At 49.3% G+C, this 43498-nt stretch carries 33 protein-coding genes, 1 tRNA gene and 2 pseudogenes; 20 read left to right on the top strand and 16 right to left on the bottom strand.

The window, feature by feature from the left end:
• Window positions 1-828 (bottom strand): DUF4331 domain-containing protein (locus P0Y67_RS15530; protein WP_342392599.1); only part of this gene is annotated, 828 nt, incomplete at its 3' end.
• 195 nt (window positions 829-1023) lie between these two features.
• On the opposite strand from P0Y67_RS15530, the gene P0Y67_RS15525 reads away from it, so the two are divergent.
• A complete protein-coding gene (locus P0Y67_RS15525) occupies window positions 1024-1635 on the top strand; it encodes a TetR/AcrR family transcriptional regulator (RefSeq protein WP_342392598.1) in 612 nt (203 codons plus the stop codon).
• A 144-nt stretch (window positions 1636-1779) separates the two neighbouring features.
• On the opposite strand, the gene P0Y67_RS15520 is transcribed toward P0Y67_RS15525, so the two are convergent.
• The 4 genes from P0Y67_RS15520 to uraH all read right to left on the bottom strand — a co-directional run bounded on the left by P0Y67_RS15520 (window position 1780) and on the right by uraH (window position 6857).
• Entirely contained in the window at window positions 1780-3150 is a 1371-nt protein-coding gene (locus P0Y67_RS15520; RefSeq protein ID WP_342392597.1) for an 8-oxoguanine deaminase, read from the bottom strand.
• A gap of 104 nt (window positions 3151-3254) precedes the next feature.
• Window positions 3255-4649, bottom strand: a complete 1395-nt coding sequence (locus P0Y67_RS15515; RefSeq protein WP_342392596.1) for a nucleobase:cation symporter-2 family protein — start codon at window positions 4647-4649, stop codon at window positions 3255-3257.
• A 225-nt stretch (window positions 4650-4874) separates the two neighbouring features.
• Window positions 4875-6221 carry an NCS2 family permease gene (locus P0Y67_RS15510; protein WP_342392595.1) on the bottom strand — a complete coding sequence of 449 codons (1347 nt, stop codon included), beginning with the start codon at window positions 6219-6221 and terminating at the stop codon, window positions 4875-4877.
• Between the two features lie 282 nt (window positions 6222-6503).
• A complete protein-coding gene (uraH, locus tag P0Y67_RS15505) occupies window positions 6504-6857 on the bottom strand; it encodes a hydroxyisourate hydrolase (RefSeq protein WP_342392594.1) in 354 nt (117 codons plus the stop codon).
• Between the two features lie 395 nt (window positions 6858-7252).
• Between uraH and puuE the strand changes: the two genes are divergently transcribed.
• The 6 genes and pseudogenes from puuE to P0Y67_RS15480 all read left to right on the top strand — a co-directional run bounded on the left by puuE (window position 7253) and on the right by P0Y67_RS15480 (window position 12074).
• Complete coding sequence (gene puuE / locus P0Y67_RS15500; RefSeq protein ID WP_027252452.1) at window positions 7253-8176, top strand: allantoinase PuuE; 924 nt, start codon at window positions 7253-7255, stop codon at window positions 8174-8176.
• A 2-nt stretch (window positions 8177-8178) separates the two neighbouring features.
• On the top strand, window positions 8179-8694 hold the full coding sequence (uraD, locus tag P0Y67_RS15495) for a 2-oxo-4-hydroxy-4-carboxy-5-ureidoimidazoline decarboxylase (RefSeq protein ID WP_120511855.1): 516 nt from the start codon (window positions 8179-8181) through the stop codon (window positions 8692-8694).
• 20 nt (window positions 8695-8714) lie between these two features.
• Window positions 8715-9260, top strand: a complete 546-nt coding sequence (locus P0Y67_RS15490; protein WP_342392593.1) for an ureidoglycolate lyase — start codon at window positions 8715-8717, stop codon at window positions 9258-9260.
• A 46-nt stretch (window positions 9261-9306) separates the two neighbouring features.
• Window positions 9307-10204, top strand: a pseudogene (locus P0Y67_RS15485) (urate hydroxylase PuuD); the annotation flags it as partial.
• Between the two features lie 47 nt (window positions 10205-10251).
• Window positions 10252-10575 (top strand): annotated as a pseudogene (locus P0Y67_RS23035) (urate hydroxylase PuuD); the annotation flags it as partial.
• 401 nt (window positions 10576-10976) lie between these two features.
• Window positions 10977-12074: a type I restriction endonuclease gene (locus P0Y67_RS15480; RefSeq protein ID WP_342392591.1), complete on the top strand. Its 1098-nt coding sequence runs from the start codon at window positions 10977-10979 to the stop codon at window positions 12072-12074.
• An 80-nt stretch (window positions 12075-12154) separates the two neighbouring features.
• On the opposite strand, the gene nsrR is transcribed toward P0Y67_RS15480, so the two are convergent.
• On the bottom strand, window positions 12155-12583 hold the full coding sequence (gene nsrR / locus P0Y67_RS15475) for a nitric oxide-sensing transcriptional repressor NsrR (RefSeq protein ID WP_342392590.1): 429 nt from the start codon (window positions 12581-12583) through the stop codon (window positions 12155-12157).
• Window positions 12584-12697: 114 nt separating this feature from the next.
• On the opposite strand from nsrR, the gene hmpA reads away from it, so the two are divergent.
• The gene (gene hmpA, locus P0Y67_RS15470; protein ID WP_342392589.1) at window positions 12698-13870 is read left to right on the top strand and encodes an NO-inducible flavohemoprotein; all 1173 of its coding nucleotides are present in this window, start codon (window positions 12698-12700) and stop codon (window positions 13868-13870) included.
• Between the two features lie 109 nt (window positions 13871-13979).
• Here the strand turns inward: hmpA and guaD are convergent, their stop codons facing one another.
• From guaD to xdhA, 4 genes are read right to left on the bottom strand one after another with little or no spacing between them, the layout of a single operon-like run.
• Window positions 13980-15329 carry a guanine deaminase gene (gene guaD, locus P0Y67_RS15465; RefSeq protein WP_161445207.1) on the bottom strand — a complete coding sequence of 450 codons (1350 nt, stop codon included), beginning with the start codon at window positions 15327-15329 and terminating at the stop codon, window positions 13980-13982.
• A gap of 24 nt (window positions 15330-15353) precedes the next feature.
• Complete coding sequence (gene xdhC / locus P0Y67_RS15460) at window positions 15354-16196, bottom strand: xanthine dehydrogenase accessory protein XdhC (protein ID WP_192016473.1); 843 nt, start codon at window positions 16194-16196, stop codon at window positions 15354-15356.
• Between the two features lie 56 nt (window positions 16197-16252).
• Window positions 16253-18676, bottom strand: coding sequence for a xanthine dehydrogenase molybdopterin binding subunit (xdhB, locus tag P0Y67_RS15455; RefSeq protein ID WP_342392588.1), 2424 nt, complete (start codon window positions 18674-18676; stop codon window positions 16253-16255).
• Window positions 18669-20117, bottom strand: a complete 1449-nt coding sequence (gene xdhA, locus P0Y67_RS15450) for a xanthine dehydrogenase small subunit (protein ID WP_342392587.1) — start codon at window positions 20115-20117, stop codon at window positions 18669-18671. The genes xdhB and xdhA overlap by 8 nt, the downstream gene beginning before the upstream one ends.
• 922 nt (window positions 20118-21039) lie before the next feature.
• Between xdhA and uvrY the strand changes: the two genes are divergently transcribed.
• The 7 genes from uvrY to P0Y67_RS15415 all read left to right on the top strand — a co-directional run bounded on the left by uvrY (window position 21040) and on the right by P0Y67_RS15415 (window position 30405).
• A complete protein-coding gene (uvrY, locus tag P0Y67_RS15445) occupies window positions 21040-21684 on the top strand; it encodes a UvrY/SirA/GacA family response regulator transcription factor (RefSeq protein WP_027252441.1) in 645 nt (214 codons plus the stop codon).
• Window positions 21684-23519 carry an excinuclease ABC subunit UvrC gene (gene uvrC, locus P0Y67_RS15440; RefSeq protein WP_342392586.1) on the top strand — a complete coding sequence of 612 codons (1836 nt, stop codon included), beginning with the start codon at window positions 21684-21686 and terminating at the stop codon, window positions 23517-23519. Before uvrY ends, uvrC begins: the two co-directional genes overlap by 1 nt.
• An 82-nt stretch (window positions 23520-23601) precedes the next feature.
• Window positions 23602-24159 carry a CDP-diacylglycerol--glycerol-3-phosphate 3-phosphatidyltransferase gene (gene pgsA, locus P0Y67_RS15435; RefSeq protein WP_027252439.1) on the top strand — a complete coding sequence of 186 codons (558 nt, stop codon included), beginning with the start codon at window positions 23602-23604 and terminating at the stop codon, window positions 24157-24159.
• A 560-nt stretch (window positions 24160-24719) separates the two neighbouring features.
• On the top strand, window positions 24720-27605 hold the full coding sequence (locus P0Y67_RS15430; protein WP_342392585.1) for a pyridoxal phosphate-dependent class III aminotransferase: 2886 nt from the start codon (window positions 24720-24722) through the stop codon (window positions 27603-27605).
• Between the two features lie 69 nt (window positions 27606-27674).
• A complete protein-coding gene (locus P0Y67_RS15425; RefSeq protein WP_192016478.1) occupies window positions 27675-28919 on the top strand; it encodes a carboxynorspermidine synthase in 1245 nt (414 codons plus the stop codon).
• 77 nt (window positions 28920-28996) lie between these two features.
• Window positions 28997-30130 carry a carboxynorspermidine decarboxylase gene (nspC, locus tag P0Y67_RS15420; RefSeq protein ID WP_342392584.1) on the top strand — a complete coding sequence of 378 codons (1134 nt, stop codon included), beginning with the start codon at window positions 28997-28999 and terminating at the stop codon, window positions 30128-30130.
• A gap of 201 nt (window positions 30131-30331) precedes the next feature.
• Window positions 30332-30405 (top strand) — tRNA-Cys (locus P0Y67_RS15415).
• Between the two features lie 92 nt (window positions 30406-30497).
• On the opposite strand, the gene P0Y67_RS15410 is transcribed toward P0Y67_RS15415, so the two are convergent.
• Entirely contained in the window at window positions 30498-31133 is a 636-nt protein-coding gene (locus P0Y67_RS15410) for a DsbA family protein (RefSeq protein WP_342392583.1), read from the bottom strand.
• Window positions 31127-31993 carry an MBL fold metallo-hydrolase gene (locus tag P0Y67_RS15405; protein WP_342392582.1) on the bottom strand — a complete coding sequence of 289 codons (867 nt, stop codon included), beginning with the start codon at window positions 31991-31993 and terminating at the stop codon, window positions 31127-31129. Before P0Y67_RS15405 ends, P0Y67_RS15410 begins: the two co-directional genes overlap by 7 nt.
• Window positions 31994-32102: 109 nt before the next feature.
• On the opposite strand from P0Y67_RS15405, the gene P0Y67_RS15400 reads away from it, so the two are divergent.
• The 3 genes from P0Y67_RS15400 to P0Y67_RS15390 all read left to right on the top strand — a co-directional run bounded on the left by P0Y67_RS15400 (window position 32103) and on the right by P0Y67_RS15390 (window position 36950).
• Window positions 32103-33017 (top strand): LysR family transcriptional regulator, encoded by a 915-nt coding sequence (locus P0Y67_RS15400; RefSeq protein WP_342392581.1) that lies wholly within the window; start codon window positions 32103-32105, stop codon window positions 33015-33017.
• 254 nt (window positions 33018-33271) lie between these two features.
• Complete coding sequence (locus P0Y67_RS15395) at window positions 33272-34969, top strand: bifunctional diguanylate cyclase/phosphodiesterase (protein WP_342392580.1); 1698 nt, start codon at window positions 33272-33274, stop codon at window positions 34967-34969.
• 292 nt (window positions 34970-35261) lie between these two features.
• A complete protein-coding gene (locus P0Y67_RS15390; protein WP_342392579.1) occupies window positions 35262-36950 on the top strand; it encodes a putative bifunctional diguanylate cyclase/phosphodiesterase in 1689 nt (562 codons plus the stop codon).
• 108 nt (window positions 36951-37058) lie between these two features.
• Here P0Y67_RS15390 and P0Y67_RS15385 read toward each other — a convergent pair whose 3' ends face one another.
• Genes P0Y67_RS15385 through P0Y67_RS15370 form a run of 4 tightly spaced genes read right to left on the bottom strand, consistent with a single transcriptional unit; the run spans window position 37059 to window position 39807 of the window.
• On the bottom strand, window positions 37059-37655 hold the full coding sequence (locus tag P0Y67_RS15385) for an SCO family protein (protein ID WP_342392578.1): 597 nt from the start codon (window positions 37653-37655) through the stop codon (window positions 37059-37061).
• Window positions 37648-38049 carry a hypothetical protein gene (locus P0Y67_RS15380; protein ID WP_342392577.1) on the bottom strand — a complete coding sequence of 134 codons (402 nt, stop codon included), beginning with the start codon at window positions 38047-38049 and terminating at the stop codon, window positions 37648-37650. Before P0Y67_RS15380 ends, P0Y67_RS15385 begins: the two co-directional genes overlap by 8 nt.
• A complete protein-coding gene (locus P0Y67_RS15375) occupies window positions 38039-38611 on the bottom strand; it encodes a hypothetical protein (protein ID WP_342392576.1) in 573 nt (190 codons plus the stop codon). Before P0Y67_RS15375 ends, P0Y67_RS15380 begins: the two co-directional genes overlap by 11 nt.
• A complete protein-coding gene (locus P0Y67_RS15370; protein ID WP_342392575.1) occupies window positions 38608-39807 on the bottom strand; it encodes an MFS transporter in 1200 nt (399 codons plus the stop codon). Before P0Y67_RS15370 ends, P0Y67_RS15375 begins: the two co-directional genes overlap by 4 nt.
• A gap of 158 nt (window positions 39808-39965) precedes the next feature.
• On the opposite strand from P0Y67_RS15370, the gene P0Y67_RS15365 reads away from it, so the two are divergent.
• Both P0Y67_RS15365 and P0Y67_RS15360 read left to right on the top strand, forming a co-directional pair.
• A complete protein-coding gene (locus tag P0Y67_RS15365; RefSeq protein ID WP_342392574.1) occupies window positions 39966-40922 on the top strand; it encodes a LysR family transcriptional regulator in 957 nt (318 codons plus the stop codon).
• Between the two features lie 560 nt (window positions 40923-41482).
• The gene (locus P0Y67_RS15360) at window positions 41483-43447 is read left to right on the top strand and encodes a starch-binding protein (RefSeq protein ID WP_342392573.1); all 1965 of its coding nucleotides are present in this window, start codon (window positions 41483-41485) and stop codon (window positions 43445-43447) included.
• The last annotated feature ends 51 nt before the right edge of the window (window positions 43448-43498 follow it).

Raw genomic sequence — 43498 nt, 5'->3', positions numbered from 1 at the left:
CAGTTCGGTGACATTTTTGAGCCTCAGATCGTCATTGTCGGCTGACTGGGTGATCCCGCCAGGAAAGCCGCCGCCATCGTCAGCACCGGGCGCACTGTCGCCCTCAACAGGCACATAGTTGACCAAATCGAAGGTTTTACCCAGGTTGACCACAAAGGGATCTTTGCGCTGACCGGCGAAGACTTTACCCGTTGCAGCGCAGCCTGGCATCGTAAACTCATAGATGAACTGGTTGGCGTAATTGATATAGCCACTTTCGCTGCCAAAGGTTTTGGTGCCGATAAAATCCAGCGGCTTGTGAAATTCAGTCTGGCCTGTTGATACATTGGCGAGCTTGGTTGGCTGGCCATTTTGCTGCGGACCGCTGACCAGACTGAGCGTGTAGCTTTCGCTGAAATTTGCCGCACTCTGATCGGCATCACTGATACTGCCGACAACTTTTAACGGCACCGCCACAGATTGGGTTTCTCCGCTGTTGCCAATAGTAAGAGCGACGCCCATGTTGTTGTTCGGCAGTGCATTTTTAAAATTGAACTGAAAAGTCAGATCTTCAACCGCATCGCCGTCGTTATCAATGTGGATGCTGTAAACGGCAGCGGGATCCATGGCGAAGTAATTCGGGCCACCGTAGGCATCTTGCAGCGGTATGTAGTTGGCGATCAGGGTGACGTAATCCTCCCGGCCGCTTTCATAGCTGTTGAAGGCATAAAAGTCGGTGGAGTCCAGAGTAGGAAGCCGGGTGATGTTCGGTGCTTCCCGGTGGCTGGATGCAGAGGCGATGCCGGAGAGGCTCATCGCAATGACACTGACAACGAGTTTGGTATTCATGATTGGTCCTTGTTTGTTGTTGGTGCTCATTGAGTAAACGATTGGGGGCGGCAAATGGATGCAAAAAATTTGCTGTGCTGCAGAAAAAAGAGAAATCACCGGAGATATCAGGCAAATAACTTTGCCAGACTTTGATTCGCGGGTCAGTTCGACTAGTATGAGGCGTTGCATCGGTTGGAGGGATGAAATCAGGTTATGTCACGTATTCGAGAAAAAAATCAGGAAGTTATTATCAAGTTTGCGGGCCGACTGTTTGCGGAGCAGGGTTTTGCGGCAACCAAAGTGGCCGACATCGCCAAGCTGGCCGACGTCCCTAAGCCGAACGTGTATTACTACTTCAAGACCAAAGAAAACCTCTATCGTGCGGTGCTGGAGAGTGTGACTCAGCCATTGCTGGAAGCCTCCTGCCCTATTGAGCAGCTGGATGATCCGGTTCAGGCGCTCACCTCTTATATTCAGACCAAACTGCGGATTTCCCGTGATCACCCCTTCGCCTCCAAAGTGTTCGCCAACGAAGTGATGTCGGGTGCACCTTATCTGCCGTCAGATATCGGCGACGAGCTGCTGGCGCAGTCAAGAATGATCATTGCCAAGCTGGAGCGCTGGATTGAGAAGGGTGTGATGGCGCGCGTGTCGCCGCAGCATCTGATGTTTACGATTTGGGCATCGACCCAGACTTATGCCGATTTCAGCTGGCAGATTTGCAATGTGCTGGAAAAAGAAGCACTGGATGATCAGGATTTTGCCGATGCTGCAGAATTTCTGACGCAACTGGTGATTCGCGGCTGTCAGATAAAATCAGCCTGAAGCTGGTCAACCTCAAGTCACCGATACACTTGAAATCGCCGATACACTTTAAATCAATAAAAAAGCGCTTCCGCCCAACGAGGTAAATAGCGAAAGCGCTTGGGTGTTATCTATCCTGAACAAAGACGTTGTGAGTGATTTCGTTTACCGGCGCTGCTGGAATCGCTCGACCAGACGTTTTGCTGCCGCCTGATGACGGCTCAGCAATGCCGGTAAATCGACACCGATCACCCTGCCATCATGGACGCGCCATTGTCCTGCCACCATGACTCTGTCTGCCTGATGCGCACCACAGAGCACCAGTGCCGCCAGTGGGTCGTGTGCACCTGAGAAGCGGATCTCATCCAGACGGAACATGGCGATGTCTGCCTGTTTACCCACCTCCAGCGTGCCGAAATCTTCACGGCCCATGGCACGAGCTGACCCTGACGTTGCCCAGCGCAGGGCATCAAAATGGGTGACATCCGCCGAACCGTAACGCAGGCGCTGGATGTACAGGCCCATTCGCACTTCGTTGACCAGGTTTGAGCCGTCGTTTGACGCTGAGCCGTCAACGCCCAGTCCGACTTTCACGCCCGCCGCTTCCAGCTCTTTGTTGCGGCAGATACCGGAGGCCAGCATCATGTTTGATGACGGGCAGTGGCATATCCCGACTTCGGCCTGACCTAAACGGCGGATCTCTTCTTCGTTGAAGTGAATGCCGTGTGCCAGCCAGGTGCGGTGATTCAGCCAGCCGGTTTCTTCCAGATAATCAACCGGGCGCAAACCGAAACGCTCCAGACAGAAGTTTTCCTCATCAATGGTTTCACACAAATGGGTGTGTACCATGACATTTTCACGCTCTGCCAGACGGGCGGTTTCTTTCATCAGATCGGTGGTGACGGAAAATGGCGAACAGGGCGCCAGAGCAATCTGGGTCATCGCGCCATCACCGCGCTGGTGGTACTGACGGATCAGACGCATGCTGTCATCGAGTATGGTGTCTTCTTTCTGAATGGTATGACGGGGCGGCAGGCCGCCTTCGTCTTCGCCCAGGCTCATTGAACCACGGGTAAAAATAGAACGGATACCCAGTTTTTGTGCGGTCTCTACCTGGATATCAATGGCATGTTCCAGCCCGCGGGGGATCAGATAATGGTGATCCGAGGCGGTGGTACAGCCGGACATCATCAGCTCGACCAATGCCAGCTCAGTGGCGACCTGCATCATTTCTTCATCAAGGCCGGCCCAGACCGGGTACAAGGTTTTGAGCCAGTGGAACAGCTCTTTGTTCAGGGCATCCGGATAGGCGCGGGTCAGGGTCTGATAGAAATGGTGATGGGCATTGACCAGACCGGGGGTAATGACATGTTCACTGGCATCGATCACCTGATCGGGTCTGTTGGCTGGTTGAGCACCAAGAGGAACCAGCTCAATCACTTTACTGCCTTGAATCACAACGCCGCCGCGGGCATCCGATTCTGTGCTTGAGCCTGTGTAAATGGCTAAAGGGTTTTTCAGCCAGATGGTTTCCATTTTGTTTTCCTTAGCCTTCTCTGCCGTTGCCGAGGAGAAGGTCTTATGGGGTGGGGATCATAACGATCCCCGGGTTAATATGAGTGTGTTATTTATCTCTCTGTTCAGGATTGTTTTGCTGTTTCAATGTGTTGCTTCTTTTCCGCAGTTTCAGAGGTCTGAACCGGGAGCTCACTCTCTGCCTCATCATCTGCGGTTTCCTCGATGCTGTCGCTGACGGCGTTCTCAGGCAGGATCTGGTTCAGCAGTACAGTGACGATGGTGCCGGTAGTAATGCCTGAGTGGAACAGGTTCGCCAGATCGTGCGGCAGGTGCTGAACCAGGCGCGGTTCGATAGTCACTGCCAGACCGGACGCCAGACCGACGCAGATCACCAGGGCGTTACGTTTGGTGTCAGCCGCTTTGATCAGCATGCGGATACCGGCATAGGCAATCATACCGAACATGATGAAGCCGACACCGCCTAATACTGGTTTGGGAATGGTTACTGCCAGTGCAGCCAGTTTAGGGAACAGGCCACCCAGGATCAGCAGAGCACCGGTTGTTGCCACGACGTAGCGGCTGGCGACACCTGTGATACCCACGATCCCCACGTTCTGACTGAAAGAGGCCAGTGGCATTGCGGTCAGGAAGGCTGCCAGTGTGCTGCCCAGACCGTCACCCAGCAGACCGCGTTTCAGATCGTTACCAGACAGTTTGACTTTACAGTTGTTCGCCAGGGCCATGAAATCCCCTGTCGCTTCGGCAATCACCACTATGTATACCAGGCTCATGCTGACGATAGCCGACAGGCTGAAGCTCATGCCGTATTCCATGATAGCCGGGCTGCCCACCCACTCTGCGCGAGCGATCTGCTCCAGGTCAACCATACCCATTGACAGGGCCACCAGATAACCACCGGCCAGGCCGATAACAATGGCAGAGGCAGCGACGGCGCCACGGCAGTAAATAGACACCACGATAACGATTGCCAGCGAGATAAATGCTAAAAACAGCTTTGGCATAGTCGCGAACTGTTCACTGGTATTGGGCGCATCGCCCACCCAGTTCATGGCAACGGGCAGAATGGTCAGGCCGATCAGGGTTACCACTACACCGCTGACCACATTGGGAAACAGTTTGCGGATTTTATCCATGAAGAAGCTGGCTGCCACGACCACGAATGAGCCGACAAGTGCTGCCCCCATGATGCCGCCGACACCGTCAGCGTTACCTATGCTGATGGCCACACCCAGAAAACCGAAACTCGATCCCATCACAACGGGGAGACGGATACCGACAGGGCCAAAACCAAGACACTGAGCAATGGTGACAATACCGGAAGCGAGCAGAGCGGCGTTGATCAGGGTGACGACTTCATCGGTCGGCAGACCAATAGAGGTGCCGACAATTAATGGCACAGCGACGATGCCGCCGATGGAAGCCAGCATATGCTGGATAGCTAAGAGCAGGGTGATGCTGTGTGGTGGTCTCTGGTTTAGCGTATAGAGAAGTTTCATCGTTAGTTCTCCACAATTCATCCGATGAATTGGCTGCGTAGGGTTATAGGTTGTGTTCGCGTCTATGTTTTTATACGTATGTTTTTACTACGTATATTTTTATTAAATTGGATTTCATTAAGTATGCAGTGACCTGCCTCTGCCGTACGACAGAGGTAGGTATGCATTAAAGTATCGCTGTTTTGATAATTCGTTTTTATGGGTGTTGCATGTGTCTGTTTGTGATCAGAGGTACACCAGCTTGGCGACAAAAATCGCGGTCAGTATGTACATGCTGATTGAGACATCTTTGGTTTTGCCTGTGGCGACTTTGAGCACTGTGTAGGTAATGAAACCCAGTGCGATACCGTTGGCGATGGAGAAAGTCAGCGGCATCATCAGCGCTGTGATAGCGGCAGGTGCAGCGTCAGTAAAATCGTTCCATTTCACGTGCTGCATACTGCTCATCATGACGAAGGCAACGTAAATCAACGCGCCGGCAGTGGCGTAAGCCGGGATCATGCCAGCCAGTGGTGAGAAGAAGATTGCCGCGACAAACAGCAGACCGATCACTATGGCTGACAGTCCGGTACGGCCACCGGCCGCGACACCCGCTGCACTTTCTACATAACTGGTGACAGGCGGACAACCCACACAGGCACCTGCCACGCTGGCGATACTGTCAGCTTTCAGGGCTTTGCTCAGACCTTCAATTTTTCCGGTTTCTTTGTTTCTCAGGTTTGCCCGCTCAGCTACGCCCATCAGGGTACCGGCAGTATCAAACATGTTCACAAACAGGAAAGCCAGGATCACGCTGATCATAGAGATGTTCAGGGCGCCGGCAATGTCCATGGCGAACAGGGTCGGAGCCAGGCTCGGTGGAGTAGAAATCACCCCGTTGTAGTGGACCAGACCCAGCAGGATACCGATCAGGGTGACACTGAACATACCGATCAGCACGGCACCGAAGACTTTACGTTCACTCAGTACGGCAATGATCAGGAAGCAGATTGCAGCTAAAAGCGCCTGAGGCTGGGTAAAATCACCCAGACTGACCAGAGTGGCAGGGCTGTCTACCACGATACCGGCGGTTTTCAGGCCGATCAGTCCCAGGAACAGACCCACACCGGCTGTCATGGAAAAACGCAGGCTTTCAGGGATACTTTCGATGATCCATTCGCGGACTTTATAAAAACTCATCGCAACGAAAAGGATACCGGAAATGAAAACCGCCCCTAAGGCAACTTGCCAGCTGTAGCCCATTTCTCCCACCACAGTGAAAGAGAAAAAGGCGTTCAGCCCCATGCCCGGAGCCAGACCGACAGGCCAGTTTGCAAACAGGCCCATCAGCAAAGTGCCTATTGCAGCACCAATACAGGTAGCAACAAAAACCGCTTCGGCATCCATGCCTGAGGCCGACATGATCTGTGGGTTAACGAAAATGATATAAGCCATGGTGGCAAAAGTTGTAATCCCACCTACGATCTCATTTTTCACGCTGGTGCCGTGAGCTCTGAGTTTAAACAGGCGCTCTAACAGTGAAGCTGAACCAGCTTCAGAATGACCGAGCGTTTCTGTTTTAGAGTTGTTCATGACGACGCTTCCTTTTTTTGCCTGAATGACGATGTGTGCTGGTTGTTTTTTAGTGTTTCCAACTTCACCTGTCAGACAGGGCTTCCCTCTATGTTCCAGGCCGTCACTTGCTGAAAACCCTGCCGGCCGGGTAACGGCCGGAGACTGCGTGGTTTTTGAAGTGATAACTGCTTAGCCTGCACTCATTGTATACAATCTTCAAACTCTCTTGCTCGGTTCCCTGATCTGCATCTGACCTCAGGCCAGGGAACCCTCATTGTGCTACTTGTGTTCCGTTTTGGATCAGCTGCCCCGGTATGTGGAGAAGCTGTAAGGCGACACCAGCAGTGGCACATGATAGTGGCTGCCTGTATCTGCGATACCGAAACGGATGACTACATCGTCCAGAAAGGGAACTGAAGACAGTTCAACGCCTCTCTGGCGGAAGTAATGGGCAGTCTCGAATACCAGCTCATATTTACCGCTCTGGAACTCGCTTCCTTCCAGCAAAGGCTGGTCAGTTCTGCCATCAGAATTGGTATGCGTGGTTTTAACCAGAACGAAGTCTGTGCCTTCTTGACGATAAAGCGACACTTTAATTTCCGCTCCAGGTAAGCCTGAGGCTGTGTCAAGCACGTGAGTTGTCAGTTTTCCCATGGATAACCTCGCGCGTTGCGCTCCTTAAGTTGTACAGAAAATGGATTACTTCTTGCATACTTATTGTATGCCTTCTGATGTGTGATCCGTAATCAGTTCGCCACATTGTATTTAACTATGTACACAACTTTACCGATTAGTAAAGGCTTGTGTAACCGAAATGTTAACCCAAAAGTTAGGGTATGTAACCCTTTGTTGTACCTGCTTGTTAGCTAACGTATTGATATTAAAGTAGGCTATATAGAGATAACAAGCGGTTAACTTTTTTTGATGAATATTAAAAAATGTTGCGCACATTTTATTTACAAAAATTCTGGATATTGTATACAATCACTGTTATAAATTGATTATCAGATGGTCAGTGTGTTGACCAATTAGGATTAAAGGAGTCATGTGTGAGTAATGAGTATCCACGCAATCTGATCGGCTATGGTGCAGTACCCCCGCACCCACGTTGGCCAAATGACGCTCGCGTCGCTGTCTCTTTTGTTCTCAACTACGAAGAAGGTGGGGAACGTTGCATTCTTCATGGTGATAGCGAGTCGGAAGCATTTTTGTCTGAGATCCCAGCGGCACAGCCATTTCCGGGTCAGCGTCATATCAGCATGGAATCGATTTATGAGTACGGCAGCCGTGCTGGCGTATGGCGCATCCTGCGCTTGTTTAAAGAATACGATGTGCCGCTGACTGTGTTCGGTGTTGCCATGGCACTGGAGCGCCACCCGGATGTGGCGAAAGCGTTTGTCGAAGCCGGCCACGAGATCTGCAGTCATGGCTATCGCTGGATTGATTATCAGAACATTGATGAGTCTGAAGAACGCGATCACATGATGAAAGCAATTGAGATTATCAAAAATCTGACTGGCGAGCGCCCTTACGGCTGGTACACAGGCCGCACAGGTCCGAATACCCGTCGCATTGTCGCGGAAGAGGGCGGTTTTATGTACGACTCTGATGCCTACGATGACGATCTGCCTTACTGGCACGAAGAGGGCCCGAAACCGCAGCTGGTGATCCCGTACACTCTGGATACCAATGACATGCGTTTTGCCACAGTGCAGGGTTTTAATGCAGGTGATCAATTCTTCAATTATTTAAAAGACACCTTTGACACCCTGTATGAAGAAGGGGCCACAGCACCCAAGATGATGTCAGTGGGTTTGCACTGCCGCCTGATCGGTCGTCCCGGACGTATCGCTGCACTGCGCCGTTTCCTGGATTATGTGAGCCAGCATGAGAAGGTCTGGTTGTGCCGCCGAATTGATATTGCCAAGCACTGGCACGAACATCACCCGCACCCAAGTATGAAGGAGTATTAATGATGGCACGTTTTACGTCTTGCCAACCGAGCCAAATGAGCAGGGAAGAGTTTGTCTCTCAATTTGCAGATGTGTATGAGCACAGCCCCTGGGTGGCGGAAAAAGTTTACGACAATGGTCTGAGTGATGCTGATGATGACATCAGCACCCTGCATGCGCGTATGGCAGATACTTTGCTTTCAGCCAGCAAAGAAGAACAGTTAGCCCTGATTAATGCGCACCCGGATTTAGCCGGAAAAGCTGCTGTGAACGGTGAGCTGACCGAAGCGTCCACCGCCGAGCAGGCTGGTGCAGGGATTAGCCAGTGTTCACCAGAAGAATTCGAGAAGTTCAATCGTTATAACGATAGCTACAAAGCACGTTTTCAGTTTCCCTTTATCATGGCGGTGAAAGGGGCCAATCGTTATCAAATCCTTGAATCGTTCGAGGCGCGATTAGGCAATGAAATTGAGGCTGAGTTCGATAAGGCGTTGGAAGAGATCAATAAGATCGCTTTGTTCCGCCTGCAGACAATGTAATCAGGACAGGAATAGTCACCATGAGTACACCAGTGAGACAACTGACGATTGAGCCACTTACCCGCGAAGCATTTGCCCCTTTTGGTGATGTTATTGATAAAGAAGTAAGTGACTACTTTATGATCAATAACGGGTCAACCCGACGTTACCATGCCATGGCGAATGTGGATGTGCAGGAAGAGGGTGGTTCAGCCATCATCAGTATCTTTGAAGCCCAGCCTTTGAGTTATCCTTTACAGATAGCCATGATGGAGAGGCATCCTCTGGGATCTCAGGCCTTTATTCCTTTACTTGGAAATCCGTACCTGATCCTGGTGGCCCCGACAGGGGATACACCGGACCCCGCTCAGCTTAAGGCGTTTTACAGTAACGGACGTCAGGGCGTGAATTATGGCAAAGGGGTCTGGCACCACCCGGTTCTGGCTCTGCGCAAGGATGATCAATTTCTGGTTGTCGATCGTGCCGGGCCTGGCAACAACTGCGATGAAGTGTACTTTTCTGACGATGTTCGTATCGAATTATCACTGAGCAGTTTGGAGCAGGAAGCATTAACCGTCGCACTTTGATAAGCCCAAGGCAATTAAAGTTCGCATAACATAACAGGAGTTCGTTATGGATCCACATATGACGGAATGGCTGAATCTGGCAATTCGCTGGGTTCACATGATTGTAGGTATCGCCTGGATTGGTGCCTCATTTTACTTTGTCTGGTTGGAAAACAACCTGAACCGTGTCAATCCGAAAACTGGCTTGTCTGGTGATCTCTGGGCCATTCACGGCGGTGGTATTTACCACCTGGAAAAATACAAACTGGCACCGCCAACCATGCCTGAAAACCTGCACTGGTTTAAGTGGGAAGCTTATTTCACTTGGATCACAGGTGTACTGCTGCTGGGTGTGGTGTATTACCTCAATGCGGATATTTATCTGGTCGCGCCGGGTTCCGGTCTGAGTGCCACAGCTTCAGTTGCACTGGGTGTGGGCTCTCTGGCAGCTGGCTGGATTATTTACAGCCTGCTGTGTGATTCAGCACTGGGCAAGAAGCCGATGCTGCTGGGTATTATCCTGTTCTTCGGTTTAGTGGCTGCAGCCTATGGCCTGAGCCAGGTGTTCAGCGGGCGTGGTGCTTACATCCATGTCGGTGCAATCATAGGTACTATCATGGTCGGTAACGTATTCTTCGTTATCATGCCGGCTCAGCGTGGCCTGGTAAAAGCCATTGAAGAGAATCGCGAACCGGATCCAGTACTGCCGGCAAAAGGTCTGCTGCGTTCACGTCATAACAACTACCTGACGTTGCCAGTGCTGTTCATCATGATCAGTAACCACTTCCCGAGCACCTATGGCTCAGAATATAACTGGCTGATCCTGGCAGGCCTGGCGGTCTTCAGTATCCTGGTACGCCACTACTTCAACACCCGTCATGGCAGCCAGAAGTTTGCCTGGACAGTACCGGTAGCCGCACTGGGCATGATCGCGCTGGCATTTGTGACCTCGCCTTACGCAAGCCGGATGGGTGAGACCTCTGTCCCTGCGGCGTCTGCACCTGCTGTAAAAGCAGAGTCAACGACAGCTCAGGCGGAAACCGGCTCAGCAGCAGCGGCTCAGCCTGCCAGCAGCGGAGTGAGTTTTGCTCAGGTGAATGAAGTCATTCAGGAGCGTTGTTCAGTGTGTCATTCAGCGCAACCGACTCATGCTGCGTTTTCCACAGCACCAGCGGGTGTGATACTGGATACACCGGAAGAAATTAAAGTGAATGCACCCCGCATCGTTGCGCAGTCGGTACAAACGAAAGTGATGCCGCTGGGTAACCTGACTCAGATGACTGATGATGAGCGTAAGCTGATCGGTACCTGGGTTAAGCAGGGCGCGCATCTTTAATCCCCTCGGGGGCGAAAGCCCCCACTTTATAGTCCGTTAGCCCAGACATACCCGGTGTTACAGTTTGGCAACAAGCAGGCGAAGTCCAAAAACTAGATGGCAATCTGATAGGGCAAGCGTGTTTTGTGGCTCAGTCTGAAACCTGGGTAAGAAGGGCAGATAATCTCCTTTACATATCAATCCATAATATGTGACCAGCCCCATACGTTTTGTATCGGGGCTTTTTTTTGTATCAGAAGAGACCATGACTTAGCCATTATTCAGACGATCGAGATTGAAAAAAAGTAAATAGCAGCAGGCCATATTCTGATAACAGGATCACTTTTTCAGCTAGTTTTCTATGTGATGTGCGTTTGTGGCATCTATGGTTCGAACGGAAGAGCTATAGAAAGGAGTTGCTCATGGATTTCATTGAACGGTTACAGACACTGGCGAAGAAAGTTGAACAATTTTCAGAAACACTGGCAACTGAAGAGGCGACAAAAAATGCACTTGTGATGCCTTTTTTGCATTCGGTGTTAGGGTACGATGTGTTTAATCCTCAGGAAGTCATTCCCGAATTTACGGCAGATACAGCAACAAAAAAAGGCGAGAAAGTCGATTATGCACTGATGAAAGAAGGTGAAGTTCAAATTCTTATTGAGTGTAAAAAATTCGGCGAAACATTATCGACTAAACATGCTGGCCAACTTTTTCGTTATTTTTCAGTCACCAATGCCAGAATTGCCATTTTGACGAATGGTGCTAAATATCAGTTCTTTACCGATCTTGATGCACCGAACAAAATGGATGAAAAACCTTTCCTCACCTTAGATTTAGAGAACCTGGATGAGCATATTGTCCCTGAAGTCAAGAAGCTGACTAAATCATCTTTTGATGTGGATTCTGTGGTTGATGCGGCGGGAGAATTAAAGTACCTCAGCCAGATTAAAAAAGTGCTCGGTGAGCAGTTTTCCTTACCGGAAGAAGATTTTGTTAAATTTTTCACCTCGAAAGTCTACGATGGGGTACAAACGTCTAAAGTCAAAGCACAGTTTCTGGAATTAACACAAAAAGCATTAAAACAGTTCCTCAACGACAGTATTAACGCCCGTTTACAGTCAGCAATTGGCTCAGACTCAAAAGTATCTCAAGTAGAGACTTCATCTTATGAAGATGAAGACGAATTTGAGAGTGAGGGTACACCAAAGATCATTACAACAGATGAAGAAATTGAAGGGTTTAATGTTGTCAAAGCAATATTGAGACAAAAATTAGATGTCGCCCGTATTCATTCACGTGATACCCAAAGTTATTTCGGTGTGTTATTGGATGACAATAATAGAAAACCACTCTGCCGGCTGCATTTTAATGCCAAACAAAAGTATCTGGGCGTGTTAGACGAGGACAGAAAAGAAACACGTTATCCCATTAACAGGGTTGATGACATTTTTAATCATACTGACGTGTTGCTATCCGTCGCTGACAGATATGTCCAGATCGAGCCTTCAGCGTCTTAACGCTGGAAGTGTTGTTATTTGCCAGCAGTGTTTACCAAAAATGTGGATGCCCCACACTTGTTCGACGTGGGGCAGAATTTTCATTCCGGCCTGGTCAGTAAAATCAGTAATTCATGGTTATCTGCCAGCAGATCAGTGATCGTGCACTGGTCTAACTCTGCCAGAAAGGCGTCTTTGGCTTTCGCCAGATAGGATTTCAGACGGCAGGCTGGTGTGATGTGGCAGAATTCAGGTGCGCAATTCACCACTTGCAGCGGTTCCAGATCCCGAACCACCTGACCCACAATGATGTCACTCGCTGGCATCGCCAGGCATATCCCGCCATTTTTTCCGCGAACGGTTTTTACATAGCCCAGCTGACCCAGTTTATTGATGATTTTCACCATATGGTTTCTGGACACAGCGAACGTGTCACTGACGTGGCTGATACTGGTGAGTTCCCCGTCTGGCAAGGCTCCCAGCAGGATCAAAGCTCTTAATCCGTAGTCAGTAAAGTTGGTCAGTTGCACATTTTTTCCTCTTTCAACACTAGTGGCAAGTGTAATTCCTTTATTGACTGAAAGATATATTTAAGATACAACTTTAAAACATGCATTATAAATACATCTTTAAAGGAAGCTGCTATGCTGAGTCAGAACACCATTGATATCGTTAAATCCACAGCACCGCTTTTAGCCGAAACCGGCCCCAAACTCACCGCACATTTTTATGATCGTATGTTCCGTCATCACCCTGAGCTGAAAGATATTTTTAACCTGACGCATCAGGACAGCGGCCGTCAGCGTGAAGCCTTGTTTAACGCGGTGTACGGTTATGCTGCGAATATCGATAATCTGGAAGTGCTGTTGCCCGTGGTGGAGAAAATTGCTCAGAAACATGCCAGCTTCAACATCACGGCTGAGCAGTACGCGATTGTGGGTGAGCACTTGCTTGGCACCATTGATGAATTGTTCGCACCGGGCCAGGCGGTGCTGGATGCGTGGGCTGAAGCATACGGTTTGTTGTCTACTGTGTTTATTGACCGAGAAGAGGCGATTTACCAGGAAAATGAGGCAAAAACCGGTGGCTGGCGCGGCACCCGGGAATTTGAACTGGTGGCAAAAACACCAGAAAGCGATGTGATTACCAGTTTTGTGTTTATGCCGACAGATGACCAGCCTGTCGCAAGGTATCAACCGGGGCAGTACATTGGTATTTATCTGAAGCCTGATTGTTTTGACAATCAGGAGATACGCCAGTACAGCCTTTCCGGTGCCCCTAATGGCGAGACTTACCGAATTTCGGTCAAACGTGAAGAGCTGGGGACTGTGTCAGCCTATCTGCATCAGCACCTGAAGGTGGGCGATAAAGTCCAGCTGGCAGCACCATCCGGTGACTTTTTCTTCCGTTCTGACGCCACTCAGCCTGTCGCTTTGATTTCGGCAGGTGTTGGTCTGACACCTATGCTGGCGATGCTGGAAAGCATCAAAGACAGCCACCAGGCCCCGGTTCACTGGTTACATGCCGCCGAAAACCACCGTCAGCATGCGTTTGGCAGCCAGGTAACAGAGATTACAAATACAGCACAGGGTGTCAGCAGCCATGTCTGGTATCGCGAGCCTCAGGGAGTCAACGCGGACTTTGAAGGCTTTCTGGATCTGAGCAAGCTGGATACGACGATTGACTGGCAAAACACCACTTTCTATTTCTGCGGCCCGGTGGGTTTCATGCAGCATGTGGCTAAGCAGCTGAAAGAGAAAGGCGTGAGCGAATCGCAGATGCACTATGAGTGCTTCGGACCGCATAAGGTGCTGTGAGTTAGATTCAGACAGAAGCAGGCAAGATAAAAAACGCCCGTCCGCGGCGGTGTTAGAGACGTGAATACCGGGACGGGCAAGGATAGACGCATTGTGGAGACGCGAGTTTTTAGCTCGCTTTTTTCTTAGTTACCATTTCTGGTTCGGTTGTGCCTTCGGCATCGTAGGCTTTTTCGCCATAGACGAAGGTTTTGCTGACGGTGCGGTCATCGCCCAGACTCATCAGCACAAAGAGTTGCTCTTCCAGCGTTTTTGCTTGCTGCATGCGGAAAGACATTAACGGTGTTGCGTGCAGATCCAGTACCACGAAATCCGCTTCTTTACCCGGTTTCAGGTTACCTATCTTGTCGTCCAGATACAGCGCTTTGGCGCCGCCCAGGGTCGACAGATACAGGGATTTCAGCGGATGCAGTTTCTGCTGCTGTAATTGCAGAATCTTATAGGCTTCGCTCATGGTCTGAAGCAGAGAGAAACTGGTGCCGGCACCAACATCGGTTCCCATACCGACACGAATACCGTGCTGCTCCATTTTCGGCAGGTTGAACAAGCCGGAGCCAAGGAACAGGTTAGAGGTCGGACAGAAAGCAATCGCTGAGCCAGTTTCAGACAGGCGTTTGCACTCACAGTCGGTCAGGTGCACACCGTGGGCAAAAACAGCCCGGTTTTTCAGCAGCTTGTAATGATCGTACACATCTAAATAGCTGTCGCGCTCAGGGAAGAGTTCCAACACCCACTCAATTTCTTTCTTGTTTTCAGAAAGATGAGTGTGCATGTACACATCCGGATACTCTTCCAGCAGTTTACCGACTGTGGCCAGTTGCTCGGGTGTGCTGGTTGGCGCGAAACGCGGCGTCACGGCATACAGCAGGCGGTCTTTGTTGTGCCATTTTTCGATCAGCGCTTTTGAGTCCTGATAACCGGATTCCGGGGTGTCTGTCAGGTAATCCGGCGCATTACGATCCATCAGGACTTTACCGGCAATCATGCGCAGTTTGCGTTTCTCGGCTTCTTCGAAAAACACATCGACGGATTCTTTATGCACTGTACCGAAAACCAGGGCGGTGGTTGTCCCGTTGCTGGCCAGCTCATCAAAGAAAATGTTGGCGACCTGGCGTGCATAAACCGGGTTTTTGAACTTCAGCTCTTCCGGGAAAGTGTAGTTTTCCAGCCAGTCCAGCAACTGCTCGCCGTAAGAGGCGATCATGCCGGTTTGCGGATAGTGAATATGGGTATCAATAAAACCGGCGGTGATCAGCTTGTGCTCATACTGTGTGACGGTCATTCCGGACGGGTGGCGAGCCAGTACCTCGTCGGCCGGGCCCACATCCAGAATGTGGCCGTTCTCAACCACCAGAACACCGTCTTCAAAAAATTCAAAGCTGTTATCAAGGCCGACTTCCTGGGGATCGGCAATGCTGTGTAAAATCGCTGAGCGATAAGCCGTGCGTTGTAATGTCATGTATTTATCCTTCGTTAATCGCTGTCAGGCGACTTGATTGTCGGGGCTGTCATTGGGCTCTGTGGCAGCAGAGTCCTCGCGTTTATCGGCCAGGGTTTCGCCCTGATAGTGGGCGATCAGCTCGCCCGCGACGGAAACCGCAATTTCTGCCGGATGCTTACCCTTGACGGCATCAATGCCAATCGGGCAGACCATACGTCGTATGGTTTCATCATCGTAGCCGCGTTGTGACAGTCGATAATCAAACTTCTTCCTCTTGGTCAGCGACCCTATCATGCCAAAATAGGCAGTATCATTTCTGTTGAGGATTTCCCTTGCCAGTTCAAAATCCAGCTGATGATTGTGCGTCATCACCAGATAGTAACTGTTGGCAGGCATATCGCGGATATCGCCAACCGGATCATCAGACACCAGTTTGGTCACACCGAGTGGCAGCTCGGCAGGGAATTCACTTTCCCGCTGATCGATCCAGGTCACGCGAAAAGGCAATGTACTGACAATATGAATTAATGCTTTGGCGACATGGCCTGCACCAAAAAGCACCAGATGGTGTTGTTGCTGGCCAATCGGCTCCAGGCTCAGGGTGGCCATGCCACCGCAGCATTGACCGAGTCTGGCACCTAAATTGAAGTGCTCAACTCGCGGGTGTCTGTCTCCGGTCAGCAGCATTTCCCGTGCCAGTTTGATCGCTTTGTGCTCAAGATGGCCGCCGCCAATGGTGGCGATGATCTCGTTTCGGGTCACCAGCATTTTGGTACCGGCATCGCGGGGCACTGAGCCCCGATCAGCCAGCACAGTGACCATGACACAAGGTTCACCACGTTGATCCAGTTCAGCCAGGGCATGAATCCAGTTGTCTTTAAACATCGCGCTTTCCTCATCAGGCGAGCCCGAAGGCCCGCCACATACTACTTTTGGCTGTTTTACTGGGCTTGTTCACTGGTTGCTGTCTCGGCCTCTTCTTTTTTCCTGCGACTCAGGAAAGGTTGAGACGAAGACGGCTGCACTTCGTTGATCGCCCAGAGTACGCGCTCTGGTGTTGCAGGGGTATCCAGTTTGACCAGCGCACCTGGCTCGGCAACCGAACGGATGGCATCTTTAATGGCACTCCAGACCGACATACCCAGCATGAACGGCGGTTCACCCACGGCTTTTGAGTTGAAGACAGTGTCTTCAGGGTTGCTTCGGTTTTCCCGCAACTGAGTGCAGAAATCAATCGGCATATCGGCAATCGCCGGGATCTTGTAGCTTGCCGGACCGCTGGTCATCAGGCGACCCTGATCGTTCCACACCAGCTCTTCTGTGGTCAGCCAGCCGACACCCTGAATAAAGCCACCTTCAACCTGGCCGATATCAATCGCCGGGTTCAGAGATGCCCCTACATCATGCAGTATGTCAGCACGCAGGATCTTGTATTCGCCGGTCAGGGTATCCAGTACCACTTCGGCACAGGCTGCACCGTAGGCGTAGTAGTAGAACGGGCGACCGCGGGCTTTCTCGTGATCGTAGTAAATCTTAGGTGTGCGGTAGAACCCTGTGCTCGACAGCGAAACCTGATTGAAGTAAGCCATCTGGATGATTTCTTCAAAGGTTTTCAGCTCTTCACGGATTTGCACCAGGCCGTTTTTAAAGATCACTTCTTCCGGGGTGACTTTAAAATGGCTGCAGGCAAAGTCGATCAGGCGCTGTTTGATGGTCAACGCTGCGTTCTGCGCCGCTTTACCGTTCAGGTCCGCACCAGATGATGCTGCCGTTGGCGAGGTATTCGGCACTTTGTCGGTATTGGTTGCCGTGATCTGAATCCGGTCGATATCCACCTGGAACACTTCAGCCACTACCTGAGCCACTTTGATATTCAGGCCCTGACCCATCTCGGTACCACCGTGGTTGAGATGAATACTGCCATCGGTGTAGATATGAATCAGTGCTCCGGCCTGGTTCAGGAAGGTGGCTGTGAACGAGATACCGAACTTCACCGGTGTCAGCGCCAGGCCTTTTTTCAGAATCGGGCTGGTTTTGTTGTACTCGGCAATGGCTTTACGGCGCGCTTTATACTCACTGCTGGCTTCCAGCTGCTCGGTGATGTCATGAATGAAGTTGTCTTCCACTTTTTGGTAGTAGTGGGTGACATTGCGATCTTCATGACCGTAATAGTTCACCTTGCGCACATCCAGCGGATCTTTGCCCAGATGCTGGGCGATTTCATCCATGATGTGTTCTATGGTCATCATGCCCTGCGGGCCACCGAAACCACGGTAGGCGGTATTTGACGCTGTATTGGTTTTACAGCGGTGACCTGTCACTGTGGCATCGCCCAGATAGTAGGCGTTGTCAGAGTGGAACATGGCACGGTCGACGATAGAATTCGACAGATCCGGTGAATAACCACAGTTACCAGATACCGTAATATCAATACCGTGGATCCGGCCGTCATCATCAAAACCGACTTTGTACTGGTTGTAGAACGGGTGACGTTTACCCGTCATGACCATGTCTTCCATACGGGGCAGGCGCATTTTGGTCGGGCGGCCGGTCAGGTGCGCAATCACAGCAGCCAGACACGCCGGGCTTGCCGCCTGCGTTTCTTTACCACCGAAACCGCCACCCATCCGGCGCATGTCGATCACCACTTTGTGCATAGGGACGCCTAGCACTTCAGCGACCAGTTTTTGCACTTCAGTCGGGTTCTGGGTGGAGGTGTACACTATCATGCCGCCGTCTTCGGTTGGCATCACAGAGCTGACCTGGGTTTCCAGATAGAAGTGTTCCTGACCGCCGATATGCAGATCGCCTTCCAGTACGTGCTTCGCGCTCGCCAGTGCGCCTTCGGAGTCACCGCGCTTGTGCTGGTGACTGCCTGAGACGAAGTGTTTCTTGGCCAGAGCCTCTTCAACATCCAATACGGCTTCCAGTGGTTCGTATTCGATGATGGCCGCCTGAGCGGCTTTGCGGGCTGTTTCCATATCATTGGCGGCAACCGCAATAACAGGCTGACCGTAGAATTCAACAATGCCGTCTGCCAGCAGGGGATCGCCCGGTAATACCGCACCTATGTCCAGTTGTCCCGGTACATCTTTGCTGGTGATGGCGATGGCGACGCCTTCAAAGGCGTAACACGGGCTGACATCCAGCTTGGTAATTTTGGCGTGCGCGTAGGTACTGGTACGAGCATACACGTGCAATTGGTTTGGAAATTCCAGCCGGTCATCAATGTAAACGGCTTCGCCAGTCACCTGTTTGGCAGCGCTGTCATGCTTTACGCTTTTACCCACGCCGGAAGTCAGATTCTGCGCGAATTTCGCCACCATTTCATCGTGACTCAATGTGTTATGGTGATGATTAGACATAAGCAGTTACCCTTGTTTCAATTTGGCCGTTGGACTGTTGTTCGAGATAGAAACGGTGCAGCATGTTTGCGGCCGTTAATGCACGATATTCCTTGCTGGCCCGGAAATCAGACAGCGGCTCGAAATCGTCAGACAGCGCAGCCATCGCGGTCTTGACCGTCTCCAGACTCCACTTCTGACCAACCAGTGCGGCTTCGCAGCTGGCGGCTCGTTTTGGCACTGCCGCCATACCACCGAAGGCAATACGGGCATCAGCCACTTTTCCGTCATCGCTCAACGCGATAGTGAATGCACCACAGACGGCGGAAATATCATCGTCCAGACGCTTAGACAGTTTGTACGCACGGAACTGGCTGCCAATCACAGGCTTAGGCACAATGATTTTCTCGATGAACTCGGAAGGCTGCTGAGCCGTGACTTTATAACTGATGAAGTAGTCTTCCAGCGGCATGGTGCGGCGCTCGTTACCACGACGCAGCACGATTTGCGCATTCAAGGCAATCAGCAGTGGCGGACTGTCACCGATTGGCGAGGCGTTCGCGACGTTACCGCCGATAGTGCCCTGATTACGCACCTGCAGAGAAGCAAAGCGGTGCAGCAGTTCTCCGAAATCCGGATAGTACTTTTTCAGTGTGGCATAACAGTCGGAAATCGGCAGGTTTGCGCCAATTTCAATGCTGCTTTCGGTCTCGGTCAGGATCTTCATATCGCTGACCAGGCCCACGTTGATCAGTTTATCGATCGGGCGGTGGAACTGAGTGACTTCCAAAGCCAGATCCGTACCACCGGCAACCATACGGGCATCCGGGTGCGTCAGCAGCAGATTGGCCAGTTCATCGCCAGAAGTCGGTGAGAAGCCGTACTGGCCTTCAAACTTCAGCGTTGCATTATTCAGATTGATTTTCGACAGCTTGGCAACCGTCTGGCGCTCCAGTTCCGCGAACTGGTCCATCAACTGCTCTTCCTGGCTCAGCGACAGGGCAGCATCAACGATAGGGCGGTAACCGGTACAACGGCATAAGTTACCCGCTAACGCTTCCATCACATCTTCTTTATCTGCCGCTGGCTTGTTTTTGCTCAGCGCAAACATCGACATAATAAAGCCAGGTGTACAGTAACCACACTGCGAGCCGTGGTATTCGACCATGGCTTGCTGAACTGGGTGGAGCTGCTTGTTGGCATTTTGCAGATCTTCAACTGTAATCAGCTGCTTGCCATGCAGAGAAGACACAAACGTCAGGCAAGAGTTGACTGAGCGGTATTGCAGCTTTCCGTCGACAAGTTCACCCAGCACTACGGTGCAGGCACCGCAGTCACCAGAGCCACAACCTTCCTTGGTGCCTGTTTTCTTTACATGGGTACGCAGGTAGTTCAGTACCGTCATATTCGGGGAAACATGCTCTTCTTCCCGAATGTCCTGGTTTAACAAAAAAGTAATCAAGTGACCTCCTCACAGGCTCATGATCTGACCTATAAGTCAATTCTGGATATACTTGACCCAGTAGTCAACTTTTGTGTTAACGCTGTGTGACAGACCAGCTTGAGTGAAAAAACACAGTTAACTCTTTCTAATCAATATGTTGCTTTATTTTTGTGCTGTTGGGCCATGTCATCTGTGTCAAATTTGTTTCTAAATGTTGTGATATAGGTAACAAGTCATGGTTTTGATATAACTGTCATCAATAAAACGGAATCTTCATCTGTAAATTTTAGTATTTATTGGTGGAATATGCTGAGTGACAGGCGTGGGTTTGTTTGTGCTTGGCGAGATTAACTTATTGATATTTATCAATATAGAATGATTTTCTGCTTGTTGATCTTTAATGTAGAGACTCTGTGATCTGACAAGCTTTTTTACGGTAGCATGCCGTATCCAACAAGCGGGCTGAACTAAACTGAAGTGAAGGCAGAGCTGCGGTGAGGGACTAGACAGTGCAGAGTACCGGCTTTGCCGGGTGGTGTGTTTGTTAACAGTTGCAGTGGTGCAGATGTTACTAGCCTGTGAAAAGAAAGACTTCGTCATCAAAGAGGCTGAAATAGATAAATCAGAGCATGAGTATAAATATGATGAATGAATATGGGAGTAGCATTTTTTTATTTTGTGGATTATAACAGCCCGGTAATACTGAATATTATTCTGCACTGCTTCTTAGATTACTGTCCCTGTATATTTTTGACTTAACAGGCTGAAACAGGATGTTTTCATCCGTTTATGTGGCTTTATACGATGAGTAATTCGTGTGCTTTTACACATAAACAGTCTGTGAGAACATTCCAAGTTCAGGCAAAATTGGGTACTATCAGCAAAAGTTATCCCGCCAATTCCGGCAGGGTGCAGAGCCAAATCATATTGGAGATACAGCTTGATCAATGTATTCCTTGTAGATGATCACGAACTGGTTCGCACAGGGATCCGACGTCTTCTGGAAGATGTCCGTGGTATTAAAGTGGTAGGGGAAGCCATCAGTGGTGAGGACGCCGTAAAGTGGTGTCGAAACGAGCATGCCGACATAATCCTGATGGATATGAATATGCCTGGCATTGGTGGGCTGGAAGCGACACGAAAGATCCTTCGCTTCAATCCGGATGTGAAGATTATCGTGCTGACTGTCCATACGGAAAACCCATTCCCGACTAAAGTGATGCAAGCCGGCGCTTGTGGCTACCTGACCAAAGGTGCCGGTGCCGATGAAATGGTCAACGCTATTCGCACTGTGAATAGTGGCCAGCGTTATATTTCGCCGGAAATTGCACAACAAATGGCGCTGAGCCAGTTTGCATCCAACTCAGAGAACCCGTTTAAGGATTTATCTGAGCGTGAATTACAAATCATGATGATGATTACCAAAGGTCAGAAAGTGACCGAGATTTCTGAGCAATTGAACTTAAGCCCTAAAACGGTGAACAGCTACCGTTATCGCTTGTTCAATAAACTGGATATCAATGGCGATGTTGAACTGACCCACCTCGCAATTCGTCATGGCATGTTAGACACAGAGACCTTGTAGTGTCAGAAACCTTCGATGCAAAAAGTTTCCTGAAATCAGTCACAAACCAGCCTGGTGTATACCGAATGTATGACCAGGCTGGTGACGTTATTTATGTCGGTAAAGCCAAAGATCTGAAAAAACGGCTGGCGAGTTACTTCCGTGTTCAGGTGTCGAGTGAAAAGACCCGGGCGCTGGTTCGCAACATCTGTAAAATCGATGTCACTGTTACGCACACCGAAACAGAAGCCCTGATCCTCGAGCATAACTACATCAAGCAGTACCTCCCCAAATACAATGTACTGCTGCGCGATGATAAGTCTTACCCCTATATTTTTCTGAGCGGCCAGCATCACCCGAAACTGGCGGTTCACCGGGGGGCGAAGAAACGCAAAGGCGAATACTTCGGCCCGTATCCGGATTCAGGCGCTGTCCGCCAAAGTCTGCACCTTCTTCAGAAAATCTTTCCTATCCGGCAATGTGAAGATTCGGTCTATGCCAATCGCAGTCGTCCCTGTCTGATGTATCAGATTGGTCGCTGCCTCGGCCCTTGTGTCAAGGGACTCGTCAGCGATGAAGAGTATGCAGAGCAGGTCAATTTTGTGCGTCTTTTCTTACAGGGCAAAGACCGCCAGGTGATCACTTCGCTGGTGGACAAAATGGAAGTGGCCAGTCAGCAACTCGCGTTTGAGAAGGCCGCCCGTTACCGGGATCAGATTCAGGCGTTGCGCCGAATCCAGGAGCAGCAATTTGTCAGCCAGGACAGCGACGATGATCTGGATGTCATAGGTGTCGCTCACGATAAAGGCATGGCGTGTATTCATGCTCTCTTTATCCGTCAGGGTAAGGTGCTGGGCAGCCGCAGTTATTTTCCGCGTATGCCAGCCGAGACGGATATGAACGAGGTGATCACCAGCTTCATCAGTCAGTTCTATTTCAATCAGGCGGAAGGGCGGACCATTCCTTCCGTCATTCTTGTCAGTGAGTCATTGGGCGATGAACAGGCGGCCCTGTCTGCCGCGCTGACAGAAGTCGCCGGCCGTAAAGTCGAACTGCGTTCACAGGCCCGGGGTTATCGTGCCCGCTACCTGAAACTGGCGCAAACCAATGCCCTGACAGCATTAACCAGCAAACTCAACCATAAAATGACGGTTCATCAGCGTGTGACAGAACTGCGTGAATTGCTGGGACTAGATTCACTTTCCCGTATGGAATGCTTTGACATCAGCCACACGATGGGCGAGAAAACGGTAGCGTCTTGTGTTGTGTTTAATCAGGAAGGGCCGGTCAAGGCTGAATATCGGCGGTTTAACATTACCGGTATCACGGGCGGCGATGATTATGCTGCGATGGGACAAGTGTTGAATCGCAGGTATAGTAAACAGATTGATCCTGATAAGATCCCCGATATTATCTTTATCGACGGGGGCAAAGGGCAACTTTCCCGCGCCCATGAAGTGGTGAGCCCCTTGTGCAGTGACTGGCCTAAAAGGCCGCTGCTGGTGGGGGTGGCGAAGGGCACGACCCGAAAACCCGGCCTGGAAACCTTGCTGCTGGTCACCGGGGAAGAATTTTCATTGCCTGGCGATTCACCGGCGCTGCACTTAATTCAGCACATTCGTGATGAAAGCCATGATCATGCTATCAGTGGTCACAGGGCACAGCGTGGCAAAGCCCGTAAACGAAGTACTCTGGAAGATGTTGAAGGTATCGGGCCGAAACGCAGACAGGCATTGTTGAAGTACATGGGGGGATTGCAGGAACTGAAACGCGCAAGCAGGGAAGAAATCGAAAAAGTGCCGGGCATAAGCCGATCTCTGGCCGAAAAAATATACGACGCATTGCAACACGGCTAGCTTTGCGGCACCCTTAAGGTCTGTTTACAGCGGAAAGGCTTTCGTTGGCAGGCACAATACGTTAAACATAAGAACGAACAATATGCGCTTAACAATTCCAAATATCCTGAGTTTCATCAGGCTGGTGCTCATTCCATTCTTCGTGATTACCTTCTACTTACCCTACGAATGGTCACCGTTTGCCACCGCTCTTATCTTCACCATAGCAGGTATCACAGATTGGTTTGACGGATACCTGGCCCGTAAGCTCAACCAGACCTCAAGATTCGGTGCTTTTATTGACCCGGTTGCCGATAAAGTCATGGTAGCAACGGCGCTGGTGCTGGTGACAGAACACTATCATTCGGTCTGGGTAACCATACCGGCGATTACCATGATAGGCAGAGAGATCATTATTTCAGCATTGCGCGAGTGGATGGCTGAACTGGGCAAGCGTTCCAGCATTTCTGTTTCCTGGGTAGGCAAGGTGAAAACGGCCGCGCAGATGTTTGCTCTGGTGATGCTGATGTGGCATCCCAATGAGCTGTTGGAGACAGTGGGTTTTGTTGCCCTCTACATTGCAACAATTTTGACTTACTGGTCAATGTACCTGTATCTGAAAGCTGCAAAGGGTGATTTACTCCATCCTGACAATATGTGACAGAACAATCACCTACCTATTTAGAGAAAGCGGCCCTGGCCGCTTTTCTTTTAATCTTGTAACCAGTGTGTTGAAACAAAGTAGATGAATTTTTTTATTCAATCGCAAATTCTGCTTGGCAATGAAAAGCGCAATATGTTATTTTTCGCGCAATCTCAGGGGGCAACATATCTGAGACACATCCGTCATCATGAACTCAGGCTGATTGCATGTTGACGATCCGTAGGTACTGCTAGCGATGGCGCTGTCAGTAGAAGGGCATTAATAGTGCAATCTTGCGTAATGAAGCAAGGGCATCATTGAGGGAACCCAACGTGAATACTTTAACGTCTCTAACCCAAATCAGCTTTGTCTTACCCAATTGCAGTATTATTACTGAGCCTTGATCGTCCGATCACCATGTCTTCAGCTGACTATCTATCAAACTACAGTGATGTTTATCGCTGGGGCTGTTAGTTGTGTGCTGAGTGCGCTTTACCGATAAGTTACTGACTTATCAATGTCTTTTATACTCAAAAGTACCACCTTTGGTGGGCTTCACTATTTTGGATTAAAAACCAATGAGTAATGTGTTTGATTTTGACGATGTCAAGCATGCGTCCAATGTTCCTGTAGTTCATGACCTGTATGACCTGACCCCAGATGAGCTGCTGCTCAGTCAGGAGCATTATGAGTCCGAAGTTCGCTCTTATCCGCGTCGTTTGCCGCTGGCGATTATGAAAGCGACAGGTGTATTGGTTGAAGACAGTCGTGGCCAGGTCTTTCTGGACTGCCTGGCAGGCGCAGGTACTCTGGCCCTGGGTTACAACCATCCTGAGATTAACCAAGCAATCATTGACCAGCTGAATGCGGGTATCCCGTATCAGACGCTGGACATGACGACACCAGTAAAAGATAAATTTATCCGTGAAGTGATGAACTTCCTGCCGGATGAGTTTGCTGCCAATGCCCGCATTCAATTCTGTGGTCCGTCTGGAGCAGACGCTGTAGAAGCGGCTATCAAGCTGGCCAAGCAAACCACTGGCCGTAACGTGATGATGGCTTTCCATGGCGCGTACCACGGTATGACCAACGGTACTATGGCCATGATGGGCAACCTGAACACCAAGGCACGCCGCCAGGGTCTGATGGCTGACGTCCACTTCATGCCGTTTCCTTACAGCCTGCGCTGCCCGTTTGGCATCGGCGGTGATGAAGGGGCGAAACAAACGCTGCGTTACCTCGAGCGTATGCTGAACGATGATGAGAGTGGCGTACAAAAGCCGGCTGCGATCATTGTTGAACCCGTACAGGGTGAGGGCGGTGTGATTCCTGCCCCGGCATTCTGGCTGCGTGAACTGCGCCGTATTACCAAAGAACACGGCATCCTTCTGATTTTTGATGAAATTCAGTGTGGTATCGGTAAAACCGGTTTCAATTTCGCGTTCGAAGAATCAGGCATTACCCCAGACATCCTGTGCTTGTCTAAAGCTGTGGGTGGCGGTTTGCCTATGTCTGTGCTGATTTTCGACAAGTCGGTTGATACCTGGCGTCCGGGTGAACACACAGGCACCTTCCGCGGCAATCAGCTGGCGATGGCAACCGGTGCGAAAGCACTGGAAATTATCCGTCGTGACAACCTGGTTGAGCATGCCCGCGTGGCGGGTCAGTACCTGCGTGAAGGCCTGGAGCGCATTGCGACTTACGTTGACTGCATCGGCGAAGTGCGTGGTAAAGGCCTGATGTTGGGTGTTGAGATCGTCAAAGGCGGCAAGAAAAACAAATTCGGTGAGCCGGAAGCGGATCCTCAACTGACAATGCAAATTCAGCGTGCAGCGCTGGAGCGCGGTTTGATCATCGAAAAAGGCGGTCGTCAGGGCTCTGTACTGCGCTTCCTGCCACCTTTGATCATCAGCCTGGAGCAAATTGATTTTGCGCTGGATGCACTGAGCAAAGCGATTATCGCTACTGCCGGTCCAGCGAAAGTGGTTGAAAAGTCAGCGGCCAGCGATGCCGACAAATGGCGCTCTTTCTTCATCCAAACCGGTGAAGGTGGCGCTGATCAGTTCGAAGCTGCGCTGAACCAGACAACCAAAGTACTGAAACAAGTATTTGAAAGTACCACTGCGCCATACTCAGGTATGGAGCCTCAGGTGCTGAAAAACCTGATCAACAATATTGAATTGAATGATCAGCAACTGCCGTTGGATGCCGTGATTGATCAGGCTGGCGAGCTGATTGCCAAAAACTCAATCATTGTTCAGCACCCTAACTGCATTGCGCACCTGCACACGCCACCTCTGGTGCCGGCTGTAGCGGCTGAAGCATTCATTGCTGCCCTGAATCAATCCATGGATTCATGGGATCAGTCAACGGCTGCCACCTTTGTTGAGCAGAAAGTGGTCGACTGGCTGTGCGGTGTCTATGGTTACGACAAGCAGGCGGATGGTGTATTCACCAGCGGTGGTACGCAGAGTAACCTGATGGGTCTGTTGCTGGCACGTGACCGGTTTGCAGATATCCAGTCGGGTCATAACATTCAGAAGCAAGGTCTGCCTGAGTATGCCGGCAAGATGCGCATTCTGTGCTCGAAGAAATCGCACTTCACTGTACAGAAGTCCGCTTCGCTGATGGGCCTGGGTGAGCACGCGGTTGAGACCGTGGATACGCATCCGGACGGCACCATCAAACTGGCATCGCTGGTTACCCGTATTGATGAACTCAAGCGTGATGGTTTGCTGCCGTTTGCGGTAGTGGGCACGGCGGGTACAACCGACCACGGTGCGATTGATGATCTGGATGGTCTGGCTGATATCGCCGCTCAGAACAAGATGTGGCTGCATGTAGACGGTGCTTACGGTGGTGCGCTGATTCTGAGCCGTCACAAAACGCGTCTGCATGGCATAGAGCGTGCGGATTCGATCAGCGTGGACTTCCACAAGCTGTTTTATCAACCAATCAGCTGTGGTGCGGTGATCATCAAAGACAAGAGTAACTTCAAGTATCTGCTGCACCATGCAGATTACCTGAACCGCGAAGACGATGTCGTGCCTAACCTGGTTGATAAGTCTATCGCGACGACCAAGCGTTTTGATGCACTGAAAGTACTGATGACAATGCAAGCTGTCGGCACACATTCACTGGGTGCCATGTATGACCACCTGCTGGGTCAGACACAACAGGTTGCAGACATGATTAACCAGTCAGAAGAGTTTGAACTGCTGGCTGATCCTGCGCTGTCGACAGTACTGTTCCGCCATGTCGGAAATACCGAGGCTGATCTCGACCAATTGAATAAAAAATTGCGTTTTGAGGCCCTGGTGAAAGGTGTTGCAGTATTGGGTGAAACCGTAGTTGATGGCAAAATTGCCCTCAAGCTTACGATTCTCAACCCATGTCTGACCATGGCAGATTTTGAGAACCTACTAAATGAAGTTAACCAGCTTGCTTGTTCACTGGTTGACTGAATGACGTGGCTTGCTCCAGTGGGGCTGGAGCAAGCCAATGTTTTATCTGAAGAAGACGGAATGAATTAAATGGCAATTTTACAAATCGGTGCTGGGGGTGTTGGCTGGGTTATTGCCCATAAAGCTGCTCAAAACAATGATGTGTTAGGTGATATTACTATCGCTTCGCGTACTGTGAACAAGTGCGAACAGATCATTGAATCCATCAAGGGTCGCAACAATATGAAAGATCCAGGCAAGAAGCTTGAGGCTCGTGCCGTGGATGCTGACGATGTCGATGCCCTGGTGGCACTGATCAAAGAGGTTCAGCCAGATCTTGTTATTAACGCTGGTCCTCCTTGGGTTAACGTTGCAATCATGGAAGCCTGTTATCAGGCGAAAGTGTCCTATCTGGATACATCAGTGGCGGTTGACCTTTGTAGCGAAGGCCAGCAAGTGCCAGAAGCCTATGACCCTCAGTGGGCTTTCCGTGACAAATTTGCACAAGCGGGTATCACAGGTATTTTGGGTGCCGGATTTGATCCGGGCGTAGTCAGCGTTTTTGCTGCCTATGCAGTGAAGCATCTGTTCGATGAGATTGATTCAATCGACGTGATGGACGTCAACGCCGGCGATCACGGCAAGAAATTTGCAACTAACTTCGATCCTGAAACCAATATGCTGGAAATTCAGGGCGACTCTTTCTACTGGGAAGACGGCGAGTGGAAGCAGGTTGGCTGCCACACCCGCATGATGGAATTTGATTTCCCGCTGGTCGGCTCACAAAAAGTGTACTCCATGGCGCACGACGAAGTGCGTTCAATGAAAGAATTCATCCCGGCAAAACGCATCGAATTCTGGATGGGCTTTGGCGACAGTTACCTGAACTATTTCAACTGCATGCGCGACATCGGTTTGCTGAGTCCTGAACCTGTCACTCTGGGTGACGGTACGGTTGTTGAGCCACTGAAAGTGCTGAAAGCTTTACTGCCTGATCCAACGACACTGGCACCGGGTTATACAGGTAAAACCTGTATCGGTACCTGGGTGCAGGGTACCAAAAGTGGCGAGCCTCGCAGCGTGTTCATCTACAACAACGCTGATCATGAAGTGGCTTACAAAGATGTTGAGCATCAGGCGATTGCCTACACGACAGGTGTCCCTGCGATCACTGCGGCATTGCAGTTCTTTGCCGGAAAATGGGCCGATGCCGGTGTGTTCAATATGGAGCAGCTGGATCCGGATCCATTCCTGGCAACTATGCCGAAAATTGGCCTGGACTGGCATGTTCAGGAGCTGGAACCTCGCCAGCCACTGATTAATATTCTCAAGTAAGTCACCGACTGTTGAGTTAACCATATTCAAGCCGGCGTTGGAAACGACACCGGCTTCTTTAGATAGAAGCTTAGAATATGCAGCATCCTGAATTAAAAACCCCGTATTTCATGATTGATGAGAGCAAACTGATCCGCAATCTTGAAATTGCCAAGAAACTGAAAGAACTGTCCGGCGTGAAACTGGTTCTGGCTCTGAAGTGTTTCTCTACCTGGGGTGTGTTTGACATCATCAAACCGTACCTGGACGGCACCACCAGCAGCGGCCCGTTTGAAGTGAAGCTGGGTTATGACACTTTCGGTGGCGAAACGCATGCCTACAGCGTGGGTTACAGCGAAGATGACGTCAAAGAAGTCGCGGATATCTGCGATAAAATGATTTTTAACTCGCAAAATCAGCTGGCAGCGCACCGTCACCTGGTGGAAGGCAAGGCTGAACTGGGCCTGCGCCTTAACCCTGGTGTCAGCTATGCAGGTCAGGATCTGGCCGACCCGGCACGTCAGTTCTCTCGTTTGGGTGTCCAGATCAATCACATCAACCCAGAGGTATTTAGCAGTATCGATGGTGTGATGTTCCACATGAACTGTGAAAACAAAGATGTGGACGCCTTTATTCGTTTGCTGGATGACATTTCTGAGCAGTTCGGGACGTATCTGGACCAGCTGAAATGGGTGAGCCTGGGGGGCGGTGTCTTCTTCACCTGGCCGGGCTATGATGTTGAGAAACTGGCCGCAGCACTGAAAGCGTTTTCTGAAAAACACGGTGTTCAGCTGTATCTGGAGCCGGGCGAAGCTATCATTACTCAAACCACAGATCTGGTGGTGACTGTGGTTGATATCGTAGAAAACGAGCTCAAAACAGCCATCGTCGACAGTGCGACAGAAGCGCACCGTCTGGATACCTTGATCTATAACGAACCTGCTTCGATCCTCGGCGCCAGCGAGAGTGGTGATCACCGTTACGTGATTGGCAGTTGCTCGTGTCTGGCCGGTGATCAGTTCTGTGTCACCCAGTTTGATCAGCCGCTGGAAATTGGTCAACGTCTGCACATCCTGGACAGTGCCGGTTACACTATGGTGAAACTGAACTGGTTCAACGGCCTGAAAATGCCGTCGATTTACTGCCAGCGTGCGAATGGCGACGTGCAAAAGCTGAATGAATTCGGTTATGAAGACTTCAAGCGCTCGTTGTCACAGTGGTCGGTGAATTAAGATCCAGCCAAGCGTAAAATAGAAGGCCGGTCACTGACCGGCCTTTGTTTTATCGGTGACATAAACACTTTGGTGCAGTTTTTAACTGGTTGAGAGAAAATTTGAACAATTAAACCCAAAATATCAATTAGTGTTTGACTCAAATTTTAAAATCAGTAAATTAGCACCCGCACCGCAACACATGAAGCGGTATCACAAAATGGCGCGTTGGCAGAGTGGCTATGCAGCGGATTGCAAATCCGTGTACCTCGGTTCGACTCCGGGACGCGCCTCCATATTTGATTGAAGTGATGCGCTCACTTTGGTCCAGCAAGACATCAAGAACCCAGCTTTCAGGCTGGGTTTTTTGATCTCATCTCTATTGAATTCAGCCGTTTTCAGACAGACGGTTCAGAAAATCATCCCATGCATCCAGTTTGCCAAAGAAAGACTGCACTGGGACCGATTGTCTTATTCCCTGCTTTTCCACCATCATCGATGGGTAACCCTGAAGCTGATACTGCATCATTTGCCGGATTGATTCTGAGATAGCATCCTGTTCATTCGTTGCTTCGAATGTTGCGTGCCAGAGATCCGCTTCAATCCCCATTGCCTGTGCCAACTCAGCAAGTACTGCAGGGGAATGCGCGGTTTTTCCCTGCTGATAATGGGCAATCTGGATCCGTTTCAGCATGTCGGTTGCTGGGAAACCACATTGCGCTGTTGCCAGAATAGCGCGGATCGGCAACATCGAATCAAGAACCACAGGGTCTGCATGGCGCATCTTTGTCTGATAGGCATCGCCAAAGGTGACGCCGCTCAGAGCATGGATACGCTGATCACTGTCGAGAAAGTGCTGGCGGCTCGCTTTGTCGAGTGCTCTGCTGTCAAACAAGCCTCCGGGATGCAGTATGAGCTCAATATCATCGCGCTCAGCCAGGTGTTCAATCAGCGGACCGGCGCCGAAGCACCAGCCGCAAAGTGGATCGTAAAAGTAATGGACTGTCACGCCAGTATTTACCATTTCATCTCTCCCATGTGAACTTTTGCACCTATGCTCAGGGCCATCGGCAGGCCAGCATCCGGGTAGCGCTTCTCCATGGTGTCAATGACTTGCTGGCTGTTGTCACTGGCTTTGACGGTTTGCTGAAATGCCTTCAGGTAGTTCAGTGCAAACGTGATGTTTTCAGCCGTCATTGGCGTGCCTGCTTTCATGTGGCCCGGAATGACAGTTTGCGGCTTCAGTGCCTGCATGGCTTCCAGCTGCTGTGTCCAGGCGGTTTGTTCAGCAGGTGTCTGTGCGTCAGCCATCCACAGGTGAACGTTACCGTATACGGCAACATTGCCCAGCACGGTTTTACTGGACGGGATCCACAGGTAAGGGCGGTGCGCCAGCTCGCCACTGGTGTCACGGATTTCAATGGTCTCACCGTCAACCGTTAAAGTGGTCTGCTCATACGCGTCAGGAAGCAAGGTTTTCACTGGTGCGTTATCGCCCATTTTTGGGGTCCAGAATGCCAGTTTGCCCGCCATTTTCTCTTTAATCACCGCACGCACTGCTGGCGTGGTGATCAGGCGCGCTTCAGGAAACTGCTCTTTGAGCACTTGAGCGCCAAAGTAGTAATCCGGATCGGCCTGGCTGATAAAAATGGTTTTCAGTGTCTTGCCACTGTCCAGCACCATAGCGGCGATTCGCATGGCATCGGCACGGGTAAAACCGGTATCGACCAGCATGGCGTCATGCTCGCCATAGACCAGAGTGGCATTAACATGGAAGCTGTTGCCATCGGCGTTGTAAACCTGGGTTGAAAGCGGCGCTGCTTCGGCCAGAGTGGCGGTAGAAAGTGCTACAAGTGAGGCTGCCATTAAGAATGTCTTTTTCATGTGTTCGCTCCAGCGAATGTCATTGGGAATGGCATGCATCATAGTGATTTCATTTGATTGGATATAGAATCAATTATCAACAACATTGTTTCTTAAATCGGACAAATAAATGGACAGACTCACGGCAGCAAAAGTGTTTATTGATGTCGCAACAACCGAAAGTTTCACCACGACAGCAGATCGGCTGGAGATGTCCCGCTCTATGGTGACCCGCTATATCGCCACCATGGAGGAATGGATGAAAGCCCGGCTGCTACAGCGCACAACCCGCAAAGTGGCATTAACAACCGCGGGCCAGCAATGCCTGAAAGAAATCAAGCTTTGGGTTGAGCAGGCCGAACACATTGCGGTGACATTGCAGCCTGCAGATCGGCTCACCGGCCATATCAGATTAACGACCAGTATGTCTTTCGCTCATGCGCAGCTTGCTAAGGCAATACAGCCATTTTTAGCGCTCAATCCTGAGGTCTCTGTTGAAATCGATGTCCGCGATCAGGTAACTGACCTGATTGCAGAAAGATTTGATTTAGCCATACGTATTGCTATGGCGCCGGATCCGTCATTAATCGGTAAACCGATAGCGGGTTGCGACTCTGTGATCGTGGCGTCACCTTCCTATCTTGAGCGGTCGCCAGACATACGGACACCGGCGGATCTCAGCCATCATCAATGCCTTGGTAATCGTAGTTTCGAGCAGCATGTGTGGCACCTGACGAAAAATCACGTCACTGAGTCGGTAGAAGTGACGTGCCGGTTCATTTCAAACGAGGCTACCGTATTGAAAGCCGCGGCGATAGAAGGAGCAGGAATTGCAGTGCAGCCCATGTATCTGGTTAATGAAGATATTCAAGCGGGCAGGTTAGCCGTGGTATTAGCGGATTGGGTGCCTAAATCAATGTCGGTATATGCACTTTATCCGGCACGAGAATATTTATTGCCGGCGGTGCGGGGACTGATCGATCACCTGACACAGTATTTTGATGGCAATCACTGGCCAAGGAAGGCAAACGATTTCGGGCTGTAAACAAAAGTGAACAGTTTCATTGAGGTAAGCACTGGGTTTCATTACTGATAATGTGCGACAAGTCATACCTTCCGTAAAATGGTGCATTAACAACGTTATCATTTTGACTTCTATAGCAAAGTCAGTCTTTAGTGGCGCTTTTTCTCGATATTGGCAGGTGGGGCACATATTCGCTTTGCTGTTGTACTTTAGCATATCCTCATATGGTATATTGCGCGCTCATTTTTTGATCTGGTTAGTGAGTTGGGCTAGGCGTGAAATCAGGCATTATCAACATCAATTTAGGTGTAAACCGGAATCGGTTGTTAGAAGTCTTTGATGCGGGCAGTGAGGGCCTGTGGGAGCTGACGCCAGGGAATGTGGTGAAATTTTATAACACGCGTTTTTATGAAAATTTTGACGTGACCTTGAATGGTTCTCCGATGCATGAGTGGATTGCCATTATGCATCCTGATGATGTTGAACAATTCCAAAATAATGTGAATCAACAGGTGACGGAGAAAATCAGCTATTTTACCAGTCAATACCGGATTCGGAATCGGCAGAATGATTATCGCTGGATTGAAGCGGTTGGTGTACTGAATACCGATGAGCATGGCGAATTGCAATATCTGGTTGGTTCACATAAAGATATCACCGAAAAAAAATTGCATGATGAAAAATTATTCCAATTAGCTTACCGGGATTCTCTGACCGGTTTGTGGAATCGGCGGCAATTGGTTGAGCAACTTAACGTCATTCAGGCTGATGGTGTACCGGGCATTATTATTACTTTTGGGCTGACGAAGTTTAGTCAGTTTGTCGAAGTTTTTGGTTTTGAGGCTGGTAATCAGTTGATAAAGCTGTGTGCTGAGGCGATAACTGAAGTCTTTACTGACACCGATCTGATCTTCCGTTCGTATTCCGATGAATTTGTTGTCATGCTCAAAGACAGCCCTGAAAAATCGACCTTATGCAGCACTATTAATAAAGCGATCACATTGTTTGATCAGCGATTTCGCGCCGTTCACGATACCACGATTCAAAAGTTAAATGCCGGGGTTTATCAATTGCCCGGTGGTTCCGCAGCGGCTGAAGATGAAGAATCGATTTTATACAAATCCATGCTGGTTATGCGCCACGGTAAAGAGCACGATTCACGCATTGCGTTTTATGCCGACGATGAGCAGCGAGCCATTGAGCGGCATCTTTTTCTGGAAACCGGTATAGAGAAATCTATTCAGGATGATGAATTTTATTTAATGTTCCAGCCAATAGTCTGCGCAACGACAGGGAAGATCAAGAGTGTCGAATCATTGCTCCGTTGGAACAGTGCCAGTTATGGCGAAATTAATCCGGGAGAGTTTATTGGGATTGCCGAAGCCAATCAGGACATTATTCCGTTGGGGTATCATGTACTGCATTTGGTGTGCTCATATATTGCGGAGTATCGCAGACAGCACCAGCATGATTTTAAAGTATCGGTGAATATTTCTGTTATCCAACTGATGCAGGCAGATTTTGTTCGTAAATTTTTGGCAACTGTCAATCAGTATCAGCTATCCCCGAGTTATCTGACGGTTGAAGTCACTGAATCGGCGGTATTAGAAACCAATGCATTTGCTGTTGAACAGTTGCTGATTCTGAATGAATTAGGATTTTCAATTTCACTGGATGATTTCGGCTCTGGGTATTCCTCATTAAACACCTTCTTTTCTATTCCTTTTACTCAGCTCAAGCTCGACAGATGCATCGTCAAAAAAATGGCTGATGATTCATCCGTATACTCTTATGTTAAATTTCTGGTTGTGATGTGTCGTGAAAAAGGGATTTCTGTCGTCGCGGAAGGCATAGAAGATCTTGCTCATGCCGAATTAGTCAGAGAAGCCGGAGTTGATTTAATGCAAGGCTATTACTTCTATCGACCTATGGTAGGACAGAAGTTGCTCGAGTTAGAAATCAGTCCCGATTAAACGTTGCCAGAACAGGGCAATGTTACCTCAGAGCATAATGGAATATGCTCTGAATGATTACAGAAGCATGACTAAGAGTAAACACAGTAGCGAGTGCTGCTATGAGCTTGCTTGCTAGTACTGATTTAGTCAAATACTTCAGTGCATTACACTGCTTTTTGAGTGATAGGTGGTGGGTTGGACTGTTTTTCTGTGCAGAGTAATTATTCATTATTGTTGATGTGTTAATCGTTTATCCTTGTATGGTATATTACGCGCTTCATTTTTCTACTGGTACTCAACTGGGCTTAACGTGAAATCTGACATTATCGACAATAAAGTTGTTAATAATCAGCATAGGTTGTTGGAAATATTTGATGCTGGCAGTGAAGGTTTGTGGGAAATGACACCAGATAATATGGTGAATTTCTATAACACTCACTTTTATGAAAACTTCGATGTGTCATTACACGGCTCACCACTGGATGAGTGGATTGCTATTATGCATCCTGAGGATAAAAGCCATTTTATTCAAAATATTAGCACTCAGGTTACAGAGAAAATAACCCGTTTTATCAGTCAGTACCGTGTGCGTAACCGGCAGGGTGAGTACCACTGGATTGAAGCGGTCGGTGTTATACATGCTGATGACAGTGGCAATCTTCTGTATATGGTTGGCGCTCATAAAGATATCACTGAAAAAAAACATTATGAGGATAAGCTGTATCAACTGGCTTATTGTGATTCACTGACTGGGTTTAATAACAGACGTAAATTAGCTGAAACCCTGACAGAATTACTGGAAGCCAATAATCAGGCGGCCATAATGACGTTTGGATTAAATAAAATAAACCAAATAATGGATGTATTTGGTTACCAGGCAGGTAACGGTATCATTTTACTTTGTGCTGAGTGTCTGAAAGAAGCTTTTGGCTCGAAAAACGTATACAGAACTCAGCCAGATGAATTTGTAGTGTTACAGAAGGGTGTTTACGCTGAGGGCGTATTGAAACAGCAAATTGGCTCAGTGCTTACAGATTTTGAACAACGTTTTCGCTCTTTTCATCAGTCGACATTACAGACACTGAATGTGGGTGTTTATTTGTTGAAAGAGGATAATAGACTTTGCGAGGATGCTGAGTCACTGTTATATAAATCAACGTTAATCATGCGTCACGGCACAGAAAAAGACACCTGTATTTCTTTTTATGCAGATGATGAGAAGCGATCGATTGAACGCCATCTCTTTTTGGAAACCGGAATAAAAAAAGCAATTACAGACAAAGAATTTTATTTGTTGTTTCAGCCTATTGTCTGTGCTTCAACCGGAAGCGTAGTGAGTGTGGAATCTCTGGTTCGCTGGAACAGTGTCCGCTATGGCGAGATCATGCCAACTGAATTTATCAGTATTGCAGAAGAAAACGGGGATATTGTCGAACTGGGTTACCATGTACTTGTGCTGGCATGTGAATTTTTAAATCAATACAGAGAGGCCCATTCCAGCGTTATTAAGACGTCGGTGAATGTATCGGTTATTCAGCTGATGCAGCCTGACTTTGTTGCCCATTTTCTGGCCATTGTTCGCCACTATCAATTACAACCCGAAAATCTGACGATAGAGATGACAGAGTCTGTCATTCTTGAATCGAATCCTTTTGCCGTACAGCAGCTGCTGGCACTGGATGAGGCAGGATTCACCATTTCCCTGGATGATTTTGGTTCCGGATATACCTCTTTCAACACCTTTTTCTCCATCCCCTTCACCCAGCTTAAACTGGACAGAGCCATTATCAAAAAAATGGAAGCGAACAGTTCAGTCCGAGCCTATGTGAAATTTCTGGTTAACATGTGCAACGAGAAAGGCATCACTGTGGTTGCTGAAGGCATTGAAGACAATGCTCAGGCGGAACGGGTTAAAGAAGCCGGAGTTGATCTGATGCAGGGGTTTTATTTTCATAAACCCAAGAGCGGCAAGGCGATTATTCAATCTGAAGCTGTATAAATTCGACCTTGCCAAAGCCATATGTACTGACCGCTGATACTGCCATTTGACGTCGATGCAGAACCTTAACCATTAAGATGCCAGCCAACATGTTGGCATTGGTTTAATTCAATTGAGTTTGGCGGCAAAGTCCCGCATTAAGCTGGGCATATCGAAGTCCGGGCTAAACCGCCCGCGGAAGACGCCTTCAGGGTCAATAATGGAAAATTTGATGGAATGCGCAACGCTGTAGTCTTCCTTGTTTGCTGAGACTTCAAAGCGGATGCCAAGACTGTTTGCAAAACGCGTTAACTGCGCCTCGTTGCCTGTTACACCGTAAATTGAAGCATCAAAGTACTGCAAATATTGGCTGAGTTCGGCAACTGAATCCCGCCCGGGATCAACAGACACAAACACAAAAGTAACATCATGCTTGCCAGGGTTTTCTGTCAGGGCGGCAGAGAGTCTTGATAGCTGTGCCAGACTGGTTGGGCAGATGTCAGGGCAATGGAGAAAGCCAAATAATACGATGGTCCAATGCCCCATTAACGATTGGTTAGTAAACTCACCGGCCTCAGATTCAAGGCTAAAACTTGCCAGACTGCGCGGGTTGTCCAGCCATTCAATGGCTTGTTGCGTTTTGGGTTCGGGGGCTATGATAGCCAGCGTTGCCCCCAAGGTGATACTCAGACTAAGTAAGAGAAAAACACGCTTTGTACTATTCATGTGCCTGTCCCTTATAACTGGTCACAATCAGCCACAGCGCCAGCAATGCGGGCAGTGTAACGCCGCCAAAATCAATGATCAGAAATTCAGGCCCGCAAATGCCAACAAGCACTTCCCACACATGGAAAATGGCATGGCCGACTAACCAGGCAGTTGGCATCAACCAAAGTGTCAAGCTATGCCTGGTGTCAATCGCTCCCCAAATAAAAGCGGCACCGATCAGGCTGTAATTCATGCCAATATCGCGCAGAAAATGCTGATTGAACGGTCCCCGGTCCGGCACACCCGGCACCATCCAATACCAGGGTTCAGGGGCGAGCGTCATAAACACGCCGTTACCCAATGCTGCCAATCCGAGCAGTACAGCTATCCTGATACGCCATTTATTCAGCATTTTCAACCTCCCCGGTTAATGCAGCGCCCCGCTCAGGTGTGATGGATGATGCGTTGATCTGAATTCGCTGACAGGTTTTCCCATAGCCCAAAGTGTATTTCAGGGCCGGATAAACCCGATAAGCGCTGATGGCAAAACCAATCGTAATCAGCCCGTTGGGGCCCCACAAAGCCAGTATTTTCTCACGATAATCATCCGCTTCAGGGTGATGGGCCAATACAGATTCAGTAAACTTCACCACCAGGGCAATATCGTCAGGCAGATTGTTTAAATCTTTATTGATAATGGCTTGTACAATATCCGGGCTTATTTTTGCCTCCAGGGCCATATTCACCGCCAATTGTGTGCACGGGCCGCAATCGTCCCAGAGAATGGCGCGTATTCTGGCGGCATACAGCGGCCCCGCGGGCAAATTCCCCGAATGGGAAGACATGGTCTGAAATCCCATAAATTTCAGGAAAGCCCCAAGATCGGTTTTCAGAATATCCTGCTGATAACGAATGTCGTAATCGTAACGGTTTTTGAATGCCAGAAGCATCTTGTTGAACAGATAGCGAATCATATTGGGTCCTTAGTGTTTGGCTGATAGTGAGATGGCAGTACACCGGTTTTCGCTCTTTCCTGTGCCTGAACAGGTTTGAATAACAGAAAGAGACACGAGAGAAAGACCAGGGCGCAGGCATAGAGCATGACCGAAAAGTTACCGTTATCTAATAAGCCGGAAGCGAGCAGCGGACCTGTCGCTAAACCGACGGAAGAAACAACAGCCGCCAGCGCTGAAAGACGCCCTGTGCTGTCCATGTCGGCCGTTACCGCTAACAAATAGGACTGGACTGCAGGCCAGGAAAAAAACAGCAGCGTCATTGAAGTGACATAAAGCAGCGGGGTGAGCGGTGAGACGCTGAGCAAGAGCGCAGAAATGCTCGACAGAGCAACACCAGCGAGAACCCAGGACAAACGACCAAAACGGTTGCCGCTTATCACAGGTAACATTGCCCCCAATAACCCCAGCAATCCGGTTATTGCGATATACAGACTGACATTATCCGTGCTAATGCCCGCACCGAGGCCGATGCGCCCGACATAAGTCCAGATAGCGCTGGCGGCAAGCTGATAGGCGGTAATAGCCAGCATCAATAACACCGCGTTTCCATTCAGTTCGGTCAACAACCCCGATTGTTTGACAGGCGTGCGCTCACTGGCAAGAGAAGGCAGAAACAGCATCATAATCAGGCTCAGTAAGGCAAAGCCTGCCATGACATAAAAAACGGCATAAGCGCTCAGCAGCGTTTCAAGTGACGGCAGCAGGTAAATCACCACAGCGCCCAGGCTGAACTGAATGAGTAACAAGGTGCCAAAAGCACGATCCGCATTGTTTAACCTGGCCAGTGCAGAAAAGCCGAGACCGACGCAAAGCCCACCGAATAACCCGGCTAAAAAGCGCCAGCCGAGCATGACACTGTAGGTTTCAATCCACAAAGTCCCTATATCAATGACAGCTAACAGGGCTAAAAACGTATACATGGCAGACTGCCAAGGCATTCGGCGCACCAGAAAAATAGCCACAGTGCTGCCCAAAAGGCCACCGTAGCCATTGAGCGCAACAAGCTGTCCGGCCTGCGCATCACTAAAACCAATACTGCCTGCGAGTGCATTAACCACACCCGGCAGAAAATTAATATAGGAAAGCCCGGCCATAGTGATAAATGCCAGGAAAAAATAAACCAGCGGATGATTGGCGGATACTTTTCTGAACATAATGCCTCATTGACGTAACAGGATTTGTTGTTGGAGCCTGAATGTTAAGATTCCGCAAAGGGAAGAAAAATAGGCTGAAATTCCTTTGAGTCGTGAATACTATTCATGAGTCTTTATTGTTATAGTCAGCCAACGAATAAACTCTTGATGCTCAGTGAATGGATAAACTCAGGTCATTAGAAATATTTTTAGCCACGTGTGATGGTGAGAGCTTTGCGGCTGCGGCACGAAGCTGTAACACTGATCCATCCACGGTCAGTAAGGCAATCAGCCGGCTGGAAGCGCAGTTAGGACTGACGCTTTTTCAGCGCTCTACCCGACAATTGCGAATTACCGCCGCGGGTCAGCGCTATGCCGATACAGTGCGCAAGATGATTCAGGATCTCACCGTCTGCGAATATGAGCTCAAGCATTTGAATGACTCGCCCAGCGGTACTCTGCGCATCAGTTCGGCCGTCTGTTACGGCCATCTCTATCTTCGTCCCTTGCTGCAGGCATTCTGTCAGCGTTACCCAGCCATCAAGCTAGATCTGGAAATCAATGATTTACACGCCGATATCATTGAAAATGATATTGATATCGCGCTGCGTACGGGTTACGTAAAGGACAGTCGCCTGGTGGCCCGGCGCCTGAGCCCAATGGACTTTCTCGTCTGTGCCTCACCACACTATTTAGCGGCCCAGGGTACACCCCAATGTGCCGATGACTTTCACCAGCACAGCTGGATTGGTTTTCGTATCAAAGAGACACAACAGCTACAGCCCATCTTTTTGCCGAATGAGCAGGGTGAATATGTTCCTTATGAATTAGAACGAACGCATGTCACTGATGATGGCGAAGCAATGGCCTGTATGTGTGCCGATGGTCTGGGCTTTGCTCAACTACCTCACTTTCTTGCAAAACAGGGCTTGAACAACGGCACCTTAGTATCCCTGTATCCTTATTTCAGGCCGCCACAACCTGATAATGGTGTGTTTGCCATCTATCCTAAACGCGAATATTTACCCGCCAAAGTCAGAGTGTTTATTGAATTTATGACAACCTCTTTGGCATCTATGGGGGAGAGCACGAATCACACCTGGGCAGAAGACTGGGCGCCACTTGTGGGTGCTTAACGATAACTTGATGAGAGATCCAAAAATTGGTTTAGTAAATATAAGAGAAGCTAATTATCCGGGATAATATTTTCGAGGATGCATAAGTCGTGTGATGTCTTGGCGCAATGCGGAAAATTTTAGCTTGTGTCTTATATATCGCATTGGAAGGCGATAAAATAAAAAACATTTTTTTAATGGTACTCATGACGTACTTTTTACGAGAGTTTTCCAGTTGCCGGTATATAGTCAGGAAGTTGGGAGTCGTGAGTGTCTTTTATTAATGTAAAATAAACCATGATTCTTATCACGTTTTGTACGGGTTGGGATTTAAAAATTCCATTTTAATTCATCTGTTTATATTGGGTGGTTTTATTTTTTATTGCTATCTATAAGATGAGAGGTACATCTTGTGATCTAAATAGTGCTGTTACGGAGTATCTCTGCACCAAAATAGAGACTATTCACAATGCCATTAATTTTTTAACGCGAAAGTAATCAGTTTTTCTACAGTATTTGAAGTTTTTTCGTGATGTGTATGACAACGAAACTGTACCTACTCCAAATACGAAGGAAAGACAATGATATTCAAAAAACCTATCCCTGCTGCGATTATTCTGAGTTGTAGTCTGCTCAGCACGACACCTGCGATAGCGCAGGAAGTACCGAGAACAGCTTTCGTTCATTTATTTGAGTGGCGCTGGAACGATATCGCGACGGAATGTGAAACCTTCCTCGGACCAAAAGGGTTTTCGGCCGTTCAGGTATCACCGCCACAGAAAAGTGTCAGCAATTCAGCCTGGTGGGCGCGCTATCAACCCATGAGCTACGCGTTTGAGGGACGAAGTGGCGGCCGCGCCGAGTTTGCCGATATGGTGCAACGCTGTCAGGCGGCTGGTGTTGATATTTATGTTGATGCTGTGATTAACCATATGGCCGCGCAGGACAGATATTTCCCCGAAGTGCCTTATAGCGCAGACGATTTTCATTCGTGTACAGACGATATTAATTACAGCGATCGCTGGTCAATTCAAAATTGTGACCTGGTGGGTTTGAACGATCTGAAAACTGAATCTGAGTATGTGCGCCAGAAAATTGCCGATTATATGAATGATGCATTGAGCATGGGGGTGGCCGGTTTCCGGATTGATGCAGCTAAACATATTCCGGCTGCTGACATCGCCGCCATTAAGAATAAGCTCAATGGTAATCCATACCTCTTTCAGGAAGTTATTGGTGCTGCCGGCGAACCGGTACAGACCAGCGAATACACTTATATTGGCGATGTCACTGAGTTTAATTTTGCCCGCACTATCGGCCCTAAATTTAAACACGGTGGTATCAAAGATCTGAATGGTATTGGCTCCTGGAGTGGCTGGCTGCCCAGTGAAAGTGCTGTAACCTTTACCACAAACCATGATGAAGAACGTCATAATCCGCAGCAGGTGCTCAGCCATCAGGACTTCGGCAATCTGTATTTCCTTGGCAATGTGTTTACGCTGGCGTATCCCTATGGTTATCCGAAAATCATGTCGGGTTATTACTTTGATAACTTTGACGCGGGCCCGCCTTCCACCGGCGTTCATTCCGGCAATGCCTGCGGATTTGATGGCGGCGACTGGGTGTGTGAACACAAATGGCGTGGTATCGCAAACATGGTGGCTTTCCGAAACCATACTGCGTCCGAATTCCGTGTCACCAACTGGTGGGACGATGGCAATAACCAGATTGCTTTTGGTCGGGGTGGCTTAGGCTTTGTGGTCATCAACCGCGACGATTCTAAAGTGATCAGCCAAAGCTTCATGACGGGCATGCCGGAGGGAGAGTACTGTAATATTATCGCGGGTAATTTTAACGCGCAGTCAGGCAGTTGCAGCGGTCCGACGATTAAGGTCGATAATCTGGGTTATGCACATTTTGATGTCGCTTCACATGATGCCGCAGCCATTCATGTCGGCGCGAAACTGGGACAGGGATGTACATCTGATTGTGGTGAGACGGTTATCACTAAGGTATGTTTCGATAACCCGCAGAACTTCAGCCAGCCGACACTATATTACTGGAATGTTTCTGCGTCAGAACCTGTCGCCGATGCAGCCTGGCCTGGCGTATTGATGGCGCAGGAAGGTGGCAGCTACTGTCATGATTTCGGTGCTAATCTGAGCGCACTCAATGTTATTTTCAGTGATCAGGGAAACAGCCAGACAGCCGATCTTAGCGCTTCCAATCCAAATCTCTGCTATCAGAACGGTGTTTGGCGTGATATTTCAGACTGTCTCTCCGGTGTTTCTGGTGGTGGTGAAACCTGGTATTTCCGCGGCACATCGAATGGCTGGGGCTTAACTGAGATGCAGTATGATACGCAGACTGGTCTGTATACAAGCATGCAAAGCTTCAATGGTGAAGAGTCACCCGCCCGCTTTAAAATTGACGACGGCAACTGGTCTGAGTCCTACCCGTCGGCCGATTATCAGGTTACTGATTTTGCCACTTACACCATTACGTTTGACGGTGATACCAAGGCAATTACGGTCACTTCACAGTAACTGAGCATTTTGTCTGACAGCCTATGCAACCGGTAAACGTAATGGTGTAAG

The sequence above is a fragment of the Photobacterium sp. SP02 genome, assembly GCF_038519165.1.
Classification (GTDB): domain Bacteria; phylum Pseudomonadota; class Gammaproteobacteria; order Enterobacterales; family Vibrionaceae; genus Photobacterium; species Photobacterium halotolerans.
This window is presented reverse-complemented; position numbering and strand designations above follow the sequence as displayed.

Coding starts and splice junctions, on each gene's coding strand:
- P0Y67_RS15525 (WP_342392598.1), top strand. CDS start 1,024: ATGTCACGTATTCGAGAAAAAAATCAGGAAGTTATTATCAAGTTTGCG.
- P0Y67_RS15520 (WP_342392597.1), bottom strand. CDS start 3,150: ATGGAAACCATCTGGCTGAAAAACCCTTTAGCCATTTACACAGGCTCA.
- P0Y67_RS15515 (WP_342392596.1), bottom strand. CDS start 4,649: ATGAAACTTCTCTATACGCTAAACCAGAGACCACCACACAGCATCACC.
- P0Y67_RS15510 (WP_342392595.1), bottom strand. CDS start 6,221: ATGAACAACTCTAAAACAGAAACGCTCGGTCATTCTGAAGCTGGTTCA.
- uraH (WP_342392594.1), bottom strand. CDS start 6,857: ATGGGAAAACTGACAACTCACGTGCTTGACACAGCCTCAGGCTTACCT.
- uraD (WP_120511855.1), top strand. CDS start 8,179: ATGGCACGTTTTACGTCTTGCCAACCGAGCCAAATGAGCAGGGAAGAG.
- P0Y67_RS15490 (WP_342392593.1), top strand. CDS start 8,715: ATGAGTACACCAGTGAGACAACTGACGATTGAGCCACTTACCCGCGAA.
- P0Y67_RS15480 (WP_342392591.1), top strand. CDS start 10,977: ATGGATTTCATTGAACGGTTACAGACACTGGCGAAGAAAGTTGAACAA.
- hmpA (WP_342392589.1), top strand. CDS start 12,698: ATGCTGAGTCAGAACACCATTGATATCGTTAAATCCACAGCACCGCTT.
- guaD (WP_161445207.1), bottom strand. CDS start 15,329: ATGACATTACAACGCACGGCTTATCGCTCAGCGATTTTACACAGCATT.
- xdhC (WP_192016473.1), bottom strand. CDS start 16,196: ATGTTTAAAGACAACTGGATTCATGCCCTGGCTGAACTGGATCAACGT.
- xdhB (WP_342392588.1), bottom strand. CDS start 18,676: ATGTCTAATCATCACCATAACACATTGAGTCACGATGAAATGGTGGCG.
- pgsA (WP_027252439.1), top strand. CDS start 23,602: ATGCGCTTAACAATTCCAAATATCCTGAGTTTCATCAGGCTGGTGCTC.
- P0Y67_RS15430 (WP_342392585.1), top strand. CDS start 24,720: ATGAGTAATGTGTTTGATTTTGACGATGTCAAGCATGCGTCCAATGTT.
- P0Y67_RS15425 (WP_192016478.1), top strand. CDS start 27,675: ATGGCAATTTTACAAATCGGTGCTGGGGGTGTTGGCTGGGTTATTGCC.
- nspC (WP_342392584.1), top strand. CDS start 28,997: ATGCAGCATCCTGAATTAAAAACCCCGTATTTCATGATTGATGAGAGC.
- P0Y67_RS15410 (WP_342392583.1), bottom strand. CDS start 31,133: ATGGTAAATACTGGCGTGACAGTCCATTACTTTTACGATCCACTTTGC.
- P0Y67_RS15405 (WP_342392582.1), bottom strand. CDS start 31,993: ATGAAAAAGACATTCTTAATGGCAGCCTCACTTGTAGCACTTTCTACC.
- P0Y67_RS15400 (WP_342392581.1), top strand. CDS start 32,103: ATGGACAGACTCACGGCAGCAAAAGTGTTTATTGATGTCGCAACAACC.
- P0Y67_RS15385 (WP_342392578.1), bottom strand. CDS start 37,655: ATGAATAGTACAAAGCGTGTTTTTCTCTTACTTAGTCTGAGTATCACC.
- P0Y67_RS15380 (WP_342392577.1), bottom strand. CDS start 38,049: ATGCTGAATAAATGGCGTATCAGGATAGCTGTACTGCTCGGATTGGCA.
- P0Y67_RS15375 (WP_342392576.1), bottom strand. CDS start 38,611: ATGATTCGCTATCTGTTCAACAAGATGCTTCTGGCATTCAAAAACCGT.
- P0Y67_RS15370 (WP_342392575.1), bottom strand. CDS start 39,807: ATGTTCAGAAAAGTATCCGCCAATCATCCGCTGGTTTATTTTTTCCTG.
- P0Y67_RS15365 (WP_342392574.1), top strand. CDS start 39,966: ATGGATAAACTCAGGTCATTAGAAATATTTTTAGCCACGTGTGATGGT.
- P0Y67_RS15360 (WP_342392573.1), top strand. CDS start 41,483: ATGATATTCAAAAAACCTATCCCTGCTGCGATTATTCTGAGTTGTAGT.